Annotated in this window: 34 protein-coding genes; 15 read left to right on the top strand and 19 right to left on the bottom strand. The window is 44.7% G+C overall.

The annotated features are described in order from the left end of the window. Positions 1–719: 719 nt before the first annotated feature. The 4 genes from LYNGBM3L_RS23075 to LYNGBM3L_RS23060 form a co-directional block, all read right to left on the bottom strand. Positions 720–1874: a DUF819 family protein gene (locus tag LYNGBM3L_RS23075; RefSeq protein WP_009149394.1), complete on the bottom strand. Its 1155-nt coding sequence runs from the start codon at positions 1872–1874 to the stop codon at positions 720–722. Beyond that, on the bottom strand, positions 1871–2350 hold the full coding sequence (locus tag LYNGBM3L_RS23070) for a PIN domain-containing protein (RefSeq protein ID WP_009149392.1): 480 nt from the start codon (positions 2348–2350) through the stop codon (positions 1871–1873). The genes LYNGBM3L_RS23075 and LYNGBM3L_RS23070 overlap by 4 nt, the downstream gene beginning before the upstream one ends. Continuing rightward, on the bottom strand, positions 2347–2613 hold the full coding sequence (locus tag LYNGBM3L_RS23065) for a UPF0175 family protein (RefSeq protein ID WP_009149390.1): 267 nt from the start codon (positions 2611–2613) through the stop codon (positions 2347–2349). The genes LYNGBM3L_RS23070 and LYNGBM3L_RS23065 overlap by 4 nt, the downstream gene beginning before the upstream one ends. 272 nt (positions 2614–2885) lie before the next feature. Next, positions 2886–4820, bottom strand: coding sequence for a WD40 repeat domain-containing serine/threonine-protein kinase (locus LYNGBM3L_RS23060; RefSeq protein ID WP_009149388.1), 1935 nt, complete (start codon positions 4818–4820; stop codon positions 2886–2888). 99 nt (positions 4821–4919) lie between these two features. Between LYNGBM3L_RS23060 and LYNGBM3L_RS44140 the strand changes: the two genes are divergently transcribed. Then, positions 4920–5078: a hypothetical protein gene (locus LYNGBM3L_RS44140; protein WP_154659887.1), complete on the top strand. Its 159-nt coding sequence runs from the start codon at positions 4920–4922 to the stop codon at positions 5076–5078. 22 nt (positions 5079–5100) lie between these two features. Here the strand turns inward: LYNGBM3L_RS44140 and LYNGBM3L_RS23055 are convergent, their stop codons facing one another. Further along, on the bottom strand, positions 5101–5652 hold the full coding sequence (locus tag LYNGBM3L_RS23055; protein ID WP_009149385.1) for an Npun_F5560 family protein: 552 nt from the start codon (positions 5650–5652) through the stop codon (positions 5101–5103). 475 nt (positions 5653–6127) lie between these two features. On the opposite strand from LYNGBM3L_RS23055, the gene LYNGBM3L_RS44135 reads away from it, so the two are divergent. After that, on the top strand, positions 6128–6298 hold the full coding sequence (locus LYNGBM3L_RS44135) for a hypothetical protein (RefSeq protein ID WP_154659886.1): 171 nt from the start codon (positions 6128–6130) through the stop codon (positions 6296–6298). Positions 6299–6430: 132 nt separating this feature from the next. Beyond that, complete coding sequence (locus LYNGBM3L_RS38775; protein WP_009149383.1) at positions 6431–8371, top strand: eCIS core domain-containing protein; 1941 nt, start codon at positions 6431–6433, stop codon at positions 8369–8371. Between the two features lie 1908 nt (positions 8372–10279). On the opposite strand, the gene LYNGBM3L_RS23045 is transcribed toward LYNGBM3L_RS38775, so the two are convergent. Beyond that, positions 10280–11626 carry an RNA-guided endonuclease InsQ/TnpB family protein gene (locus tag LYNGBM3L_RS23045; RefSeq protein WP_009149380.1) on the bottom strand — a complete coding sequence of 449 codons (1347 nt, stop codon included), beginning with the start codon at positions 11624–11626 and terminating at the stop codon, positions 10280–10282. Between the two features lie 72 nt (positions 11627–11698). Between LYNGBM3L_RS23045 and LYNGBM3L_RS23040 the strand changes: the two genes are divergently transcribed. Next, positions 11699–11896: a hypothetical protein gene (locus tag LYNGBM3L_RS23040; RefSeq protein ID WP_009149378.1), complete on the top strand. Its 198-nt coding sequence runs from the start codon at positions 11699–11701 to the stop codon at positions 11894–11896. Between the two features lie 221 nt (positions 11897–12117). Further along, entirely contained in the window at positions 12118–12390 is a 273-nt protein-coding gene (locus LYNGBM3L_RS23035) for a glyoxalase/bleomycin resistance/dioxygenase family protein (protein ID WP_009149376.1), read from the top strand. A 269-nt stretch (positions 12391–12659) separates the two neighbouring features. On the opposite strand, the gene LYNGBM3L_RS23030 is transcribed toward LYNGBM3L_RS23035, so the two are convergent. Further along, positions 12660–13238, bottom strand: coding sequence for a Uma2 family endonuclease (locus LYNGBM3L_RS23030; RefSeq protein ID WP_009149374.1), 579 nt, complete (start codon positions 13236–13238; stop codon positions 12660–12662). Between the two features lie 286 nt (positions 13239–13524). Here LYNGBM3L_RS23030 and LYNGBM3L_RS23025 point away from each other — a divergent pair, with 286 nt between their 5' ends. Further along, positions 13525–13803, top strand: coding sequence for a lipopolysaccharide assembly protein LapA domain-containing protein (locus tag LYNGBM3L_RS23025; RefSeq protein ID WP_009149372.1), 279 nt, complete (start codon positions 13525–13527; stop codon positions 13801–13803). An 11-nt stretch (positions 13804–13814) separates the two neighbouring features. Here LYNGBM3L_RS23025 and LYNGBM3L_RS23020 read toward each other — a convergent pair whose 3' ends face one another. Continuing rightward, the gene (locus LYNGBM3L_RS23020; protein WP_009149370.1) at positions 13815–14480 is read right to left on the bottom strand and encodes a hypothetical protein; all 666 of its coding nucleotides are present in this window, start codon (positions 14478–14480) and stop codon (positions 13815–13817) included. Positions 14481–14908: 428 nt separating this feature from the next. Here LYNGBM3L_RS23020 and LYNGBM3L_RS46035 point away from each other — a divergent pair, with 428 nt between their 5' ends. Then, positions 14909–15091, top strand: coding sequence for a hypothetical protein (locus LYNGBM3L_RS46035; protein ID WP_081473263.1), 183 nt, complete (start codon positions 14909–14911; stop codon positions 15089–15091). An 86-nt stretch (positions 15092–15177) separates the two neighbouring features. Here the strand turns inward: LYNGBM3L_RS46035 and LYNGBM3L_RS50540 are convergent, their stop codons facing one another. The 8 genes from LYNGBM3L_RS50540 to LYNGBM3L_RS22985 all read right to left on the bottom strand — a co-directional run bounded on the left by LYNGBM3L_RS50540 (position 15178) and on the right by LYNGBM3L_RS22985 (position 28441). Further along, positions 15178–15285: an AraC family transcriptional regulator gene (locus LYNGBM3L_RS50540; RefSeq protein ID WP_071986925.1), complete on the bottom strand. Its 108-nt coding sequence runs from the start codon at positions 15283–15285 to the stop codon at positions 15178–15180. A 15-nt stretch (positions 15286–15300) separates the two neighbouring features. After that, complete coding sequence (aroB, locus tag LYNGBM3L_RS23015) at positions 15301–16425, bottom strand: 3-dehydroquinate synthase (RefSeq protein ID WP_009149367.1); 1125 nt, start codon at positions 16423–16425, stop codon at positions 15301–15303. A 163-nt stretch (positions 16426–16588) separates the two neighbouring features. Continuing rightward, positions 16589–18976 carry an ATP-dependent Clp protease ATP-binding subunit gene (locus LYNGBM3L_RS23010; protein WP_009149364.1) on the bottom strand — a complete coding sequence of 796 codons (2388 nt, stop codon included), beginning with the start codon at positions 18974–18976 and terminating at the stop codon, positions 16589–16591. A gap of 578 nt (positions 18977–19554) precedes the next feature. Beyond that, the gene (locus tag LYNGBM3L_RS23005) at positions 19555–21177 is read right to left on the bottom strand and encodes a beta-barrel domain-containing protein (protein WP_009149361.1); all 1623 of its coding nucleotides are present in this window, start codon (positions 21175–21177) and stop codon (positions 19555–19557) included. A 426-nt stretch (positions 21178–21603) separates the two neighbouring features. Next, complete coding sequence (locus tag LYNGBM3L_RS23000) at positions 21604–24582, bottom strand: peptidase domain-containing ABC transporter (protein WP_009149359.1); 2979 nt, start codon at positions 24580–24582, stop codon at positions 21604–21606. Positions 24583–25033: 451 nt separating this feature from the next. Further along, the gene (locus LYNGBM3L_RS22995; RefSeq protein ID WP_009149356.1) at positions 25034–25765 is read right to left on the bottom strand and encodes a peptidylprolyl isomerase; all 732 of its coding nucleotides are present in this window, start codon (positions 25763–25765) and stop codon (positions 25034–25036) included. A 1069-nt stretch (positions 25766–26834) separates the two neighbouring features. Further along, the gene (locus tag LYNGBM3L_RS35055; RefSeq protein ID WP_009149354.1) at positions 26835–27710 is read right to left on the bottom strand and encodes a PEP-CTERM sorting domain-containing protein; all 876 of its coding nucleotides are present in this window, start codon (positions 27708–27710) and stop codon (positions 26835–26837) included. A 191-nt stretch (positions 27711–27901) separates the two neighbouring features. After that, positions 27902–28441, bottom strand: a complete 540-nt coding sequence (locus tag LYNGBM3L_RS22985) for a hypothetical protein (protein ID WP_009149351.1) — start codon at positions 28439–28441, stop codon at positions 27902–27904. Between the two features lie 1142 nt (positions 28442–29583). On the opposite strand from LYNGBM3L_RS22985, the gene LYNGBM3L_RS48905 reads away from it, so the two are divergent. Continuing rightward, the gene (locus LYNGBM3L_RS48905; protein ID WP_267872080.1) at positions 29584–29718 is read left to right on the top strand and encodes a hypothetical protein; all 135 of its coding nucleotides are present in this window, start codon (positions 29584–29586) and stop codon (positions 29716–29718) included. After that, positions 29693–31150 (top strand): dolichyl-phosphate-mannose--protein mannosyltransferase, encoded by a 1458-nt coding sequence (locus tag LYNGBM3L_RS22980; protein ID WP_044494450.1) that lies wholly within the window; start codon positions 29693–29695, stop codon positions 31148–31150. Before LYNGBM3L_RS48905 ends, LYNGBM3L_RS22980 begins: the two co-directional genes overlap by 26 nt. Before the next feature lie 608 nt (positions 31151–31758). On the opposite strand, the gene LYNGBM3L_RS22975 is transcribed toward LYNGBM3L_RS22980, so the two are convergent. Then, a complete protein-coding gene (locus LYNGBM3L_RS22975; RefSeq protein ID WP_009149339.1) occupies positions 31759–32463 on the bottom strand; it encodes a choice-of-anchor E domain-containing protein in 705 nt (234 codons plus the stop codon). Positions 32464–32872: 409 nt separating this feature from the next. Further along, positions 32873–35380: a UvrD-helicase domain-containing protein gene (locus LYNGBM3L_RS22970; protein WP_009149336.1), complete on the bottom strand. Its 2508-nt coding sequence runs from the start codon at positions 35378–35380 to the stop codon at positions 32873–32875. A 357-nt stretch (positions 35381–35737) separates the two neighbouring features. Here LYNGBM3L_RS22970 and LYNGBM3L_RS22965 point away from each other — a divergent pair, with 357 nt between their 5' ends. The 6 genes from LYNGBM3L_RS22965 (at position 35738) to LYNGBM3L_RS22945 (ending at position 40219) form a co-directional block, all read left to right on the top strand. After that, on the top strand, positions 35738–36112 hold the full coding sequence (locus LYNGBM3L_RS22965) for a hypothetical protein (protein ID WP_009149334.1): 375 nt from the start codon (positions 35738–35740) through the stop codon (positions 36110–36112). A 371-nt stretch (positions 36113–36483) separates the two neighbouring features. Further along, a complete protein-coding gene (locus tag LYNGBM3L_RS22960) occupies positions 36484–37344 on the top strand; it encodes an RNA-guided endonuclease InsQ/TnpB family protein (protein ID WP_009149329.1) in 861 nt (286 codons plus the stop codon). Next, a complete protein-coding gene (locus tag LYNGBM3L_RS36985; protein ID WP_009149327.1) occupies positions 37310–37801 on the top strand; it encodes an RNA-guided endonuclease InsQ/TnpB family protein in 492 nt (163 codons plus the stop codon). The genes LYNGBM3L_RS22960 and LYNGBM3L_RS36985 overlap by 35 nt, the downstream gene beginning before the upstream one ends. A 152-nt stretch (positions 37802–37953) precedes the next feature. Further along, a complete protein-coding gene (locus LYNGBM3L_RS22955) occupies positions 37954–38199 on the top strand; it encodes an SDR family NAD(P)-dependent oxidoreductase (protein ID WP_009149325.1) in 246 nt (81 codons plus the stop codon). A 162-nt stretch (positions 38200–38361) separates the two neighbouring features. Beyond that, complete coding sequence (locus LYNGBM3L_RS22950) at positions 38362–39105, top strand: hypothetical protein (protein ID WP_009149323.1); 744 nt, start codon at positions 38362–38364, stop codon at positions 39103–39105. A 1-nt stretch (position 39106) separates the two neighbouring features. Beyond that, the gene (locus LYNGBM3L_RS22945) at positions 39107–40219 is read left to right on the top strand and encodes a DNA cytosine methyltransferase (protein WP_009149321.1); all 1113 of its coding nucleotides are present in this window, start codon (positions 39107–39109) and stop codon (positions 40217–40219) included. Between the two features lie 145 nt (positions 40220–40364). Here LYNGBM3L_RS22945 and LYNGBM3L_RS22940 read toward each other — a convergent pair whose 3' ends face one another. Further along, positions 40365–41888 (bottom strand): group II intron reverse transcriptase/maturase, encoded by a 1524-nt coding sequence (locus LYNGBM3L_RS22940; protein WP_009149319.1) that lies wholly within the window; start codon positions 41886–41888, stop codon positions 40365–40367. Between the last annotated feature and the right edge of the window lie 167 nt (positions 41889–42055).

Here is a 42055-nt window from a genome sequence, read left to right as displayed (position 1 = left end):
TAAATTTTGCCGGAGTTTTTTCCAGTTTTGTTCTTTCCAGAGTTCACTATGTTTTACCATGTGTCTAACTATGCTCTTCATTGATTTGTGTTTTCTAGATACCCGTGACCAGTTTCCGGTCACATCCTACCCGACAGGAGGGATTAGATTTGGCATAACTTACCGGGGTTTCGACCCTTCCCCAGACCTCTGCTGGTGCGCTTTCCACTGACGAATTAAATTACGGGGTCGCACCGTTTGCTGTCGTTTTTACTTGTTCCGTCCTTTGGATTGTTTTGGTGATTTAGGGTGATTCAGTTTGCCTACCCTCTTCTCGGAGATTGCAGCTATCAAGCAATATGCTGCGAGAATGAGAGGATGAAGTCCACACATTTCCCAGGCTGTGGCTTTGTCATGAGACACTTTTTTAGAATCTGTTTACCCGTGTCACCTCCCTATTAGCGCCGGGGAACCTACCTGTTTCAGTCCTGATTGCGCCCTGCTGCCAGCTTCACTCTGCGAGGTTGCCGCCTGCTCGGTGTGGCCAGATAAGGAGTCACTTCTCTCCTGAAGGGCGGGGTTTTCACCCGCATCCGTTAGACAGTTAGACTTTTGAGGTTTTTATTCCTCGCGAAGTCCCCTACTCATACCCCTCTATTTTCTAGAGGCTCCTAGTAGGAACAAGCCGCACTTACTTCTGACTTCTGACTTCTGACTTCTTACTTGCGCGTAGCGCTATATCAACCCAAAGACCGCAAAAAATTACCTAACCCGACACCAATAAACGTAGCTACTGCATAACCCAGAGTACCGCAAAGAATCGCTGGAGTAACTAGCTTATCCCACTGCCGTGCTGTCGCCATAGCCGCTGCTGTAGTTGGCCCACCCATATTAGCATTGGACGCAATTACTAACTCAGCTAAATCTAAACCCAACAATCGCCCAACTCCGAGTAAGACTAACAAATGGATGGCGAGAATTAATCCAGCAAAAATAAACAGAACTGATCCCACTCGTAGCACTATTTCTACATTAGCGCTGGCACCAATTACAGCAAAAAATACCTGCATCAGCAGATAGCCAATTTTTTCTGCAGCCGTTATCCTACCTAAATAGCTTGGGAATAGTGTCGCTAGCATCACAATTAAAACCGTTTCTACCAGAATTCCCCCTTTGTTGAAACCCAACCAGCTAGCGAGACCATAACCTACAGCACAAATGGTCATACTAATGGCTAATGCCAAACTGATATTGATAACAGAGAGTCCTTGTCGAGACTGGGAGTCAAAGACACTAAACTGACTAGAATTAGTATTCTCCTGAGAGCGCTGGTTAGGGAAAATTCCCCGTAGCCACTTCATGGAAGGTAAAGCAAACAGCACTAAAAAGTACAAGGTCATCACTAAATTATCTGCTGCTACCCCAGCACTGAGTAAATCTCCTGCTCTTAATCCAGTGCTTTCAGCGGTTGCCGCAAAATTAACAGAACCACCAATATAGGTAGCACAAAAAATTGCTGCCAACTGCCAACCTTGCTCTCCTAAAGGAATGAGATAGTAAGCCACTACTGTTCCTAGGATTGTTCCCACTGCACCAATGCCATAGGCAATTAAGGTAAACCCAGCCTCCCACACAATCCGAAACAAGTCAGCTTGGAATAGTAGCAAAGGAATAGCTAATGGAACTAAATAAGACCAGACCACCCCATAGGTGGGAGCATCCGGTGGAATAATCCTAAGATTAGATAGGATGAACGTTACCAAAATGGTGACAACAGCCCCAGATAGTTTAGCTCCCCAAGGAGTACGTTCTGCCCACAATCCAATGGTTGCTGCTGACAGCAACACAGCCCATAGAGCGAAATCTTGATTAGGATTTATAAGAGAGGTTGTCATGTCATGGAATGCTTATCTAAAAGCTTTTCTAATAAACTTTCCGATGCCCAAAACGATGTATTTTTAAGATTATCGACAACAACAGGTAAATTGATAAGTTTCATAGTAGCTGCCCGGTCTAAAATCCCCAAAATACCTGTGATGGTTAATCCTCGTTCCCTTGCTATGCGCCGTGCCTTCATATCATCTAGCAAAATTAAATCTGCTGTGAGTTCTTGAGCTAAAAGAATAGCTGCCAGTTCTCCGGGGTCTAGCAAATCTAGAACTGAATCGGAAGATAGGCTAACGGGTCTAATTTTCAGCCAAGGGGGTGGGGTGGCAATCCAAGTTTGCACAGGTGGTGGGGCAGCCACATCTGATAGCTCGTCATACACTGCTTGGGGAATAATGATTTGCCCAAACAGTTGGGGTAGCAGGTTAATCTGCCCAATCAGGATTAGGTAGTTAATCGGGGAAGTATTAGAAACAACGATCATCCAGGGTTGGCAAATAGATTGTCCAGGGTTTGGCTATCTTCGTCTAGGTCAGCTTCGGTGTAGGGAAGGTAAGCTTTTTCCTCCTTGAGGAATTGGTAGGTTTCCCAGCGAGAAGAAAAGTTAAGGATTCTGCGGACTTGGGCAGCACCAAGGTGACCTTGACGATAGCGATCAGCCACAATTAGTTCAAGGATTCTGCGGGAGAGGTCACCTACTTGGAGTTGACTAGCGATTTCATCGGGGAGTTGGATCGTAATTTCCATAGGGGTAATCGGAGTCTGTCCATAGATGCAGTTTAACTCCAAAGTTAGGGCAGCAGTGTGTGAGAGCCTAGCTAAACTCCGACAAATCAACTAAAATAAACCCGTCAGCTGTCAGCCGTCAGCTGTCAGCCGTCAGCTTAAAATAAACCTTCCGTAGCGTGCGCATCGCGCAAACAGCAGGATTTGATAATGCTTACCTGTTTTATTCAAAAGCTGAACGCGCACGGGTGCGCGTAGCGCATCAGCTGATAGCTGATAGCTGATAGCTGACATCACTCAAACTTCCAAATCTTAATAGTATTATCTTGAGAACTACTAGCAATGGTAGCACCATCATGGCTAATAGCAACGCTAGTCACAGCGCTTAAATGATCGGTGAGAGTATAGAGCAATTCACCACTACCAGGATGCCAGATTTTGACAGTCTTATCGGCGCTACCACTAATTAACGTATTCCCTTGAGGGCTAATAGCAATAGATTTAACAGCATTCCCATGTCCGGTCAGAGTAACCAACGGTTTCTTTGGTATTTGTAAATACCGATCCCTCTTCAGCAACCAAATCTTAATGGTTTTATCAGCACTGCCACTAATTAAGATTTGACCACTAGGGCTAAAGGTGAGTGACTCTACCGATGCCGAATGTCCAGTAATGGTTGCGGCGAGCTTACCAGTTACTAAATTCCAAAGCTTAATGGTTTTGTCAGCACTACCACTAGCTAGCAGTTGTCCATGTTTACTAATAGCAACTGCGTTAACTGTTCCTAAATGGCCAAACAAAGTTGTCTGTAATGATGCCTTCTTCAGCAACCAAAGCTTAATAGTCTGATCCGCACTACCGCTAGCTATAAGTTGCCCATTGTGACTAATTGCCAAACACTTTACCCAAGCTGAATGTCCACAAAGGGTATGAATTAAATTTCCCGTATACTCATGCCATAGTTTAATGGTATGATCCCAACTGCTACTAGCGATAATTTCTCCATCTGGACTAAAGCTAACCGCTTCAATCACATTTAAATGTCCTGAAAGTTTAGCCACCACTGTTTTAGCTTGCCAGTTAAAAATCGTGATAGTTTTATCTGTACTACCACTAGCTATAGTTTCTCCATTCGGGCTAAAGGCGATAGAATTAATTCCACTGGACTCTTCGGAAAAAGTATGTACACATTTCCAAGTAGGAGTATCAAATTTAGGGGTAACTGTTGTAGATAAAGACGTTACTGGTATAGCAGCGAAATCCTCTGGTAAACCAAGTGCTCCGAGGACTTGAGTAGCTGATTGGTAGCGTTGGTTTGGTAAATTCTCTACCATTTTGTTCAGGATGCGAATAAGCGGATCACTGACAGGTTGCCTGAGGTAATCGACCCAAACCCACTTCCCTTCTAGACTATTAAACATATCAAAGGGGTGAACATTGGTAAGCAGATGAATACAGGTAACCCCTAAACTGAACAAATCACTGGTTGCGATCGCTTTCCCCATCAACTGTTCCGAAGCCGTGTAAGCCGCAGAGCCAATCATAGTTCCCGTTCGTGCTAGCACAGTTTTTGTAGTCAGCTTAGCAGCACTGAAATCCACCAGAAACAGTTCGCTCCCCCTTCCCCCCCAGGAATAAAACCTTTTCCTGGTTTTGTGTGTTGGTAGCTGGGACAAAGACGACTCAGGAGGAGGGCGACGAATGATATTGTGGGGATTAATATCCCGATGAATTACCTGATGACTATGGATAAAGCGCAGCACTGGCAGCAATTCAATCAGGACTTGCCGAACCTGGTTTTCCCTAAACGTCCCTTCTGTTTCCAGTTCTGTGGCTAAGCTTTCCCCCTCGATATACTTGTGGACTAGAGCAGGTTCTCCTGCGATACCTAATTGATGATCCGCCTCAAAATAGGCCAGAAGTTCGGGAATCTGAGGATGTTGTCCCAGCACTTGCAGCCTAGTAGCTTCTTGGCGGAAGGACTCAGCCGCTTTCTGAGCATTATTGGTATCCTGATGTTGTAAGGATAACTGTTTGATGATACACTTACTATTGCTATCATCCGCCTCATCCACCCCCAGAAACGTGCGCCCCATACCACCAATACTAATCAGCCTCAGAGCACGGAAGCGTCCGCCCAATCGTAATCTAGTTCCACAATAGGCACAAAACCTAGCCTGATTGGGATTTTGGGGATTTTGGCATTTAGGATTAAGACAGTAGCTCATGATATGGGGTGGTCAAGTCGAAGGGTTGGCAAGTTGACAAGTTAGCCAGTTGACAGATTTGTTGAAAGTTTTCCCCGAGTTTTCCCCAAGTTTTCCCCATTGTTAACGGTTGCTAACCTACCAAGAAACGTCAGCTGTCAGCCGTCAGTTGTCAGCCGTCAGCTTAACAGAAACCTTCAACCTTCAACCTTCAACAACCCAACCTTCAACAACCCAACCTTCAACCTTCAACAACCCAACCTTCAACCATCCAGTTGACGCACCCCTAAGCCTAAGCCTTTTAGACACTACCAAAGGTTGGGATTGGACTAGCATTCTGACGATTGAAGCTCGGTAGATCAACCCGGGTGATATTGCGGCTTCTGACCGCTAGTCGGTAACTTACACTCTGGAGTTCGGCGTGGAGTTGTCGGTTTTCTCGCTGTAACATGGTCACCTTCTCCTTAACTGGTGCCATCCGTTCCGAAAACTTCTGGTGATAAATTTTTGGTAGCTCTTGTACAACTTGTTCTAGCTGACGGGAGCGCTCGGTTAATTCTTCTACATTATCCCGCAATTGCTTAATTTCCGTGTCACGGGTGGCAATTTGCTGTTGATAAAATTCCACCTGCTGCTCCACATCGTGCAACTGTTCTCGCAAGACCACCATCTGAGCCTTGTGGCGCTCAGACACCTCTTGGGGTGGTTTGAAGTTAGCATTTCCCTTCACCAAGCGGAATAGTTCTTGAGACAGCTGCTGCACTAACTGGTCTCTAAGCTGCAACTCTTCCCGCAAGTGAGATACTTCCGTTTGCAGAGCTGATCTCGATAGGGTTTCAATCTGCCTCACCATGGCTTACCACTCCAACTAAATATACAATTTCCAATAGTAGATGGCGACCGGGGGTGTCGATCACTGATCACAAAATATACTGTTGCAGCTAATGTACCATCCAAACCCGGCAATTGACCATCTAAAACTCTTGTAGGGTGGGCAAATTGACTCGAATCCAGAGGATTTGGTCAGATGACATGTATTTGCCCACCCTACCCCGATTCCCGACTCCCGATTCCCGACTCCCGATTCCCGACTCCCGACTCCCTTTGCTATAGAAGAATTGTTGTTAATAATTGTTTCTTATACGGTGCGAGTAAGTAATTCTTGGTTTAACCTGGCTTAGCATTTGTATATTAATGAAGCCCAAAGGATTCCCCAAAAAAAGTCTTTTGTAGGGTGGGCAAATCGACAGTATTCCTGATCTAATGGTCAGATTCACAGAATTTGCCCACCCTACGCCTTGTAGCAAATGCACAGGATAACGGTACTGATGGTCAGATTCACAGAATTTGCCCACCCTACGCCTGATATTGTTTTCTTCAAGGGTACAGGGGATGTAAGCATTCAGCCGTCAGCTAATGCGCTACGCGCACGCAAAGCGAACAGCTATCAGGTGATGGGGGGATGCGTCAACCTTCGACGCCGGTTTACGGCACGGTAGGGATAGTGTAAAACGAGCAGGGATTTTCAACCAGCCGTACCAGCACCCCCCAGCTTGTTTACTACCTGCCATTGATTAGCTGACGGCTGACAGCTGATAGCAGAATACTTACCAAGGAAAATAGAACAAGCTATGCGCACTACTCATACCTATAAACCGAAATATTCTCACTCTACCTCTAGGACAATTGCTCAAAAAAAGAAAGACTCCAGAGTGATTGGTTATAGAGAAATATTGGAAGCCGAGGAAAGGGAGTGGAACGCGGAAGAGGCGGTCGGGGAATGGGGAAGTATGAGTGCGAATGTGATGCGCACCTTAGAATCAGGACAATACGTGCCCGACACAGCATGGTATGAAAAGGGGCTGCAAGCAAAGCTAAGGATAGGACTGCCGGTTGATAAAAACCAGGAAGGGGCGAAGGTCGGTGGGCATATGGTAGTGCAGCCTAAAAGGAGAATGGTGCAGCGAGCAGCACAACCGTTGACGGGGGATTCGGTGACATATGGCGAAAGCTTGAGGGCATCGAGGAGTGATAATCAAAACAAAACTGGCTTGCCTGATCGCCTCAAAGCAGGCGTTGAAAACCTCTCGGGTTACTCGATGGATGATGTGAGGGTACATTACAATTCCTCGAAACCGGCACAGTTGCAGGCATTGGCTTATACACAGGGGACGGATATTCATGTAGCGCCGGGGCAGGAGAAGCATTTGGCCCATGAGGCTTGGCATGTGGTGCAGCAGAAGCAGGGAAGGGTGAGGCCGACGATTGAAGCAAAGGGGGCTCCAGTCAACGACAACCAGTGGTTGGAAACGGAAGCCGACCGCATGGGGCAAAAGGCGGCCAAAAATTGGCAAGGCGACCACCGTAGAGGCAGCACCGAAAAAGCAGAGAAGGAGAGCCTCACCAGTAGAGTGGCACGGGCTGGAAAGCCCAACAAGGCGGGCGTGGCCTCAATTCAGAGGACAAACGACGGTAAGGGAAGGAAGAAGGGAGAGGAGTTGGCAGAGAAAGAAACGACCGAGACACAATATACAATAAAAAGCAAGCTAGGTGAAAGTTCGCATCACGTGGCATACGAGCTCAATGAAACCGATGCTTGGGTCCTTCTTTCACACAAAAATGGCGAAATTAAAAATACAATTGAACAAAGGAAAAAGACCTTAAGTTGGTTTGATCAAGAGTTGGTAGGAAAAATGGGAGACAAGCCAGTTACACTAACCTGGAATAATGAAGGAGAAGTTAAAAAGATTGAAGGTGTATTGATAGAGAGAATCCATGGCGTAGAGGTCAAAAATCGGGACATATATGGTGGTATAAATTGGGAAGGTATGTTTTTAAAGGATTGGATATTATCAAATGATAAAACCAAAATTGAAAGGTTGCTAATAACAGCCAAGCAGTTCTTGAAAGGGAATTTTGATATACATGACTTCCAGTATTGGGTAACGAATGATGGAAGCTTCAAATTAACAGACGTTAAGAGCGTGGAAAAAGCCAAACAAGGTGTAGAAATCGAATCGACTAAGGCATTGAAAAATAACGTCAGTGAGCTAGAATTTATAAACAACAACTTCGTTGCAGTCCATGAGATATACACCAAGGACTCGGAATCCAAATTAAAGAAGGTAGTCGGGGATATCAAAAAAGACAAGGACAAGTCGGAGTCTGAAACAGATAACACACCAAATATAAATCCACAGGAAAAGATAGAAAACCGGGACATGTTGCCCCACAAGGACAACCTAGAGGAAAGAAAGGAATTACAAACAGAAAAGAGAGTAATAAAGGAGGATGCAATAAAGAAAAGGGAAGGGGAGCGGGTGATAATATCACTCACGAAACTGCTTAGCAGTAATGAGGAGGATCAGCTAAGTATAAAAATAGAAGCACACGAAATTCGAAAAAACGCACGGGAAGCAGAGATAGGAATATATGGTGTGCAAAGGGACATGATAGTATATGCGAAAACATGGAGAATAAAGAAAAGAAAGGAAAGGGACAACAAAGAAGTGGAAAGTTGGTGGGAAGACTCCAGGCCAGTGTGGATATTATATGATCGGAATATCGACTAAGGAAAAGGCATACAAACCAAAAAGCAAAAAAGGTGGAAAGCAAAAAAAAAATGAGATGTAAGGGAAGGTTATACGGTTCTTACCCCAGTCACCCGAGCGCTCGCGGCACAGGTAGTGCGTCCGCTCTTGTAGGGTGCGTTAATGAAATGTGTGCGGTTCGTTCTAACTAGTGCGTCCGCTCTTGTAGGGTGCGTTAATAAAATGTAACGCACCATCTATATACAAATTGAAACCAAACTATCATTAACCAATACCATGGTGCGTTACGGCTTCAACGCTTGGTTATATCATATAATCTTCTCACCCAAACCGCCTAACGCACCCTACAAAATCCCAAAATTATATTCATTCTATATCCAAATTGAAACCAAACCATTCTCAACCAATACCACGGTGCGTTACGGCTTCAACGCTTGGTTATATCATATAATCTTCTCACCCAAACCGCCTAACGCACCCTACAAAATTTCCAAATATTATTCATAAGATATCCAAATTTAAACCCATTAAATTATACCATTTGCGCTTCGGCGCACGCTACGCGAACGAGCAAAATTTTAAGCATTTTGCTGATAGCTGATAGCTTACCTTTATTTCAATTACCCCTCAACAAAAAAAAATCTAAAAACCCTTGACAAATTAATTTATAATCATTATGATTATATTTATTAACCTAAAAACAATTATTCGACTATGCCTCAAAACTCTCAGCCAAATTCAAACAATAATTCAAACGGATTCATTGTTCCGTACATTTTGAAGGGGTCTCGCGAGCAAATAACCCATACGGTGTATATCCTTAATGGCTTGGGCTACGCTCAACTTACTGACTGGGGTCCTCTTCAGCCGACGGGAAATCCAGGAGAATTTATTACGATTATGATCAGATATTGGATTTGGCGTTAAGACCTTAAATTTCTGGGGGGGTTTCCCCCCTGGCCAAAGGTTAGCCGTCAGCCGTCAGCCGTCAGCCGTCAGTAGAAATATCGCGCTTTGTAGGGTGGGCAAAGGTCGATGATAACTGTACAAATGGTGAAACTATGATTATTTGCCCACCCTACACCACTACTGAATGCTGATAGCGAACAGATAGCTTTGTAGGGTGGACAAATATCAATGATAACTGTACAAATGGTGAAACTATGATTATTTGCCCACCCGACACCACTACTGAATGCTGATAGCTGATAGCTGAATGCTTACGGACAAAGGCTCCGGTCTGTTTGCGACGCGAACAGATAGGTGATAAAATTGAGTGCATAAGCGAAAATTCCTAGCCGTGGAAAGTATTTCTGCGGCTATTTTTTTGGGGTTAGTTGGTTGAAGGTTAGTTGGTTGAAGGTTAGTTAGTTGAAGGTTAGTTGGTTGAAGGTTAGTTGGTTGAAGGTTATCAGGTTGAAGGTTATCAGGTTGAAGGTTATCAGGTTGAAGGTTAGTTGGTTGAAGGTTATGTAAGCAGTCAGCTGTCAGCTGTCAGCCGTCAGCTTAAAATAAACCCAGCGTAGCGTGGGCCGGTGCGCAATGGGCAAACGGGAGAATTTAAGATTGATAGATTAATAAGAGGAGAATTTAAGATTGATAGATTAATAAGAATAGAAAGTGCGATCGCTTAGCGTGCGTCGGTGCGTAATCGCTTTTGTCGGGTGGGCAAAGGTCGATGATTACTGTACTTTTGTAGAAACGATCATGACGCAGCCCACCCTACCCAACTGTTCGCGTAGCGTGCGCATAGCCCATTAGCTGACACCTGACAGCTGAATGCTTACTTCACAGAAATTTGAACAATATCCAACCGTTTTAGAGTAAGAACCATGACTCCAAATAATCCACAGTCAGATCAACGCCCTCCTATTTGGATTGGGCATGTTAGCATGAACTACCCCGCCCTGTTCGTTCGCGTAGCGTGGCCTACGGCCAGGACGGGGTGTCAGCTACCCCATCCTTAGAGCGTGATTTTTGACGCTTCATCTTTCCCAGTTGCTTCATTGATCCAGTATGCTTTCTGGTCTTTGAAGTAGAGCTAGAAAATCCACGTTTATCGAGGTCAGCACCGTACCCCGGCTGTTTTCCTAATGCTGCATTGAACATCACTATTGCGCTTGTCTTGTCTCTATCGAACCCAAAGCCGCAAATATCACAGACGTGGTATCTATTCGACAGTTCAGCCCAGTCTTTGTGAACCTTTCCACATTCTGGACAACGCTGAGATGGCTTTAGTTGTCTAGTCGGTAGTTGAAGAACAATTCCGCCTTTGAGTTCGATTTTGTAGGTCAGCATTTTATTGAGAGTACCGAATCCTACATCCAGAATGGCTTTGTTTAATCCAGCTTTTTGTTTCCTTCTTTTCGACCCTTTCTTGGCTTTCCGGGTCATTCCTTTCGTATTGAGCTTCTCGGTTACGCCGATGTCATAACGACTAGATAAATCTGATGTAACCTTGTGTTGCCAATCTTTACGCGCGTTACCCGCTTTCCTCTTTAGTTGGGATTCTTTTTTGTTGGCTTTTTTCCAACGCTTAGACGCCTTTATACTTTTTTTGAAATTAGGAGCCTGCTTCCTGCGCTTTTCCTTCCCGGCGGCCTTCACTTTAGGCTCTAGAGTCTTCGTAAAACGCTGGTTGGCTATCTCCTCAAACTCGCTGCCGTTGAAAGCTGTGATTGCTGTTTCAGTCCCTAAGTCATAGGCTACGATTTTCTCGTACGTTAAGTCAGATCCTGAACCATATTTAGTGTCGGGGGTTTCTACTTTAACGGTTATTGAAGCATACCAAGCGTTTACACTAGACTTGTACGTAATTGTTAGAGTCGTTGGTGTCCCCCAAAACTTGGCCTGACCACGCATCTTTATAGTGAGTCCGAGGTCATTCAACGTCAAAGTTCCATCTTTTCCGTCAGTATTAGCCTTCCAACCAGCCTTACTGGGATAAGTCCATCCGGAGTATTTCCGAATTGGCTTATATTTGGGAATTTCACTTAACCCAAGAAAGAAGCGATTATATGCCAGGTCTACCCTCTTAAGGGTCGCTTGCAAGGAAGTACTATATAACTCCTTGTACTCCGGCCAACATTCCTTGAAGGCGGGCAAGCAGTTTTGTTGATCAAGATATCCTATGGACTTTTTATTTGCTTTCCATTCATAGCGGCGATCGCCTATCCCAGCGTTATAAAGCAACTGGTGCATTTTTCTCGCGTAAAACATCTTTGACGCAGCTGTTTTGTTAGGATACAGACGAAATGTATGTCTGAGATTCGCCATGAATGAAACCACCTCCTTGAAATCTTCGTGCTTGGGCTGATATTATTTTAGTATAGTTGATGGTAAATACAAATGTCAAGCACAAAAAGGAAAAAGCCTCAGAAAAGAATGAGGGGAGCACCCGCTCATTATGACGAGCTAAAAAGACAACACGGAATCTGGTTAACAGATACTACTTGGAAATGGTTGCAATTGTCGGCTGAAGACTCCGGGGTAAGCGTTGGAGAATATATAGAGAGTTGGGTAAGGAAACAGGTCTCTGGCATTTGAAGGGGCTATCCATCCCAGAAACGAAACCTTAGGATAGTGGAGCCTTTATGGTTGGTCGGTTATGTATAAAAGGGTTAAAACTTTTTGATTAAGGCTCCACTATCCTTACGGTAACTTCAACACCTGGACGAGGTGGGGGAATTTCGCCCCCTCTTGCCTCCCCTATCTTGTTAAACGTTTCAGACTTCAAAAAATCTCTCGACTTCTTCGAGTTTGTGGGAATGCTTAAGGTTGCTGAATTTCAAGAGTTAGCAGTACTTGAATTGAGAGGGGGAACCCATCTGGTGCTTAGAAATAAACCTGAAGCGGCACCAGGACAAGCGAGTTTTGATCTGATGGTTGATGATTTGAAGGCTCAACAAGTCGCCCTGCAAGAGGCTGGCTATGCACCGAGCGAAATTCGCGAAGGGCGAATACACAGTGTGTTTGATGTATCTGAACCTTCAGGAAACATAATTACCTTTTATGATAGCCATGTGGTGGGGCCAGTCTAGAGGGAACTATTTTTTTTGGGTTATCAGGTTGAAGGTTAGTTGGTTGTTCGCGTAGCGTGGCCTTTTGGCCAAGGTTATGAGGTTGAAGGTTATTAGTGCGATCGCGTAGCGTGGCCTACGGCCAATCGCTTTTGTAGGGTGGGCTGCATGTCGATGATTACTGTACTTTTGGTGAAACTATGATTATTTGCCCACCCTACCCAACTGATAGCTGTTCGCGTAGCGTGCGCGTAGCGCTTTAGCTGAAAGCTGACAGCTGACAGCTTACCCTAAATCTGCCTACGAAACGCTCTAATCGCTTCTCCCGCATCGGTTTCCGCCATCAAAACACAGTGTCTGAACCAATCAAGATCCAATTCACTCAGTCCGGGTAGCAAGCTACGCTCGATGGGGACATAACTGCCATCTTGAAGATGATAAAGCTTTAGTAATCCATCTTCCCAAAACCAAACCTCTGGAACACCTAAAGCTTGATAACGTTCTAACTTGCTGATGCCACCACTACTAAAAACCACTTCAATGGACAAATCTGGAATTGGCTTAACACTACCGATGCAGTAAGAATCGTCAGCTTGGGCAGAGGCGACGCCTTCTTTTTCCTGAGTCATTGAGCGAGTTGGCTGAAACAAAATGCCCTTTTCCGTCAGAAAGGTTGTGATTAAGTAACCGATGATACTGGCAAAAATTTCATGTTCTCGTCCTGGCATCAGAATCTCGATTATCCCATCAAAGTAAAACAGCCGAACACCAGGAGAACCATCAAAGCCCTTCTGGATCAACTTAAACTGTTCCCAGGTGCCATCATGTACGATGCGTTGATCGGTGGTTTGGTCGAGTAGTTGGGGCATCGCTCTCACCTCCGGCTATCCTTACCAGCCATTGTGACATAGTCAGTCAGTAGGGTGGGCAAAGGGAGATGAGAACTGTACTTTTGGTGAAACTATAATTATTTGCCCACCCTACACCAGAGTCAGTAGGGTGGGCTGCATGTCGATGATAACTGTACTTTTGGTGAAACTAAAATTATTTGCCCACCCTACACCTACTGTTGACAGAATCAGGTATTCAAAGGGCTACTGTGCTAGAAAAAATAATAAATAGAGTCGAACTAGTCACCATTAACTAGTTACCATAATGAACTATTCCCAGATCATAAAACTTGGCTTACTTCTGACATCTCTGATAGTTGCTATTTGGATTGGCGCGATCGCTATTTTCTCGATCCAAAATATCACGGAAGTATCCGTGAAGTTTTTAGTCTTCGAGTCAATTGATCTGCCAATCGGTGTTGTTTTGGCTGTTAGCGTTGGTATTGGTCTTCTTGGGGGAGCGATCGCACCTCTAGTGTGGCAGCTTTTGGGGAAATCCTTGAAATTCCTAGACTCTGAGGATGACCTATACTACGATGAGTAGACTTGGACAATCTATTCGTAGTCCATCCGGTCATAAAGTCTATCATCATATTGATGAGACATAAACTCAGAGCGCCGTCTCGCTGGTAGGGAAGGAGGAGCACTAGAGTAGGGGTGTTGGACCACGTAAGTTGTACGAGGAGGACGCTGTGGTCGTGATATCAAGGCTAACCCGCCAATCACAACGGCACCACCACCAATGGTTACCGCCATACCGCCAAGTCCCCAAAGTATTCCTGACATGAGGGTATTTGCGGTTTCATTAGTAGTTTTACGATTAGGGATTAGTTGCTCAGGAGCCCTGATCACACTGGCATCAACCTGAGCAGTTAGATTGTCTAGCAGTAACTGCTGATTGTGAAGTTGGGCTTTGAGCTGTTCAGTTTCAGCTCGTTGTTGCTCAACCATAGCTTTGAGCTGCTCAGTGTCCCGCCGCTGCTGTTCAACATTGAGCATATTATTTAAATTATTATTTAAATTATTTAAGTTCGGTGAAGCTAGAGCCTGGTTTGGCGGTTGATCTGTGTAAGGGGAATTATAGGGATTGTTAGGGGAAATTTGGAAGGGTTGGGAAGAGGGAAGGTTATTCGCCACCATATTGCCTCCTCCTTTGAGGAGAAACAATGCTGCCATTCCGGCAAAGGCAGCCCCCGTCAGGAATGCCATACCATCACTCATTAATATTGCCTCTCAACTGGAACCGAATTACAACGAATTGCCACTACTGCTAAGGTCGCATATTTTTTTGTTAATTTCACCCTTAACGTGGGGCAATAAGCCCTTTGCCCATAGCTTTGGGTAATTTTCGTGTGTCAATGGCAACCTAACCCTAAATTGAAATCTAGATTGGTGCCAATGTCTACCCTAGCTCATTTTCAAAATTTTGCGATTTCTCGATCAACTTTCCCTAATTGCTATGGATAATGGTGTGGGCAAATCCTTTCCGCCCCCTAGGGTAACCTGGGGAGAGTCTTACCCAGTCAGGAATTGAGTGACATGAGGGGTCAACCCTTTGGCCGGTTCTCAATGGTTTCATAGCATCTTCGATAGATGTTTTGAGCAAGTTATCAAACCTTGACATTTGAGTTGGGAGTGGGGAATCGGGAGTGGGGAATCGGGAATCGGGAGTCGGGAGTGGGGAATCGGGAGTGGGGAATCGGGAAAAGCGGGAAATGGGGATAATTATCCGGGAAATTATTGTGTATGGTGATACATATTTTGAGGAATTTATACGTAATATAGCGCTACGCGCAAGTCAGCAAGGTTCTTGCGTCAGAAGTCAGAAGTAAGCTATGACTAAGTTTCAGAGTTTAGGAATGTCCTAAGCTTAATGGGTAGTGCTATAAAAGTACCTACTCACCCCTTTCTCAAAAACCTACCCTTGTAAGCGACTCCCGATTCCCGACTCCCGATTCCCGATTCCCGATTCCCGATTCCCCACTCCCGATTCCCGATTCCCGATTCCCGATTCCCGATTCCCCACTCCCGATTCCCTTTGCTATAGCTGCATTTGCCGAAGCACTTCCCTAATCAGATCAGTTGGCACCTGATCTGTCAAGGTTACTTCACCAATCTTGGTAGGCAAAACAAATCTTACCTTACCGTCTTTTACCTTCTTATCCGTTTGCAGGGTATCAATAATGGCATCAATATCTAGCCCACTGGGTAACTTAGTAGGTAGTCCAGCTTTTGCGATTAAAGCATCCTGGCGTTCGGCCTCTTCTGGCTGCCACATCTGGAGTCCCACAGCAATCTGCCCTGCCGCTACCATTCCAATCGCTACGGCTTCCCCATGATTCACTAACTTGTAGCCAGTTAAGCTTTCTACGGCATGACCAATGGTGTGACCATAGTTCAAAATAGCTCTAATCCCAGCTTCTTTCTCATCCTGGCTTACCACATCCGCTTTAGCTTGACAAGACCGAGACAGAATTGTTTCTAATAAATCCTTTTTCAGGTAACGCAATTGGTCAAGTCGCTTCGATTCCTCTAGTTTCACAAATAGCTCTTCATCCCAGATAATCCCATACTTAATCACTTCTGCCATCCCTGCTCGCAATTCTCGGGCTGGCAATGTTTTTAAGACCGAGGGGTCAATTAAGACAAATTGTGGTTGATGGAAGGCACCAATCAAGTTTTTGCCCTTGGGGTGATTGACCCCAGTCTTGCCACCAACTGAAGCATCAACCATGGCCAACAGCGATGTGGGTACCTGGACGAAATTAATTCCCCTTAGCCAAGTAGCAGCTGCAAATCCTGTCATATCCCCAATTACCCCACCGCCCAATGCCACTAGAGTCGAGGAGCGTTCTAGGCGGTTTTCTAGGGCAACATCATAGATCTTTTGGATAGATTTGACAGTTTTGTATCGTTCACCAGCAGGCAGGGTAAGGCTGGATACCTGATATCCCACTAACTCCAAGGCTGCGATCGCTCTTTTCCCATATCTGCGGAAAATTGCTGGATTAGATACCACTAAAACTTTTTTGCCCAACTGTAGACGGCTCATCCAAACCCCAATATCATCTAAGCCACCTGTGGTCATCTTGCCATCAGGAAGGTGTTGTGCGATCGCAATATCATAGGAATGTTCTGGTAGAGCAACGGGAATAACTAACTTCATGAGGAGGAGCCTTTTTCCTGGTTAACTATGGCGCTGTATATATCTACTTTTTGTATCTTTTATAGTAGATGTAGATATATGTTAGAGGGATTGCAGGCAACCCCTCTACAGATCCAGCCTTTAAAGTCCAGGCTTTAACGAAATTTGGCATCATTCCTTGGCACTAGCAAACCCCAACTGGTTGCCGCAGCCTCTTTTGGGCGTTTGCAGATAATACGGTGACCTGACCGTGATCATCCACATCAACAACTGCTGTATCCCCCTCTTGAATCTGACCAGATAGCATGGCTTCGGCTAAGCTATCTTCTAACAGGCTCATAATTGCCCGTCGTAGAGGTCTAGCACCATAGCTCGGTTCGTAGCCTGCTTTGACTAAGTGGTCCTTGAAAGCCTCTGTGACTTCCAGGATAATTCCTTTCTCTTGTATAGAGCTAGAGATTTCCTGAAGCAGAATTTCCGCAATTTCCTTAACTTCATTCTTCTTGAGCTGACGGAAGACAATTATATCGTCAAGGCGGTTGAGGAACTCAGGACGGAAATAGTCTTTCAGATTTTCATTGACCTGAGTGCGGATCTGGTTGTACCTAGACTCCTCATAGGTTTTTGACGACTCAAAGCCAAAAACACTACCTCCTTTTTCAATCACTTTAGAACCGATGTTGGAGGTCATGATTAATATTGTGTTCTTGAAATCTACAGTACGACCTCTAGCATCGGTTAAGCGACCATCATCTAACAGTTGCAACAGTACATTGAAAACGTCAGGGTGAGCTTTCTCGATTTCGTCAAATAGTACCACCGAGTAAGGCTGGCGTCGCACGGCTTCAGTAAGTTGACCGCCTTCGTCGTAACCCACGAACCCTGGGGGAGAACCAATGAGCTTGGAAACAGTGTGGCGTTCCATATATTCCGACATGTCAAGGCGAATCATCTTGTCTTCTGACCCAAACAGGTAGGAAGCCAAAGATTTAGCCAGTTCTGTCTTACCAACTCCAGTCGGACCAGAGAAGATAAAGCTAGCAATCGGTCGATTGGGATCCTTTAATCCAACTCTTGCCCGACGAATTGCCCGAGACACAGCAGTAACAGCTTCGTCTTGACCAATGATCCGCTCATGCAAGGTTTCTTCCAAGTGCAGCAGCAGAGCTGATTCAGATTCCGTCAGTTTATTGACCGGTATCCCAGTCCAAGACGCGACGATTTGAGCAATGTCTTCTTGATCCACAATCGGAATAGTTGGGGATGGAGATAACTTACCTTCAATTCCCTCACTCTCCCACTCTGATTCTGCTCTAGCCCTTGAAGAAGGCTTTGAGTGCATCAAGTGAACCCGACTCCCAGCTTCGTCAATCAGGTCAATGGCTTTGTCGGGTAAATAGCGGTCCGAGATATAGCGGTCTGACAATTGAGCTGCAGCCAGTAACGCTTGGTCGGAAATCTGGACTTTGTGATACTCCTCGTAGGTTGAGCGCAAACCATGGAGTATGTCAATGGTATCCTCTACAGAGGGTTCCGAGACCATGACTGGCTGGAAACGACGTTCTAGTGCTGCGTCTTTCTCAATATACTTGCGGTATTCATCGAGAGTAGTAGCTCCCAAGCACTGGAGTTCACCTCTAGCTAGAGCAGGCTTAAGCAGATTAGCCGCATCCATACCCCCTTCTAAGGAGCCTGCACCAACTAAGGTGTGAATTTCGTCAATTACTAGGATAATATTCCCGGATTGCTGGACTTCAGACACAACCTGCTTGAGCCGTTCTTCAAAGTCTCCCCGGAAGCGAGTACCAGAAACCAATAAAGCCATATCTAGGCTAATCACTTGTTTGTCTGCCAACAGGTCTGGAACATCTTGAGATATAATCCGTTGGGCTAGACCTTCTGCGATCGCAGTTTTCCCAACTCCGGGTTCCCCCAGTAATATCGGGTTATTCTTGCTACGACGACCTAAAATCTGAACCACCCGCTCGATTTCCTGCTGACGACCAACCACCGGATCCAGTTTGCCCTCTGCAGCTAACTTGGTCAGATTAGTTCCAAATTCTTCTAAGGTAGCTTTCTGGTTTTGAGTATTCCCTCTAAACGAGGAACCTTTTCCCTTAGCAGTCGTTGCTGCTGTTAATTCTGCTATGGAACTGTTGACATGGGTGCGTAATTCTGTGAGGTCTACACCCAGGTTTACCAGTACTTGACTGGCAACGCTGTTCTTGTCGTGAATAATAGCTAGCAACAAATGTTCAGTATCGATGTAGTTGTGTCCAAGTTGCTTAGCTTCCTGGAAAGATTGCTGGAAAACTTCTTTGGCTTTGGGGGTGAAAGGAAGTTCTGAGCTAACCATTCTCGAACCCCTACCCACAGTGTTTTCCACCGAGTAGCGAGCATCTTCGAGGGTAACACCAAAATCCCTCAGCACTCTGGCTGCCACAGCTGTTCGTTGTGCAATCAAACCCAACAGCAATTGCTCAGTTCCTACGAGGCTGTGTCCCAAGCGACGGGTTTCCTCCTGAGCCAGCATGATGGATTTGATCGCTTTATCTGTAAAATGTTCAAACATCCCCGGTTCACCTTACCGAATTTAAGCAGTGGGTGAGAGATCACCCTGGTGTAAAGTTTTATGTACTTTACTTCCATCAATGTACCCATCTGTGCTTAAACTCAGCAGTCGGTAGAACCGTAATCTTGAGGAGTGGTTGCCGCCAATAGCAACAACCAACACCTAGAGCGATCGCTTAGGTAGGGAAACATGTCAGCATTCAGCCGTCAGCATTCAGCTGTCAGCATTCAGCTGTCAGCATATGCGCTACGCGCAAGCTAATTGAGGTGCCATCAGCTTATTTAAAATAAACCTTGAACGGGAGAATTTAATAGTTCGATTTAACTGTGGGGATTTGCCCTTGGCCGTTGGCCACGCTACGGGAACAGTTTTGTGGCACAGGCTTCTAGCCTGTGCCACAAAGCTGATAGCTGATAGCTGATAGCTGATAGCTGATAGCTGATAGCTGATAGCTGATAGCTGATAGCTGATAGCTGATAGCTGATAGCTGATAGCTGAGAGCTGAGAGCTGAGAGCTGAGAGCTGAGAGCTGATAGCTGATAGCTGATAGCTGATAGCTGATAGCTGATAGCTGATAGCTAACGCATTTTGGTCAAGCTTTCAGTCTTATCCAAAAACATCTCGGTGAAAATACTCATCACTGTTCGTTTACGCACCCGGATATTGGCACTGATAGACATACCCGATTGCAATTGCACTTCTTTGCCATAAGCTTGAATGAACTGTTTATCCAATTTAATTTTGGCAGGGAAAGTATAGTCTTGACGCAGTTCCGCAGGATCCGGTGGTAGGGCATCAGAACCAATAGATAGTACCTCACCTTTTACATCACCAAACTCACTAAAGGGAAAAGAGTCAACTCTGACTTCGGTTTCCATACCTTCATCCACAAACCCGATGTCTCGGTTGGTAAGATATACCTTAGCAATCAGAGAGCTACCGGGAACAATTTTGAGCACTGGCTGAGTGGTATTGGCAACAAAACCAGGAGTTGAGGGTTGCAAATCAAAGACTGTTCCATCAACAGGAGCTCGTAGTTCTTGATAGCTTAGGGTTAGTTGAGCCTGCTGCAACTGGCTATCAATTTCTGCCATCTGCTTATTGTTATCAACAATGCGTTGGTTTAATTGACTGATAATGCTAGCTATTTGGGTGTTTATGCTATCAATTCTTTCTTTATTCTGGGCCATCAAATCAGCCAGTTCTCGTTGAGAAGACGCAATGGTACTGAGTAGATTCGCTCTGACCCCAGCAATTTCTTTTTGCAAGCGTTTTTCTTCTTCAATCCTAGCGTTTACCTCAGTTTGGCGATTTTTGACCTCATTTTGCTGCCTCAAGAACTGAATCTTAGAAAAGCCCCCTTGTTCATACAGGGGTCTGAGGTCTGTCAGAATACCCTCCTCAACTGTTAGGATGTCTCGGCCATTGGCAAGTTGAATCTGATTCTGTTTCAGCTGTTCCTCTAGGGAGCCAATTCTACTCTCAAGTTCAGCGATCCGAGCGTCAAGTGCAGCAGTACCATATTGTAAACGAATTCGTTGTTCAGGGTTAAGATTAGCCCTAGAAGAACCTCCACTAAGTTGAGCGCGATAAAGTCCAATTTCTGACAGTAGCGTGTTTCGACTAGCGATCAGAGAAGGCAGTTGTGAGGACAGTTGTATATCCATACCTGGTGGTGGTACAGGTGGATAATTAGGATTACTAATTGCAGCCTGATAAAACTGGTTTTCTCTGATTAAGGTAGCACGGCGTTTATTGAGAGACGTGAGTTGAGCCTGAGTAGCCTTGGGCTCAAACGAAAGGAGCAAATCCCCTTCTTTAACCCGCTGTCCTTCCTTAATATGAATTTTTGTCACCACTCCACCCACAGGAGCTTGGACTTCTTTAACCGCACCTTGTGGCTCTAGCTTGCCCCGGGCGGGAACGGCATAGTCAATTTTGGCAAAGTAAGCCCACACCATACCAAAAGTTGTTAGACTCAACAGTGCCCAGAGAATGGCATGAGACCAATGGGGCGATTGTTCTAGAATAACCGGCTGGTCGAATTCGAGGTGACTATTAGAAGCACGACGTCTGTCCCTGGTGTCTTGAGGAACTGCCATTTTGCTAATAGTACCCACAGAACCTAAGTTTATTTTTGGATTTGGTTTGGAACCATTGCCATTACCATTGCCATTACCATTGCCATTATATGGGCTCATAGTTATTAGCTCCTGCTATTCGTTAATACTTCGGAAAGGATGAATAATGAAGGATAAATAATAAAGAATGAAGGATAAATAATAAAGAATGAAGGATAAATAATAAAGAATGAAGGATTTTCTCGGAATGTTAAGATAATTATCTGGTTGAATAATTAAATTTAGTAACTAATAAAAAACTGACTCATTGATCATTTTTATCACTTACTTTAGGGGGAGTTAGCCAAAACTTCTCGCTCTCACTTGATAGCCTCTGTAAAACCAACTACCCGACCACTAGTATTTTTTTATCCTTGAGCCTAGTCTATCCGATACCAAGGGTTAAACCAAATAGCAAATACCGAGACAATACACACTTAATCCTTCACCCTTAATCCTTAATGCTTAACCCTTCATGGTTAATCCTTCACCCTTCACCCTTCATAGCTACATTTGAGCATCTTGTTGCATGTAGAGGCAATAGTAACGACCTTTCTGAGCCATCAGTTCATCATGAGTACCTTGCTCTACTATTGAACCCCGATCCATCATCAAAATGATATCAGCGTTGCGAATGGTTCCTAGGCGGTGGGTAATGAACAATACCGTGCTTTGTTGAAAAGCTTCCGCTAGATTTAAACACACTTGCCGCTCGGTGTCATAATCGAGGGCGCTGGTGGCTTCATCTAATATCATTAACTGGGGTGATTGCAAAATCGTTCTGGCGATCGCAATACGCTGTCGTTGTCCCCCGGAAAGACCTGAACCCCTTTCGCCAACGCTGCTATTGTAACCCAAAGGCAATTCCATGATAAAATCGTGGGCCACTGCTATCTTTGCTGCCTGAATAATTTCCTCACTGTCTGCATCAGGATTGGTCAGAGCAATATTCTCTTGAACGGTTCCCTCAAACAAGAGGGTTTCCTGAGGCACAATCCCAATCTGACGCCGCAGGGAATAGAGTTCGACTTTCGAGATATCGTAACCATCGACAATGATGCGACCGGACTCTGGACCATAGAGTCTAGCCAAAAGTTTGGTCATGGTACTCTTACCGGAACCACTTTGCCCCACAATCCCTACAAATGAACCAGCTGGAATCTCGACGTTAATGTTATTCAGTTGCATTGGTCCACTCTTGGCAAAGCGGAAGGAGAGATTTTCATAGCGAATGTCTCCCGTGATAGAGGGCAAGGGGATATTACCCTGGTCTGCTTCAGCCACTTCTTTGGGTGTATCGACAATGTCACTGAGGCGTTCGAGAGATAGGGCTGTAGACTGGAAGTTTTGCCAAAGTTGGGCTAAACGCAGCAAGGGACTGGTAACGTAGCCCCCAATAATCCGAAAGGCAATCAACCCCCCTAAGCTTAATTGTCCATCTAGTACTAGATAGACCCCTACCCAAAGCACAAGTAAACCCGAGAGTTTGTTCAAGAAGGTGCTCATAGAACTAGCAGCGGTAGAGGTTAGCACATTCTTGAAGCCTTCACTAACATAGCGCGCATATTTCTCTTGCCATTTCCAACGCGATCGCAATTCAATATTCTGGGCTTTAACGGTGGAAATGCCAGATAATACCTCCACTAGATAGGATTGGGTTTGAGCATTCCGTTCCGCTTTATTGCGTAGCTGTTGCCGGACAATTGGGGAAACGATCAGGGTCAGGAGCATGAACAAAGGGATTACTGACAAAGTCACCAGGGTCAGCACCCAACTAAAGAGGAACATGACCACGATGTAGATTACAGAAAAGACTGAATCTAACACCACGGTTAGGGCTGTCCCGGTCAAAAACTGGCGGATATTTTCTAGCTCATTGATCCGAGTGGACAACTCCCCAACGGGTCGTTTCTCGAAATAATTTAACGGTAAGCGCAACAGGTGGTCGATAATCTCGGAACCGAGAGCCATATCGATACGGTTGGTCGTATCTACAAACAGGTAGGTACGCAGGGTGATTAAAACCCCCTCAAAAACCGACACCACCAACAGTAAAATTCCCAGTACTTGCAAGGTATCGGTACTGTTTTGGGATATCACTTTGTCAATGAGTACCCGGATAATCAAGGGATAGGCTAGACCCAACAGTTGGACAAAGAAAGAAGCAATTAAAACTTCCGTCAATACCTTGCGGTAACGAACGATAGAAGGCCAAAACCAACTCAGACCAAACCGCTGGGTAGGGGTGTCTTTGGTAGGTTTTAACAGAAGTACCTGCCCGCCTTCTCCCCAGTTTTCTTCAAAATCTTTGGGTTTAAGCCGTTGAATTCCCAGCTGTGGCACCGCCAGCACTATTTGCCGTTCACTGGCTTCATAGAGAATAGCTAAGCTATCGTGCCACAACAGCATGGCTGGGGTAGGTAAACGTTTGATAGCGTTAGCTGGTACTGTTGCGAGTTGGGCAGTTAATCCCATCAGTTCTGCCACTGCACCACAGTGCTGAAGGGAGATTTGACCGGTGCGAGCATGCTGGTTTTTTAGCACCTTCCGTATACTATCTCGCCGGAAAGGAATTTTAAAGTACTTACTCAGCATTTGGAAACAAGCCAAGGATTCCTGCACTGCTCCTTTACCCCGTATAAAGGGGAATTTTGTAGGAGTAGTCTGGCCAGTGTAAATCGTCTCGGGAGCTTGATCCGGTCGGTCTGGAGCCTGGGGAATATCGTCTTGAGGTATACTGGGAATTGTATCGGTAGGCTCAGCCAGGGTTTCCGAGTCATTGGCGGTTTGCTCAGAGAAAATAGCTTCTGGAATTCCCACCAAGCGCGTTGCACCATGACCATTGACCTGTAAGCTAGACAATGCTTCTGAACTCAGACAAGACCCTACTGGTAAATTGGCGGCTGCTCCCCCACTCACAAACCATACTCGATTGGGGTCGAGTTGGCTTGACATTTGCTTGCCCCGAGGCAGGTTATAAACTAAAGCGTCTGACCAGGCTAACAGGGCAAGTGCTTTGAGGTCAGTCTCTGCCTCAGCCCGACGCCCCAACTCTGTTCCCAAAAGATCAAAGATTTCCACTAGACCACAACGGGCTTTGAAGGCATCTGAGAAAGATTTTTCTGTATCTAGCAGCCCTAAGAAGTCAGCCGCATTGATGGTGACACAAACCGCTTCCACCGATGCGATCGCAGTTTCACAGGGTATGCCCCTGACCAAACTGACCCAGCCAATAATCGCTCCTGGTTGTAGTAATTTGAGGGTTGTGGGGGTTTGACGGCGTTGGTCATAGCCGATGAGACGGGCTTTTCCTTGGAATAAAATCGAGATTTGGCCTGGCATTTTATCCCTGACCACAATTGTCTGACCCATGCGGTAGCGCAACAGTTGGCAACTCGTGGACAGTTTTTGCAGTGCTGTCCTTGACAATTTATTGAACGGAGAAATACCAGCTAGAAACTCTTGAATTGTTGTTGTATAGGTCATTGAGCCTCTTAGGAGATTACTTAGCTTAAATTTGAGATTAGTTAGCTTAATTAAATTTGATAACAGCTTCTAATGGGGTATTTATTAGGATATGCTAAGCATAGTAGGTCTGTCTTTTATGTAAAGACTCTGTAACGCACCCTAGGAATTGCTTAGCGCTTCCATCAAGAAATGTAACTAGTTGGCTATGCTATGATGGAATCAGGCAAAGTCTATTGAGACTAGCCTTAAAGAACAAAAATTTTACCGTACACCATAGACTACTGATCATTTAGCCACGGCACAGCTTCAGGATTACCATATCCCCAAGCTAGAGGGGTTTTTCGGAATCTTCCCCATCTGGCGCGGTTAGCCCAAACTATTAGCCAAATCCCGCCTATTTTCCCCCAAATCCGGAATTTTAGCCATCTATTTAGTTTCTTGAGTTTAGTTTCATTAGAAAGTCAAGTCGTTAATCTAGCGCCGCTAATTGCTGATTCAGTTGCTCACTTAGCCAGGTGCTGAAACATTCATTCAGTAGTCGCTGGCGCATCGAATCATCTAACTGGGCTGGCATAAACTTCTCCAAACGCACGATTAACAGCCATTCTCCCAAGCGTGTCGGTGGGAACAGTTGTCCGGGTTGGCTCAGGCGAAGCATTTGGGCTAAGGCGGGGTGAGGTACGCTCAGTTCAACCGGACCGATTAATCCGCCAGTCTGAGCTTCTGGTCCTTGGGAATATTCCCTGGCTAGGTCAGCAAAAGACTCTTCTCCTTCTTGAATTCGGAAATAGATTTCTTGGGCTACCCCTGGGTCTTTAGTCCGAATCAGGGAATAAATCACCCGGTCTAATTGTCCCTTCCTCTCCAGAAAATAAGATTCCAGTTTGTGACTCCAGGTTTGTTGTTTGTATTTCTCAATCAGAATACTTCGTACCGCTAGGGCTTCTAATTGAGCTGGATTCATACCACGCTGCTTTAGCCAAGCCTGTTTAGCCGTCTCGTCAATGAGCTGATTTTTTTCCAAGAACTGCTGATAGGCTTGAGCCTTCTCCTCTGGTGTGCAGCTTGCGGTAGCCACTGCCTCGTCAATGATAATCTCACGGATTAACGGTGGCAGCAATTGGTAACCAGCTAGCAGGGGAACAATTTCTTCTGCACTAATGACGCGATCGCCTATTCGTAAAACTGTAGTTGTCCCCATAAGAAATGTTTGGCTTTGTGGTAGCGCTAGGTGGATAGGATGGAGATATTACCCACCGTATATTATAATTCCTAATTTTCAAGCTTCAACAGTACAGTTTTTCCACATTCACGAAAATAGGGTATTGGTATAGCACTACCCATTAAGATGTTTGACATTGTCTTGATGCAAAGCGCGAGTGGGGGAAACCACGGCAGTCGCTCATGGGGGGGACCCCCAAGACCGCGCTGCCTCCCCAAGACCGTAATGGTGCGCTTGACCTTGGCGAATTAAATTCGCCACGGGTCGCACCTCTGCATCGCTTCTAAACTCCGAAACCTAGTCAATGCTTACTTTTGACTTCTGACTTCTCACTTGAGACTTGCGCGTAGCGCTATAATAGCTAATTGGTAATGGGTACTGGGTAACTGACTACTGATACCACACTACTTGATATCATTGCTTAGTTCAGTAAGGCCGTTGATTGTGCATTGCCCACGGAGCGTTTGGTTATTGGTTGAGGGTCAGTTCTAAGCAACTGGGCTGACCGCTGATATAGCACTACATATGATGTTTGACATTCCTAAACTCCGAAACGTAAGTAATCGCCTACTTCGAACCTTGCTGACTTCTAACTTCTGACGCTAAGCGTAGCGCTATAGCTGAGTACTCGCCACTTGGGTTGACTATATATTAAGTTTTCAAAAGATTTGGGTTTGCGATAAAGTTCTGCTCATTGGACCTGAAATAACAACACGAGGAGCACAAGCCCTAGAGCAACGAGCTATTACTTGTTGCGGAGATTGATTTTACGTTGTTCACTGATATGCATAATCGGTATCATTTCATAATAACATAATTCGGATTTTAGAGCATGTGTAACTTTGTTTGTAACTTTGTTAGTCTAAGGTAATTAGTCTAAGCTAAGAGATTTTCCTGCCGTTGGGATAGGCGTGAAGCGTAACTATTGCAGAATAGAAATCGCCCATGGCGTTCTGTCATGATTAGAATTACTGGGAACCAACACTCGCTCCTTATCGCTCTAGTTCATTGGTCAGAGTCTTTAGTCCATTTTTCGCGGGTCTCCCAATTAGCTGTGCAGTGTTTTAGTAGTTCCCTCACACTTTTTTTTGTCTTTGTTCCACTGACTTCTCACCCCTAAAGCCCCGATGGCTATTAACGCCAATATAGAGGTTGGTTCTGGAACGGAGGTGGGATCAGTTGGTGTTGGAACGGAGGGGGGATCAGTTGGTGTTGGAACGGAGGGGGGATCAGTTGGTGTTGGAACGGAGGGGGGATCAGTTGGTTCCAGTCTGACTACATTGACATTATCGATTAGTAGTCCTGAATCAAAAGCACCATCCCCAACATCTGTCACACCTATGGTGAAGGTGTAGGTTCCAGAAGCAGCAATTGTCTGAGAGTAGGTGCTAAAACCAGTTTCATTCACAAAAGGTGTCATGGAATCAGCTAATACTGAGAACGTATCAGCCAAACCACTCACCTGACCGGAAATTCCCACAAAAGCGAAGTCATTAAAATATTCGGAACCGTAATCATCTGTGAGGAAGTTGTAATCGAAATTAAGCACATCTCCTGCAACGGCTGTAAAGGTAGTTCTGATTGCTGATCCTTCAAACACCTCCCCCTTTCCCGCGCCCAGATTATCCAGCGCTGTAATGTTCAGCTCTAGAAAATTGGCTAGCTCCAGGAAGTTCTCTTTTTCCTGGGGAAGGAATGTATCTAGCTGGGCATAGAAACTGCCGTCAGTAGGTTTACTACCAAAACCTGCGGTGCGCACAGAAGCACTACCCAATGTTTCCCAGCCCGTAAAATCGTTTTCAAAACTACCATTAGTGATGATGGCAGCTGAGGCAGGATTAGTATCCAATAAACTGGCCACACCGATCAGGCTGACAATACCTGTTCTCAAAGAGAAGCACTTGTGGTTTTTAAGCTGAAACATATTTATTATCTTTGTTGAGAACTAGAGATTAGTCATGGGTAGATGCTTCCCAGTTCCAAAGTGGATATTTTGTCCGAGTAGACGCTGGAAACCCATCTGACAGTCTTGGGTTGAAGACTGACCGGATTGCTGATTGGTTCCACACGTAACCTCGAAGCTGATCTTGACAATCCTAAATCACCTGTGGTTAATCATCCGATGATAAAATCGCCATCTTCTTGAATATCTATAGTTAGATCGTTTGGATCAACATTTTTCAGGGTAGCTAATGTTCTGAAGGGGGTGTTGCCTTGAAGACCATCTCGATCTACTTTAATAAGAGCATGTGAACCAAACTGATCAATTTCCAACTCAATTTTCAACCAATCGTCAACATTGGCATCTGAATTCAAACCGTATTCTTCAACAAGATCCCAAAAGAAACCAGAGGTTAGAACCACAATATCTTCATCGTTGGGATCGAAGTTTTCGATCAGGTCCGTCCTCTCGGAAAACGTCTTATACCAGATCACATCAGCAGAATTATCAATACCAGGGTTGATATAGTCACCTCCGGGACCTCCGAATAGACTGTCAGCACCCCCTTGGCCGTAGATCTCATCTCGTACAACTTGTTCATCGCTACCTCGGAGGTCGTCATCGTGCTCTGTGCCATTTATTTGATTAATCTCTGTGTCATTTATTTGATTACTGTTTCTGCCATTTATTTGATTAGTATCTCTGGTACTCATAAGTGTTTAGTATGTGCTAACTCTGTGGGTTTTGATTGTTTGAATCCTTGAATTTTAAGTCATTAGCAGAGGCATATTTTTCTCTATTAACGATAAAAATATCTTTACTGCTACTGAGGGTTTAGAGTGGCAGCACACCCAGGAATTACTCTCCTAAAGGAGAAAAATATATTTTTCTATTTGTCCATAAAAACCTGCTAAATTATAACGATTTTTTTGGAATGTTAACTCTGGTTTAATACTAAAAATATTTTTCATTCATAATCTTTATCAATAGTTTAAGTTTAGTGAGACTTTGTGTGAAAATTGTGAAGCAATTTGATAATAATAATGAAAGGTCAAGTGGTGATGCCTATTATTAATTTTTCAATCCAGTTAGAGGAAAATCCGGAATACTTGTCTGATAATTTTTTTGGTTATATCACAATTGTATAGGCACGAGGGAGAAACGAAGGGAGGATAAGCGTGCAAAACCTTTAAAGGGTTTAAAATCCTAAAAACTACAAAAGGTATAAGAGGGATAAGGTGTACCAATTTCATTTATCCGAGCTACACATGCTGAGGAGGTATAGCGCTACGTGCAAGTCTCAAGTGAGAAGTCAGAAGTCAAAAGTAAGCATTGACTAGGTTTCGGAGTTTAGAAGCGATGCAGAGGTGCGACCCGTGGCGAATTTAATTCGCCAAGGTCAAGCGCACCATTACGGTCTTGGGGAGGCAGCGCGGTCTTGGGGGTCCCCCCCATGAGCGACTGCCGTGGTTTCCCCCACTCGCGCTTTGCATCAAGACAATGTCAAACATCTTAATGGGTAGTGCTATATAAGTTACAGGTTGTAGGTGATCAGCTTACAGGTTATTAAGCTAGTGTGCATTTAATTGGCATATTTTATATAGGACTTACGCAAATACCTCAATTTAACGCTACCTGTAGGGTTTGCAAAACCTTGACCACCATACCCATGGAGTCTGTGCGTAAGTCCTGTTATACTTTCGGAATTAGGGAAGGCAGACAAGGGGGATAAAAGGGCAGTGTTGTCTTTCCACTCTTATCTCTCTTCCCGCTCTTCCCCCAGAAAAGAATTTCTGATCAAGGTCTCCTCTACTCCAGATTGAGTAGACCTCTTGCAAAAGTATTTTTCTAATTAGTGTTTGCGTCAATTCTTGTCCACTGTTCCCAGATCCGCTGTTCCCTGTTCCCGACAACTGCCGCGAAGTCTAGTGTGCCATTGACCGATAACCCAAGCCTCGATGGTGATGATTTTGCCAAAAAAGCCGTCTGATTCGTCTATCCCCTGGTTTAGCATTGGCATAACTGCCATTGTTTTACTGTCACTCGCCCTGCGATTTTGGGGACTGGGTCGATTTAATCGCCTGGTATTCGATGAAGTTTACTACGCTATATTTGCCAATAACTACTTAACCGGTACTTCCTTTTTCAATCCCCATCCTCCCCTAAGTCAGTACATCATTGCCATTGGCATCTGGATTGGCTCTCACCTCCCCTTTGGACAGGATACGGTTAACGAGCTGACTGGTTCGTTACGGTCTACCTGGAGTTACCGATGGCTGAATGCCCTGACGGGTTCTTTGATTCCGATGGTAGTGGCGGCTTTGGCTTATCAACTCAATCGACGTCGCAGCTATGCTTTGATTGCTGCTCTGTTCGCAGCTACTGATGGTTTATTCCTGGTAGAATCCCGCTATGCCCTCAACAATATATATTTAGTGATCTTGGGATTACTGGGTCAGTTGTTTTTCCTCCTGGCTCTGAATCGTCATGGTGCCAAACCCTGGCTGATGCTAATCCTATCTGGTGTGTTTTTTGGTGCTTCCGCAGCGATTAAGTGGAATGGCTTGTGGTTTTTGTTAGGCATTTATATAGTATGGGCTGTCGCTTGGGTATGGCAATTATTTAGAACCTATTTTGGGGAGACAACCCGTACTCGTCCCATACCATCCTTAAGCCATCCATTACAACACCTGACAGAACTCAATGTCGGGCACATGGTGCTGAACTTGGTAATTTTACCAGCTCTCACCTACAGCCTCCTGTGGATTCCTCACTTACTGATGAATCCTACCCCTGGATTCTGGGAGTCTCAAGTCAAAATTTTAACCTTCCATCAAAATGTCGGCAGTGGCACTGACGTCCATCCTTACTGTTCCCGGTGGTATAGTTGGCTGTTAATGTGGCGTCCGGTTGCTTACTTTTATCAGACTGCTAGTCACACCCCTGAGGCTGTTTCCACTGACTCCCCCTTATCGGCTGGTGGGAGCAATTTAATCTATGATGTCCATGCCATGGGCAATCCTTTCCTATGGTGGCTCTCGACTACAGCAATTTTGTTGCTGTTGCTGCTGTTAACCCAACGCATCATCGAAGGGGTGGGCTGGAAATCCATACCAACCTCCTATACCTGGATTACCCTCTATTTGATCGTAAACTACGCCGCTAACCTATTGCCCTGGACGAAAGTGACTCGCTGCACGTTTCTTTATCATTATATGGGAGCTTCAGTGTTTTCAGGATTAGCACTAGCTTGGCTAGTTGACCGCTGGCTACACAGTGAGCAAAACCAGTATCGTAGTGCTGGTGTCACCGTAATCTTGGTAGTTGTACTAGCTTTTATATTCTGGTTACCAATTTACTTAGGTCTACCCTTGTCTGGGTCAGGGTATCACCTGCGGATGTGGTTCCGTTCCTGGATTTAGCGACAAGTTCTTACTATCAAAGTTCAGCACCTATTGATGTTTTATATAATCAATAATGGGCAGTTTGTCACCATTTATTTTCCCGGCTGTTGCTGGTACATAATAATAACATAAATCCAGATAGCGCTGAGCAATTACAGAATGAGCTCAGGAAAAGATTTGAAATCCAAAATCATCAAGTATTCAAGAATGATACCGGGTAGAAAAGTTATATCGATGTATTTTTGGTCACCCCTAAGGATACCGAAACAGCCTTAGAATAAGTGGCTTTCAAAGATATCACTTAAAGCAATTGAAAATTTGCTCTTAAGAATCAACAATCAACAATCAACAATCAACAATTAACGTAAGCATTCAGCTATCAGCTATCAGCTATAGCAGTCGCCAGGGCAGTTAGGACATCGACATTAGTCTCAAACCTAAGTAAGCGCAAGAGTTTTTCTGACTTCTGACTTCTGCTATATCAGCCATTGACTTGTGGCCACGTTACTTGAGGTGCTTATCGGCTATGGGCACGCTACTGTTCGTGCAGCACCTCAAGTAGCGCAATCGGTGCTTTTGAATGAAATAAGCTGACCGCTGACCGCTGACCGCTGAATGCTTACCAATTAACGATATTCCTTTCGTTGCCACAACAGTTTTAGTCCTGCGACTAAACCTAAGCCAAGGGGAGTCGTGGGTTCTGGTACTGACTCTGGCTCTGATGGTGTGTAGTCGTAAGTAACCTGAACATCCCCTTGGGCTTTTGTTGCGATCGCATTGAGTATATTAGCGGTTCCGTTAACAATCGATATGGTTTCCGCAGAGAAGAAAAAGTCTACGGGTTGAGTGCCCAGGAATGCATTAAATACGGAACCATTTGTGAATGTCTTCTCACCAGATACATTAGCTGTTAGTCCGATGAATGAAACTGCAGACTCGCCCTGGAAATCTAATGTGCCATCATAGGCAGCGACAACGGCTGAATCTCTTACTGTTGCTGTCTGTGTGAACAGGGTTGTATTATTTGCTCCGACCAATGTGAATAAGCCTTCCAGATTCCAAGTCAGAGTTGCTGGCTTTGCGTCTAGGCTTTCGCTCCGTGCGTCTCCTGACATTAGCCCGTTAAATTCTATGGTTACGGCATCAAGGGTACCGAGACTGGTGTCGAAGGGGTTGATAACAGGTGTGAGAGGCTCGTCATTGATATTTGTTGGGATCAGTGGCACTGAAGCGGATTGAACGATCGTGGCACTCCTAGCTGCAGTAGTAGTTGCCACAATACTGGTTAAGACAGAAACAGTAGCTAAGCAAATCAGATATTTGGTTTTCATTGATATGAAATTCAATCTTCATTTACAAATTAATTATTTTTTTGGTGAATGGCAATTTTATTTTTTGGTATTTATGGCCTTGTCAAATATTTTTTATCCGAATATTTTCTGATTTATTTTTTTATTATTTGTGTTATAGCGCTGTGCTCAGGGAAAAGGGAACAGGGAACAGGGAACAGGGAACAGGGAACAGGTAATAATTTAGCTTGTCACATAAATCTTTGAGCAATTATTAGTCCCTTTAATTTGTCAATAATTGAGCAGCCATTGCTATAGATAAAGTCCCATTAATCACTTACAAAATAGTCCCTGTATTTTTGTTAATCGGTAAATTTAAACTTAAAAATTGTCAGTGTTAAATTAATCATTAACCATTAATCATTAACCATTAACCATTAACCATTAACCATTAATCATTAACCATTAAAGAATTTGGAAACTGAGCATTCAATGCTGGCAATACTGGACAGGGTTTCTTCTGCTGCAAGTTATCTCCTTTACCACTAAAGGTATTCCACCGAAATGGTCCCAAATCGGCGGCGGCCATCCACAGCAACCGTTTAGCTCGGGTCATGGCTACATAGAGCAAGCGGAATTCTTCAGCAGTCTTAAGCTGTGCGGCTTGTTCCCAAGCCTCGGGTGCCATGGGTAAGGGTTTACCGTGAAGATAGGCACGAATTTGAGCTCTGGCTACTTCTGCTAGGGTAAATTCTCCCAAAAACTGAGCGGCAGTAGGTACCCACGGATTACCTGGAAGGGTGTCTTCATGGAGAAAGGGCAAGAAAACATAGTCCCAGTCTAATCCTTTGGCTTTGTGCATGGTGATTACAGTCAGTTGATGGGAACGCAGATAAGGGGAGTCTGTATTGTCTGGGTCTACAGGTTCAAAACGTTCTGAGCTAACGATTTCCTGAAGTACTGCTAGAGTTTCACTGATAGAACTGTTGCCAAAGGTCTGTTTTGCTATCCGTTCGGCTAATTTATCTGCTGTGGCTAGCTCGGATTGGTCATAGTTTAAGGTCTGAGCCAGGAAGGAAATTAGGTGATAATTGGGGAGTTCTAAACGAGCACGCAGTAAATCACAGCAGTAGCGGCGAGCTTTGATAACTGCTTTTGTCTGGGGTGGGTCCAATGGACCAGGATAGAGGAATTGTTCGGGATAGGTGGATAGAGCATTGAGGTCTTGGGTGGGAATTAACTGACGTTTTACCAAGACATCTAGGGCAGCTTTTAGGTAATCCGGAGAATGGGGACGGTCGAGAAATTGCAGCAGTGTTAGGATTTGACTGGGAACGTGGGATTCGCGATCGCGTTTTTGGACATCATACACCTCAATCTCATGCTGGCGTTTAAGATACTCCAGTTGTTCCACCACAAAGCTCCCTTGTCGATTCTCCCGCACTAACACAGCAGCGTTATGGTTTTGGTTTTTGGCAAATAGCTCCACTACTCGCTTTCCAATCAGCTCGACTGTGTGGTAAATGTCCTTAGGAGTGTAGAGTTCTAAACCTCTCCCTTCTGGATTTGGGTTGGCATCCGGTTGAGGGTCATTGGCATCTACTCGACGAATGGTTTGAGGACGAAAGGGTAGCTCGGGAGACGGTTGGGTTTGGGGGATAGAGTCTGGCTGTGGTACTGTTTCGGTAGAGTTTTTGCTGCCATAGGTGCTATTGACCCAATTCACGATAAAGTTGGCAGCATTGATGATAACCTGGCTACTGCGACCCGCTTGATCCATTGTGGCTAAACGTCCTATTCCCTGACAGTCTTGGCAAAACCAATTGAAATAAATTGGGTCAGCTGGGGTAAAGGTAGAGTTAATGGCTTGATTGGGGTCTCCAACTCGGATCAGATTTAGGGTATGGTGTTGGGAGGTTGAAGGTTGGGAGGTTGAAGGTTGGGAGGTTGAAGGTTGGAAGGTTGAAGGTTGAGAGGTTGAAGGTTGGAAGGTTGAAGGTTGGAAAGTTAAAGGTTGTTCCGGTAGCGTGGCCAATAGGCCAAGGTTTGGTTCGGCACTAGCTGGTAATGTGGCCAGGGTTTGCAAGAGTTGGTATTGTAATGGTGTGGAATCTTGGGCTTCGTCTTCAAAGACGGCAAAAAATTGATTTTGCCAGAGCTGACGGATGGCATCGTTTTCTAGCACTCTCAGCGCAGCTAGAATCATGTCGTCGTAGTCGATGAATTCACGCGATCGCACTATGGTTTGATACTGTTGATACAGTCCTGCTGCGATCGCTAATATTCCATATTCATCCGTTGTCTGTTCACTGAGGTGCCACAAATCTGCTGGTAATAACCCAGAACTTTTGGCTTCATGGATAACGGTGTAGGCCAGGTTAGGTAAAACTTCCGTTCGCAATACGGATTGTCGGCGCAACCGTTCTGTTTCTTCTCCATCAAAGCTTCGACCTTCGAGCAAGGTCAGATACCGGCGTGGATAATTAGCAATCCACTGTTCCACACAAGCACGGATTAAGCGATGACTTTGATTTGGAGTTACTAGAGTACTACTGTCTAGATTAAGTCCCGATAATTCTGGATGACGGTTAGCAATGTAGAGGGCTAAACCATGTAAGGTATAGACTACAAAACTATTTTGTGGGACCTTAAGGGTTTTTAGGTCATCGCGGATTTTAGCTCTTATACTGGCAGCGGCAGAGCGAGTGAAGGTGACTACCAGCAATTGATATCTGCTATGGAGTTGGTAATTTGCGATCGCAATTGCTGCAGCTTTTGCCATGCCAGTAGATTTACCAGCACCAGGGACAGCAGAAACCGCTAAGGTTCCCCCTTGCCAGTCGGCCATCGGTTGTTGTCCCCTTCTTAAACTATTGCGGAGTCGTTGTAGTTCTTGGGCACGCCAAGCGGAGAGCGGGGTTTGCCCTGAGTCTGACTTGGTATCTGTATCCTCTGACATGTTGAGATTTGCTGCAACTGACTATTTTTTGGTTATTTTTTGGTATTGTAATTAGCCCAGGTTGCAAACCGCTATCCCTTAAGGTTTACCCTGGTTGCTCATTCAACCATTAGACCTCGGGAGTAGGGACAGATTTTCACAGGGCACTGAGATCTTAGAGTAGCTTAATGATTATTCATTTATTGTTAGAGTGATTAGTAATTACGCAACAATAACTTAACAATTTCTGCGTTTTTTTTTTAATAAAACATGCCAAAATTACATGGGCAGTGTCAGTTCTGCTCACGATACTCTTAGCAAGGTTAACTCTAAAAGACTTCTTTCGCTTTTCTCATTTCACATTTTAAGGAGGAAATTATGAAGCGAGTTGCGATTTTTTTGATGTCTTTGATGGCTGCACTGGTACTCATTGCTACCCCAGCTCATGCGTCGATTCAAGCAGGCATTATTGAGCTGTGTTCACCAGGCCCAGTGGAAACAACAAATAATGACACAAGCACATTTAAAGAAGTGTTCTTCGCAGAGCCATTTCGGGAAGGCTCAGATGTGATCGTGATTCCAATGGTTCAAACCTTTAATGGAGCAGATACCCCTGGTGTCAGGATCGCAGATGTAACCACGAAGGGCTTTAAGTTCAAAATGAACGAATTAGTTCGGGGTGGTCCAAGGCAGGCTCTGTCAGATGGAGGACATACAAAAGAAACCATAGGTTGGATGGCTGTCGGTTTCTAATCGCTCTTAGGATTTTTTTCTGACCCCTGTCGCCTGTGCCCAATGGATGGGGTACAGGCGATTTCAGCATTTTGTAGTGAAAGTGTCACAAAGGCTGTTGCACAAGCCAAGTATTACGGAACACCCAAAGCTGAAAGCCCCGTGTTTTTAAACCGGGTCAGAAGTTACCGCAAGAATAGTGCAGCCAAAGCAAGTTGGTAGGCTATGCATTAAAGGTGACAGGTTTTGTTGTAAGGCTGCACTATTAATCAGGTTTCGTCTCCGGGATGAAAGCTAGTAGCGACTTTAGTCGCCGTAAATATTTGAATCTGTCCGGGTATTTGTCGCCAGATAGTGTAGAATAAAATAGTAACGGAGGAGGTCGATATCCGGTGATCATACTTGAATTCAAAGCGTACGGTAAAGATAGTCAGTACACTGCAATAGACGAGGCTATTCGGACGGTCAAGTTTATTCGTAATTCTTGCATTAGATTGTGGATGGACAATAAAGGGACTGGAAAATATGATCTTAGTAAATACTGCAAGATACTAGCTAAACAGTTTCCTTTTGCTAATGAACTAAACTCAACGGCACGACAAGCAGCTTCTGAGCGTGCATGGTCATCTATAGTCCGGTTTTATGACAACTGCAAAAAGAAAAAACCCGGCAAAAAGGGTTTTCCTAGATTTCAGAAGCAATGTAGGTCGGTAGAGTACAAGCAGTCTGGGTGGAAACTGTCTCCTGATAAAAAGGCTATAACCTTTAGCGACAAGAAAGGAATAGGGAAACTTAAACTCAAAGGGAAATGGGACTTGTGGCAATTTGACAAAAATCAAATTAAGCGAGTCCGAATTGTGAAACGAGCTGATGGGTACTATGTGCAATTTTGCATAGCAGTTGACATAAAAGAAGACCTAAAACCTTCCTGTAGAAACGTCGGATTGGATGTAGGACTAAAGGAGTTTTATACTGACTCTGATGGAAATACTGAACCTAATCCTCATTTCTACAGGAAGGGAGAAAAGCGTTTAAAATTTTACCAACGTCGAGTATCTCGCAAAAAGAAAGGCTCAGCCAACCGTAGGAAAGCAGTTAATAGGCTAGGCAGGACACACCTTAAAATAAGTAGACAACGTGAAGAACATGCCAAGAGACTGGTTAGAAGTTACCGCAAGAAGAGTGCAGCCTTTATAGTTGATAGGCTATGCATCAAAGGTGGCAGGTTTTGTTGTAAGGCTGCACTCTTCTAAGGTTTCGTCTCCGGCACGTTGCGTAATCCGGTCTAACGACCTGGTAGCCTACGAAGATTTAAGGGTTAAGAATCTAGTAAAGAATCATTGCCTGGCTAAGTCTATTAATGATGCTGGCTGGTATCAGTTCAGAAAATGGTTAGAGCATTTTGGGACTAAATTTGGCAGAGTAACTGTAGCAGTAAACCCTGCTTATACAAGTCAAAACTGCTCTAAGTGCGGTGAAACAGTCAAAAAATCACTATCAACTAGAACCCACGTCTGTAAGTGTGGATGCAAGTTAGATAGAGACCACAATGCTGCGCTGAACATTTTAAAACGAGCCTTGGGTACGGTGGGGCACACCGGAACCTGGATCCTAGATCCCAACGCTTCGGGAGATCTGACCTCTACTGTCCTTGGTCCCGGCCAGGTTCAGCAAGTCGGGTCGTTGAGCGAAGAATCCCCGCGTCTTTAGACCGGGGAGTGTCAATTAACATCATTTACTCTCAAAGAAATTGACCGTATTAAGCGCGATCGCAAGACAGTAGCAGTAACAAAATCTGTGAAGGTTGCTAGTTTCTCAGTTTAAGATGAACAAGTCCACTACACACAGGGAACTTCAATATCATGGCAAATGGTAAATCCAAAGTCGCACTGATTACCGGCGCATCATCGGGTATGGGCAAAGAAATGGCCAAATCTCTGCTGAAGGATGGTCTGACCGTGGTAGTAGCGGCACGTAGTGTCGAAAAAATGGCTGACCTTAGAGAGTTGGGTGCTCACCCGCTGCGTATGGACATCACCGATGAGGCAAGTATCCAGGCTGCAGTGAATGAAATTCAAGACACTTATGGCAAGGTTTCGCCCCGCTGACCTTAACCGTTAGACTTTGCTGAGTCTCGGTAGATGGTCTTGCAGAACTGTTAACATTGACTTTGTCTTTGGGATGTGCTTCCATTGTCAAGCACCAAATGCACTACAGTTGCGTGTACCTAAAGGTGAGAGTGATCGCAACATTGGGCTAGACAAATCATTATGGATCAAATCATAGCAAAGGTTTTCTTAGAATGCGTTCGCGCCATCGATGCCAGCGAGTTGATAAGTCGCGTTTCTTCCACGGACAAAGAGTTTAGCTTTCAAAATTGGTTTGCTGTTCGTCTTGAAAGGCTTTCCTTGAACTTCGATGAACCTTCAAGAAATGCTTATCCAGACTTCAGGCTTGTTGATTTCCCCCTTGGCTTCGAGATCAAAGGATTAGGATTTCCAGGCAGGGAAGCAAACTATGACTGCAATAGTCAAGTGCCCTCAGGTCTGCATAATGGGAGGACAATTTACTATGTGTTTGGACGATACCCAGCAAAAACCAAGGAAAAGAACTATCCAGTCTATGATCTTGTCATGTGTCATGGCAATTTCTTAAATGCAGACCATTCTTATATCCATAAAAATAAGAATCTTAAAGGTTTCGGTAGCTATGGAGACATTATGATTCGTGACCGAAAAATGTATGTTGCACCTACACCATTTGCCCTTACGGATGGCACAGAACGCCAAGTTACTCTGATTGCTCCAACTGGCTTTAAATTTGGTATAGATTTAAAACACTCGGGTACTATCACACGTATAGAGACTTCAAGGCTGATAAGGGGTTATTACTTTGATATGATTGAACATACGCTTACACCTTCCTATATAGATAATCCAAACGCAGGAAAGAAACACACATTTGAAGTTTTCCGTGCAGCCAAATCTTTAGGACCAACAGTCACTCTTCGTTGATATGGAACTTTCATTCACAAGTCTTTTTTCTGGTGCCGGTGGCTTAGATATCGGCTTTGAAATGGCTGGTTTTCAACATCTCTACTCCACAGATATTGATACATGGAGCGTTAAAACACTCCGTAATAATCGACCTGAATGGGATGTTGAAGAAGCTGATATTCGAGAACTATCAGAAAGAGATTTACCTGATAGTGATGTAATTTTAGCAGGGGTTCCATGTCAGGGGTTTTCACTGGGCGGGAATCGAAAGGAAAACGACGAGAGGAATTTTCTGTTTCAAGAAGTTGTCAGAATGGCAAAGATCAAGAAGCCTCGCTTTATCGTAATTGAGAATGTTCTCAATCTCAGGAGAATGAAAGAACCCAAAAGTGGAAAGCCTTTTGTTGACGTAATTTCAGAGCATTTCAAGAGTCTTGGATACTACATAAAATATAATGTCTTCAGAGTATCTGGTTTTGGAGTGCCTCAAACGAGAAGAAGATTTATTTTTATTGCCAGCTTCGACCGATTTCCCTCAGGTTTTCACTGGCCCACGCCAGAGCCAGATACACCAGCATCAGTATATTTAGGTGATCTGGCTGTAAATCCATTCATTTCCCTTCCTAATCATTGTCCTGAATGGGGGTTCAAAAGCCGTGTTCATGAGGAGACTGGAAAGGAATTTGATCCTACTGAGACACCTGTACCATGTAGATTCTCTCGAACTGGATCTGACGGACACCCAATAAGATCTTTGGATGCCCCATTTCCTGCTATTGATACTGGAACTATTTGGGGGTGGGCTCAGGGAAATGTGGTGGCAGAAAGAAAGGAAAAAGATCGCGTCAATGGGCTATTTGTAAGGAATCCAAATATTAGCTTAAAGCTCTGGCGTATCAGTGCAAGCCGTCTGCGACGCTTTACTAATCGTGAATATGCCCGACTTCAAACTTTCCCAGACTCATGGGTATTTCATGGAGGAAATAAACGTCATGTCCACCAGCAGATTGGCAACGCTGTTCCTGTACAATTCGCCTATCGAGTTGCCTGTTTTCTTCAAGCAGTTTACGAAGCACAGTGTTTAGGGCAACCAATGAATTTATTTAGTGACATACTCCCGACGTTGCCCTAACGGGACAACGCGGGCTTCTTGCCAACACCAGGTATCCCTTCGGTTGCTCGGCAAGCTTATTAGAGTCGATGTCCGGTATTATCCGGAGCACCTCTCCTTCAAAGCCGTGCGTGAGACTTTCATCTCACACGGCTCCTAGATTCTCTCAACCTCTCGGCTTGCCTTTTGGCTTGCTCCAGTGAATTTGTTGGTGGCAGCTTTGATGAATTGCTGCTAGGTTCTTTAGCTTCCAATTGTCGTGGTTTCCATCTACATGATGAAGGTGTACAGATTCGTCGCAATTGAACATTAACCCGCAATGTTCACAAGAATGGTTTTGTCGTTTCAAAGCCTTGGACGTATGATTGTCGTAGAGCGTACTTTTCCGTTTGCTCCAATAGACTAAGTCTCCATCGTAAGGGGACTTAGTCCCTGTGACCATAGTGTGTCCAAAACGTTTAGTCCTTACTGTAGGGAATGCCTTTTTGCATAATTCCACTGCTTCATAGCGGTTCATTTTCTTTTCCTTGAGGAATTTTCTTTTTGCCGCTTTGTTAGGGAACCATAGACTATCCCGAGAATCGCTCATGTCACACCATTTATGGTAGTTTCGCCATCCTCTTACAATGGGAGCTAGTTTTTTGGCTTTGACCTTTGCACCATAATTCGAGCTATTGACTACGGCTTTAATCTTCTCGCGTATTTTCCTATGATTATCCGCTGAGGGTTTACAATGGAATGTTCCGCTTGGCTTGACTCGCATCTGCCAGCCAAGGAAGTCAAAACCGTCTGTCGTTTTGGTTATCTTGGTCTTTTCTTGACTGATTTCGAGACCTCGTTCTTCCAGAAATTTTTCCACTTTTTGAAGAATTTTTCCGGCGTCATCTTTTGGTTTTAAAAATATCACCATGTCGTCTGCATAGCGGACGGATGGATGGATATCTTCTATTCCATCAAGTGCGATATTGGCTAAAAGGGGGCTAACCACTCCTCCCTGGGGAGTTCCTTGTTCAGGGAATTCCGGGCTGATGCCAGCTTTTAAACACCTGAAGACCCCTTTCTTCACATGTGCTGGTGCTATCAACCTATCCATGATGGATTTATGAGAAATGCGGTCAAAACACTTTTTAATATCTAGCTCAATTACCCTTTTAGTGATGCCTTTTTTTCCTTTATTCAGGTTGGTGAATATGTACATTTGGGCATCATGTGCGCCTCGCCCAGTCCTAAACCCGTAACTCCGGGCGTGAAAGATAGCTTCGTGCGCAGGTTCGAGGGTGTATTTTACTAGACATTGCCATGCTCTATCAGCGATAGTTGGTATTTTAAGCATCCGGGTTTTCCCATTCTTTTTAGGGATTGGTACTTCCCTTAGTCCGCTATGAAACCAGGTGTGGCCATAGTGGTTCAGATTGTCTACCAATTCAATTCGCTCTCGGTAATTGAGGTTTTCCTTTCCATCAATTCCGGCAGTGCGTTTACCCTGATTTAATTGAGTCACTTGACGAACGGCCAAAAGTTGAGCTGAACGGGATTTCATAATCAGTTTTTGTAAAGACCGAGCTTTCCTCAAGTCGCCAGCCTGAACTGCTTTATATATTCTTCTTTGTAGGCGGAATAAGTTTTGGCGGAGTTTCTTCCACTTCTGACTTTTCCAAAGTTCGCTATGTGAATTCATGCGTCTAACCATACTCTACTTTGGTTGAACATATTCTGAGAACCCGTGCCCAGTTTTGAACACATCTTACCCGACAGTAGGGATTAGACTTGGCATAGTTTACCGGGGTTTCGACCGTTCCCCAGACCTATTATTGCTGTCGTTTTTACTCGTTCCATCCTGAAGATTGTTTTGGCGAT

The sequence above is a fragment of the Moorena producens 3L genome (assembly GCF_000211815.1).
In the GTDB taxonomy this organism is placed as follows: Bacteria; Cyanobacteriota; Cyanobacteriia; order Cyanobacteriales; family Coleofasciculaceae; genus Moorena; species Moorena producens.
This window is presented reverse-complemented; position numbering and strand designations above follow the sequence as displayed.

What these genes read in the sequence shown, in the direction of transcription:
- LYNGBM3L_RS23075 (WP_009149394.1), bottom strand. Translation starts at nt 1,874, where the DNA reads ATGACAACCTCTCTTATAAATCCTAATCAAGATTTCGCTCTATGGGCT.
- LYNGBM3L_RS23070 (WP_009149392.1), bottom strand. Translation starts at nt 2,350, where the DNA reads ATGATCGTTGTTTCTAATACTTCCCCGATTAACTACCTAATCCTGATT.
- LYNGBM3L_RS23065 (WP_009149390.1), bottom strand. Translation starts at nt 2,613, where the DNA reads ATGGAAATTACGATCCAACTCCCCGATGAAATCGCTAGTCAACTCCAA.
- LYNGBM3L_RS23060 (WP_009149388.1), bottom strand. Translation starts at nt 4,820, where the DNA reads ATGAGCTACTGTCTTAATCCTAAATGCCAAAATCCCCAAAATCCCAAT.
- LYNGBM3L_RS23055 (WP_009149385.1), bottom strand. Translation starts at nt 5,652, where the DNA reads ATGGTGAGGCAGATTGAAACCCTATCGAGATCAGCTCTGCAAACGGAA.
- LYNGBM3L_RS44135 (WP_154659886.1), top strand. Translation starts at nt 6,128, where the DNA reads ATGGTCAGATTCACAGAATTTGCCCACCCTACGCCTGATATTGTTTTC.
- LYNGBM3L_RS38775 (WP_009149383.1), top strand. Translation starts at nt 6,431, where the DNA reads ATGCGCACTACTCATACCTATAAACCGAAATATTCTCACTCTACCTCT.
- LYNGBM3L_RS23045 (WP_009149380.1), bottom strand. Translation starts at nt 11,626, where the DNA reads ATGGCGAATCTCAGACATACATTTCGTCTGTATCCTAACAAAACAGCT.
- LYNGBM3L_RS23040 (WP_009149378.1), top strand. Translation starts at nt 11,699, where the DNA reads ATGTCAAGCACAAAAAGGAAAAAGCCTCAGAAAAGAATGAGGGGAGCA.
- LYNGBM3L_RS23035 (WP_009149376.1), top strand. Translation starts at nt 12,118, where the DNA reads ATGCTTAAGGTTGCTGAATTTCAAGAGTTAGCAGTACTTGAATTGAGA.
- LYNGBM3L_RS23030 (WP_009149374.1), bottom strand. Translation starts at nt 13,238, where the DNA reads ATGCCCCAACTACTCGACCAAACCACCGATCAACGCATCGTACATGAT.
- LYNGBM3L_RS23025 (WP_009149372.1), top strand. Translation starts at nt 13,525, where the DNA reads ATGAACTATTCCCAGATCATAAAACTTGGCTTACTTCTGACATCTCTG.
- LYNGBM3L_RS23020 (WP_009149370.1), bottom strand. Translation starts at nt 14,480, where the DNA reads ATGAGTGATGGTATGGCATTCCTGACGGGGGCTGCCTTTGCCGGAATG.
- aroB (WP_009149367.1), bottom strand. Translation starts at nt 16,425, where the DNA reads ATGAAGTTAGTTATTCCCGTTGCTCTACCAGAACATTCCTATGATATT.
- LYNGBM3L_RS23010 (WP_009149364.1), bottom strand. Translation starts at nt 18,976, where the DNA reads ATGTTTGAACATTTTACAGATAAAGCGATCAAATCCATCATGCTGGCT.
- LYNGBM3L_RS23005 (WP_009149361.1), bottom strand. Translation starts at nt 21,177, where the DNA reads ATGAGCCCATATAATGGCAATGGTAATGGCAATGGTAATGGCAATGGT.
- LYNGBM3L_RS23000 (WP_009149359.1), bottom strand. Translation starts at nt 24,582, where the DNA reads ATGACCTATACAACAACAATTCAAGAGTTTCTAGCTGGTATTTCTCCG.
- LYNGBM3L_RS22995 (WP_009149356.1), bottom strand. Translation starts at nt 25,765, where the DNA reads ATGGGGACAACTACAGTTTTACGAATAGGCGATCGCGTCATTAGTGCA.
- LYNGBM3L_RS35055 (WP_009149354.1), bottom strand. Translation starts at nt 27,710, where the DNA reads ATGTTTCAGCTTAAAAACCACAAGTGCTTCTCTTTGAGAACAGGTATT.
- LYNGBM3L_RS22985 (WP_009149351.1), bottom strand. Translation starts at nt 28,441, where the DNA reads ATGAGTACCAGAGATACTAATCAAATAAATGGCAGAAACAGTAATCAA.
- LYNGBM3L_RS22980 (WP_044494450.1), top strand. Translation starts at nt 29,693, where the DNA reads ATGATTTTGCCAAAAAAGCCGTCTGATTCGTCTATCCCCTGGTTTAGC.
- LYNGBM3L_RS22975 (WP_009149339.1), bottom strand. Translation starts at nt 32,463, where the DNA reads ATGAAAACCAAATATCTGATTTGCTTAGCTACTGTTTCTGTCTTAACC.
- LYNGBM3L_RS22970 (WP_009149336.1), bottom strand. Translation starts at nt 35,380, where the DNA reads ATGTCAGAGGATACAGATACCAAGTCAGACTCAGGGCAAACCCCGCTC.
- LYNGBM3L_RS22965 (WP_009149334.1), top strand. Translation starts at nt 35,738, where the DNA reads ATGAAGCGAGTTGCGATTTTTTTGATGTCTTTGATGGCTGCACTGGTA.
- LYNGBM3L_RS22955 (WP_009149325.1), top strand. Translation starts at nt 37,954, where the DNA reads ATGGCAAATGGTAAATCCAAAGTCGCACTGATTACCGGCGCATCATCG.
- LYNGBM3L_RS22950 (WP_009149323.1), top strand. Translation starts at nt 38,362, where the DNA reads ATGGATCAAATCATAGCAAAGGTTTTCTTAGAATGCGTTCGCGCCATC.
- LYNGBM3L_RS22945 (WP_009149321.1), top strand. Translation starts at nt 39,107, where the DNA reads ATGGAACTTTCATTCACAAGTCTTTTTTCTGGTGCCGGTGGCTTAGAT.
- LYNGBM3L_RS22940 (WP_009149319.1), bottom strand. Translation starts at nt 41,888, where the DNA reads ATGGTTAGACGCATGAATTCACATAGCGAACTTTGGAAAAGTCAGAAG.